Genomic DNA, 57,671 nt, shown 5'->3' on the forward strand with positions numbered 1-57,671 from the left:
TAGAGCATAACCTTGCCAAGGTTAGGGTCGCGAGTTCGAGTCTCGTTTTCCGCTCAATTTTCATAATAATTTAAGAATGAACAAAGAAAGCCCCGTAAACATTGCGTTTACGGGGCTTTCTTTGTTAAAGAGCTTTCGCTCTTTATTCTTTCTTTTCAAGTGAGAAACCCAGCATCATGCCGTCATACTTGCCTGCAAGCGAACTGATGGTTTTCAGCGTTGCATTGCTGCTTTTGCTGGAAAGGAAAGTTATCAGTTTCAGGAGTTTGTCCGACTCGAACAGCAAATCCATATTACCGGAGGTGCAGTTGACCTTGGCGTTCATGTTTATCAACTTGACGAACTTCATGGCTACATGCTTTTCGGTAGCATCATATGCATAAGTTCCTTTCAGGGTTTTGGCTCCCAGTTTGGCGCTGAAAGTGCTGTCGGCATTGAAGGTGAAACTCAGTTGTCCGGGTTTGATGCCCACTTTGCTTAGTTGCTCGTTGAGTTTGGCTTCGGCGGTAGTGGCGGCAACGGTACCACCGGCTTTCATCAGCAGGTTGTCCGATTCAAATTCGATGGCGGCACCGGTATATGACCAGGTACCTGTCATGTCGACTGTGTTTTTGCCGGTGACGGCACTAACTACTTTTTCCACATTCTCTTTGTTGAATAAATCTTTCAGCGATTGTGCCTGGCTGTTGATTGATACCAGTAATAGTGCGGCTACAAATGCCAGTGAAAATATACTCTTTTTCATTTTACTAATAAATTATTAGGCGTTCATTTCTTTGTTAATACTTTCTATATAATCTAATAACTCTTTTTTGCCCATTCTGTTCTCAGAAGAGGTTACAAAATAGGGGGGGAGTTCTTCCCATTGCTCTTTCAGCTTCTTCAGATACTGCTGAATGTTGGTGTTCAGCCTGCCGCCTTTCAATTTATCGCCTTTGGTGAAGACGATGGAAAAAGGTACTCCGTGTTCGCCCAACCATTCCATGAATTCAAGGTCGATGGTTTGCGGGTCGAGGCGCGAATCAATGAGCAGGAAGAGATTAGTCATCTGCTCGCGTTCCAGAATATAATCTTCGATGATTCGCTGTATCTGCGTTTTTCCTTTTTGTCCGCGCCGGGCATAGCCGTAGCCGGGTAGGTCGACGATGTACCAGCTATTGTTAATGAGGAAGTGGTTGATGAGCATTGTCTTTCCCGGGGTTGCGGAAGTCATTGCAAGTCCTTTGCGCCCTGTCAGCATGTTGATGAGACTTGATTTTCCGACGTTGGAACGTCCGATGAAAGCATATTCGGGGAATGTTCCCGTAGGGCATTTTTTTACGTCGGTATTGCTAATGACGAATTCAGCACTTGTAATCTCCATTTTCTTGTCAAATTTAGAAAGTTTCTTACTCTTTTTAGCGATGGGGAGAACGCTCTTAAAAAATGCACCGAACGTTTTTAAAGAATAACGGCACCATTCTTTAAAAACGTTACCCTCGTTCTTTAAAAACGTTGCGACCCTTCGTAGAACGTTTTTAAAAGAGGATTTGCATAAATCCTTACACTTATTGCGAGCCGTTTCTCTTTCTTTACGTATGCAAAGGTAACACTTATTTCAGAATTTCACATAACTTTTTCGTGCAAGCATGAAAGTTCTGTGCTCTATTTGCACAATCTTTGCTCAAAAGCGAAGATAAGCTGCACCTCAGCATTAAAAATAAGCAAGCTTATTTTGTACTGCTTTCGGTTTGCACTATCTTTGCCGCCAATAGTTGATTTTTTAGTATGAACGGACAATTTTCCTCAATATTATTGGAAAAGGCGGTGAGTGAGTTTGCCAAACTGCCTGGGGTGGGACGGAAGACTGCCATGCGACTGGTGTTGCATCTTTTGCGACAGGATACGGCGGTGGTGGAAGCTTTCGGCAATGCCATTGTTACACTGAAACATGAAGTGAAGTATTGCAAGGTTTGTCACAACATCTCGGATACGGAGACTTGCCGCATTTGTGCTAATCCGCAGCGGGATGCCTCTATAGTTTGTGTTGTGGAGAATATCCGCGATGTGATGGCAGTGGAGGCTACACAACAATTCCGGGGGCTGTATCATGTGTTGGGTGGAGTAATTTCGCCAATGGATGGTGTAGGTCCGGGTGACTTACAGATAGAAAGCCTTGTGCAACGCGTGGCTGCGGGTGGGATAAAAGAAATTATTCTGGCACTCAGTACCACAATGGAAGGAGATACCACCAACTTCTATATCTACCGTAAACTGGAAAAGATGGGAGTGAAACTGAGTGTGATTGCTCGCGGTATTTCTGTAGGTGATGAACTGGAATATGCTGATGAAGTGACGCTGGGGCGCAGCATTGTGAACCGGACGCCCTTTTCGGGAAATTAAAAAATAAAAATAGAGAAATGGAAGAACAGATAAAACACGTAGTAGCTCGTTTGAAGTTGCTATTTATTGGTTTCTGGCTGCTGCCGGTGATATTTATCATAGTTGGTGAAACTGGTGGGGACTGGGTAGGCATGTATGCCGCCGATGTGCGCGCCACTTATTTTGCAGAAACACTAACCATCCTGCTGGTTGCTATTTGTGTGCCCGTATCTCTGAAACTGTTTGCATGGGTATTGACGCGAAAGATTGATATGGTTAGCTTGCCCGAAGCTTTGCGTCTCTACTCGTTTTGGAGCAAAATCCGCATGCTGCTTTTGACATTGCCAATGCTGGTAGGTTTTGCCGTATATTATCTCATGCTGAGTAATAAAGGTGTGCTTTGTGCATTTATCGCCCTCACGGCTTCACTGTTCTGCTTGCCCGGCGAAGGACGCTTGCGTAAAGAACTGCATATCAACAAAGAGGAAAAAGTATGAAACTTTCCATTGTCATAGTCAACTACAATGTGAAGCATTATCTGGAACAGTGTCTCTGTTCTGTATATAGGGCTATCGACAATCTTTCAGCCGAAGTACTGGTAGTTGACAATGCCTCTGCCGATGGCTCGGAAGCATATATCACCGGGCGCTTCCCGCACGTCACCTATATATATAATAAGGAGAATGTCGGCTTTGCCCGTGCCAATAACCAGGCCATCAGACAAGCGAAGGGAGAGTATGTGTTATTGCTGAATCCTGATACCTTGTTGCCGGAGGATACTTTGGAGAATGCACTGCTTTTTATGGATACCCATCCCCGCGCCGGAGCTGCCGGCGTGAAAATGCTGAGGGACAACGGACGTTTTCTGCGGGAGTCAAAGCGCGGCTATCCTACTCTGGCAGCCACTTTCGGCAAACTGTCCGGGTTGGGAAAACTGTTTCCTCGTTCCAAAAGTCTGGGCGGTTATTATTGTAACGCTTTGGATATGGATGCCATCCATCGGGTGGAAGTGCTGGCAGGAGCATTCATGTTGCTGCGTACTTCTGCATTGGATAAATCCGGATTGCTGGATGAAGACTTTTTTATGTATGGCGAGGACATTGACTTATCTTGCCGGATGGTGGCGGCAGGATACGAAAACTATTATCTGCCTTATCCGATACTGCATTATAAAGGAGAGAGTACGTCGAAGGATACCTATCGCCATGTACGCGTATTTTGTGAGGCGATGGATATTTTTTTCCGTAAGCATGGCGAGCGTTATGGTGTTGTGGGGAGTGGACTGGTTCGTGCTGGTATTCATTTGCAGATGTATATTCGCTTGTCAATGCTTTTTTTGCAGCGTACATTCTGTTTGCGGGGGAAAGATACGAAACAATCTCTCCGGAAGGGACAACGCTTGCCCCGTTTTCTTGTTTTTGGCGAAGAAGCGACCATTCATAGTCTGCGCAGCTTGTTCAAGCGCAACGGGCTGACCGGAAAACACCATTTTGTTGTGTCTAACGAAACATCTGCGATAGACGGGCATGGTAGCCGGTTTGTTCCGCTAAAAGGCTTCACGCATGTGGTGTATGACTGTCGTGCTTTTTCTTTTTCAACAATTATCCGTTTGCTTTCCCACCACCGGAAGATGGGCTTGCATCTTGGAATTTATAACCCAAAGAGTCGTGTGCTGGTGACTCCCGAAAAATGTTATCTCTGACAATGAAACATAGTTATTTTATCAACGACCGTATCCGCCTCCGTGCCATGGAGCCGGAAGACCTGGAACTGATTTACGAAATGGAAAATGACCCGCAACAGTGGGACATCAGTAATTTCACCGTGCCCTATTCGCGCTATGTGATGAAGCAATATTTGGAGAGTTCGCAATGCGATATGTTTGCCGATAAACAGCTTCGTATGATGATTGTGCGCCTTGAGGACGGAGTGGCGATAGGCACGATTGACATAACGGACTTTGCCCCTATACATGCACGTGGGGAAGTGGGCATCGTCATCCGAAAAGAGTTTCGCGGGGCGGGTTATGCCAAAGGTGCTTTGACGCTGCTTTGTGAATATGCTTTTGATTTCTTGCATTTGAGGCAACTCATTGTCCATGTTGCTACGGACAATGAGGCAAGTATGCGGTTGTTCACTTCATGCGGTTTTGTGCAATGCGGGCTTTTGAAAGATTGGCTGTTTGTAGAAGGATGTTTCAAGGATGTTGCATTGTTGCAGTGCATCCGAACGGATTGATTAATTCAGCGTCGGTATCTGAGGGAAACGTGACCATGTTTCGTATTTGCCTCCCAGTTGCCCCAATGCATTCTTCCAGAGTTTGAAACTTCCCTTTTCGTCCATGAGGGAAGTAATGTTCGCCGACCCTATCAGCCAAGTGTTTTCTTCTATTTCACGGCATAGCTGGTCGTGCTCCCAACCTGAGTAACCGAGGAAGAAGCGTATTTTGCCTGTTATATCATTGCCTTGCAGGATATAACGGCGGATAGCGTCGAAATCTCCATTCAGATAGAAGCCTTTGCCTATTTGTAGTGAGTCTTCTATATCTTTCAGGGTGTGGAGATAAAACAGTGTATCGGTGCTCAACGGACCACCTTTATAAATAGGTATGTTGCCTACGTCCCTGAAATCTTTCAGCACATCATTGAGATATAGCGGGAGAGGCTTGTTCAGTACTATTCCCATTGTTCCATCCAGTGTATGGTCTATCAGTAATATAACAGAGCGGCCAAACATTTCGTCGTAAAGAAACGGTTCAGATATCAACACTTTTCCACGTGAAGGCATTACGTGGTTGGTTTCTATTTTAAATATATCCGTATTAGTATCCATGCCACTAATATACAGACAAATCCTCGAAAAACAAATATTATTCCCCTTTTTTCGCCTATTGATATTGGTTTTGTGTTATATAACAGTTTTTATTAAAGAGAATTTGGCTACATTTGCGGAATATAATTTCTTTATTGTATATTATGAAGCTAACTAGTCACACTTATATATATTTATTGATTTTAAGTTCTTTTTTTTCATATAGTGGCTCCAGCTATGCTTTCTCTGCAGACGACGTCAATGAAAAGTTTAAGATGGCATCTACGCAGAAAAAGATTACCGGACGTGTTTTGGATGAAAAAGGTGTCCCCTTGCCGGGGGCTACTGTCTTAGAGAAAGGCACTTCTAACGGGGTGGCCACAAATGTGGATGGTCAGTTTGAACTGATTGTTGCGGATGATGCTATATTGCAGTTTTCCTTTCTGGGATGTAAGACGGAAGAGATTAGTGTAAAAGGGCATGCTTACTTGGATATCGTACTGCTGGAAGATGCCATGGAGCTGGATAAAGTGATTATAACAGCTCTGGGTATTGAGAAGAAGGAACATTCCCTCTCTTATGCAACAAGTCAGATAAAGAATGAGGATTTGAACCGGGTAAAGATGCCTAACCTGATAACTTCGCTTACCGGAAAAGCTGCCGGTGTGCAGATTAACCAAGTTTCGTCAGGTGTAGGGGCGTCTGCTAAGGTAAGTATTCGCGGGATTCGTTCTGTGGCAAGTGATAACCAGCCTCTTTATGTGATTGACGGCGTGCCTATGCTGAATTCTACTTCGGAACAGGCTTTCAGTGCTATCGGAGGTACGGCAAATGCTGGCAATCGTGATGGCGGGGACGGAATATCCGGTCTGAATTCGGAAGACATAGAAAGTATCAGTATCCTGAAAGGTGCTCCTGCGGCGGCACTTTACGGAAGTCAGGCGGCTAATGGTGTGATACTGATTACTACGAAAAAAGGTAAATCGCAGGGACAGCGGAGTATCTCGTTCTCTACCAGCCTGATGTTTGATAATGCTGCGTCTTTGCCTGAGATGCAGAACCGTTACGGAGTGAGTGACGGTGTGGATAGCTGGGGCGAACAAAAAAACTTGCCGAAGTATGATAATCTGAAAGATTTTTATTCTACCGGGATGACTTCCATAACTTCCGTATCCGTGAGTCATGGCAATGAGAAGTTACAGAATTACTTCTCGTATGCCAATACTACAGGTCATGGTATTATTGAAAAGAACCGTTTGTCAAAACATAATATAACACTCAGGGAGACTTCTGTGATGTTTGACGACCGTTTAAAACTGGACGGTAACGTAAACCTGATGCGTCAGGTAACCAAAAACAAACCGACTGTGGGCGGATTTTATATGAATCCGTTAGTCGGACTCTACCGCTTCCCTCGTGGAGAAGATTTATCGTACTATAAAGATAACTTCGAGGTGTATGATGAAAGCAGAAACCTGAATATACAGAACTGGCATACGTCTTATGAAGACTTTGAGCAAAATCCTTATTGGATAATCAACCGCATACAAAGTAAGGATGTGCGTATGCATGCCATTGTTTCTCTGTCGGCAAACCTGAAAGTAAATAACTGGCTGACGATGCAGGCGCGTGGTAATGTGGATTGCATTGATGATAAGGTGCGTCAGAAGTTTTATGCTTCCACGGCTCCGGCTTTGGCAGGTACCAATGGCCGATATGTGGAGATGGATTATCAGGAAGTGCAATTCTATGGTGATTTGCTGTTTATGATGAAGAAACAGTGGGGAGACTATTTGGTAAATGGTGCGTTGGGGGCCAGCGTTAATGATAAAACGGTGAACTCCACCCGCTATGATTCGAAGACGGCTTCTCTGAAATATGCCAATGTTTTTAATCTGGCAAATATAATTATGAATGGTTCGGCGAGTCTGGATCAGAAGATAGATGCCCAACGGCAATTACAGTCGGTGTTCGGTACGGTACAGGTGGGATATAAAGAAAGTGCCTATGTCGACTTGTCGGCACGTAATGACTGGGCGTCTACTCTGGCGTATACTTCGCATGAGAAAACAGGTTTCTTTTATCCTTCGGTGGGTACTTCGTTGATATTGAGCCGTCTGTTTAAATTACCGGAATGGGTTTCGTATGCTAAAGTGCGTGCTGCATATAGCTTGGTAGGTAATGATATTCCGATGTTCATCACGAATTCTTCTTCGCACATCACTGCCGGTGGTGAAATTCTGGCGAATGACGCGGCTCCTTTCAAGGATATGGAGCCTGAAATGACTTATTCGTGGGAAGCGGGTGTCGAAGCACGTTTCTTGAATAGTCGTATCGGATTCAATCTTACTTTTTATAAAACAAATACTCGCAACCAGTTCTTCAAGCTGCCCACGTTGGCAGGTGATAAATTTGCTTACCGCTATGTGAATGCGGGCAATATCCAGAATGTGGGATGGGAATTTTCTTTGGACGCAACTCCTGTGATGAAGAATGATTTCATGTGGAGCACTACTCTTAACTTTGCCTCCAATAAGAATAAGATTATCTCTTTGCATGAGGAGCTGAAAGAGTTTGTTTATGGTCCCACGAGCTTTTCTTCGAGCTATGCCATGAAACTGGTGAAGGGTGGTGCAATAGGTGATATATATGGAAAAGCCTTTGAAAGAGATGCTTCCGGAAACATTGTTTATGAGACGGAAGGCAGCAATGCTGGATTACCGAAAATAGTAGGCGACGGAAATACGGTAAAGGTGGGAAATTCTAATCCGAAGTTCCAGATGGGGTGGAATCATACACTTTCCTACAAGGACCTGTCACTGTATTTTCTGGTGGATTGCCGTTATGGTGGCAAGGTGCTTTCGCAAACGCAGGCGGACATGGACTTATACGGCGTATCGGAAGTCACTGCCAAGGCCCGTGATAAAGAATATGTGATGCTTGAAGGACAGCGGATAGATAACGTGAAAGGTTTTTACAAAATAGTGGGTGGACGTGCAGGAACGACGGAATATTATATGTATGACGCAACAAACATCCGGCTGAGGGAACTTTCGTTCTCCTATCAGTTGCCTGCTTCCTGGATGGAGAAATCGAAAGTGCTGAAAAAAGCACAGGTATCATTTATTGCCCGCAATTTGTTCTTCTTTTATAAGAAGGCTCCTTTTGATCCTGATTTGGTGTTGTCTACCGGTAATGATAATCAGGGTATTGATGTGTATGGAATGCCTACAACACGTAGTTGGGGCTTCTCGTTGAAGTGTGAATTTTAATAGGTGGGGAGGAAAACAGGAATGAGAAGATATGGTTGGATATTCGGCGCGCTGTTAACCCTTACTTCATGTACGGGCGATTTCAGGGATATAAATACGGATAAAGCCGGAGTGACGGATGACGATTTGCAGATAGACTACAATGAACATGGCATTCGGCTGGGAATTATTCAGCAAGGCATTTACTTTAATTATGATTATGGAAAAGGTAAGAACTGGCCTTTCCAGTTAATACAGAACCTCAATGCGGATATGTTCAGCGGATATATGCACGATGGCAAGCCACTGAATGGAGGTAGTCATAATTCGGACTATAACTTGCAGGACGGCTGGAACAGTGCGATGTGGGGACATACATATTCTTACGTTTTTCCACAGATATACCAGTCGGAAAATGCGACCCGTAACCAGCATCCGGGGTTCTTCGGAGTAACTAAGATATTGAAGGTGGAAGTGATGCACCGGGTTGCGGATTATTATGGCCCTATCGTGTATACCCGGTTTGCTGACGCTGATGCAAAATACATGCCCGATACGCAGGATGAAGTTTATAAAGAGTTTTTTTGCGAATTGGATACGGCAGTGAATACACTTACCGATTATGTGAAAGCGAATCCGGAAGCCGCTGAGTTTTTGCGTTTTGATATTCTGATGGATGGTGAATATACTTCGTGGATAAAGTTTGCCAATTCTTTGAGAATGAGACTTGCCATGAGGATTGCCGTTGTCGACAAGGAAAGAGCCCGTGCAGAGTTCCTGAAAGCCTTTAATAATGAATACGGAGTGCTGGAAGCAGAAAATGAGCCGGTAGCTGTTTCTACGCAGGGAGGGTATACTAATCCGTTGGGCGAACTGAACCTGGTGTGGAATGAAACTTTCATGAGCGCTCCGATGGAATCTATAATGGGTGGTTACGACGATCCGAGGCGCAGCGTCTATTTTGCGACGTGTCAGGATGAAGCGTTTAAGAATGAATATCATGGCATCCGTCAGGGAACTTGTTTCTCTCATAATAATTATCTGGGGATGTCGAAATTGAAAGTTACTCAGGAGATGGATGCGGTTCTCATGACTGCTGCGGAAGTCTGGTTCCTGCGGGCGGAAGCTGCCTTGCGAAACTGGACGGGAGAATCGGCAGGCACTTGCTATGAGAAAGGAATTACCTCTTCTTTGCATCAGCATGGCATCACGCAGACTGAAAGTTATCTGAACAGTGATAAACTGCCGGCTGACTTTGTGGATACATACGATTCGGAGAATAATATAGCAGCCCGTTGCAAGGTATCTCCGAAATGGATAGAAACGGCTGACCGTGAAATTAAGCTGGAAAAGATTATCACGCAGAAATGGCTTGCCATGTTTCCCGAAGGCTGCGAGGCTTGGGCGGAACAGCGCAGAACAGGTTATCCGCGTCTTTTTCCCGTGCGCTTCAATCATAGTAAAGATGGATGCGTGGATACGGAGACTATGATACGGCGTTTGAATTTTCCCGGTGGCTTGCAGACGGAGAATCCTGATCAATATCAGGCATTGGTGAAAGCCTTGGGAGGGGAAGATAATGCCGGCACCCGTTTGTGGTGGGATACCGGCAGTAACTGGTAAATTTATACCGGATGGTTTTCGGCAAAGATTGCCATACGCTCATCCAACTGTGCATATTGGTGATCCTGAATGAAAGAAGTGCAGGCACGCAGGCCTTCCTGATGGCTACCTGTGGTAATCAGTGAAATTGCACTGACACCATAGTACATCAATTCTTTGGCAAGTTCACCGCTGGTCATGCCTGGGTAGCCAATTGTAAAGTAGAAACCGTCGGCAACAGGATTCCCCAAATCATTATCATATACCAAATGGAAGCCGTGGCGCAGGAAAATCTCTTTCAGCTTATGGGCACGCTCACCATATATTTTCACTTCATTCAGGAAGTTATATTGTCCGTCGCTGGCTGCTTTCAGCATAGCAGCAAGGGCATATTGTGCAGAATGGCTTGTTCCGGATGAAAGGGCATAGAGCACACGATGAATGAATACTGTTCCGAAAGTGCCTCCACCATAGCGTTTCGTCAGACCAGAGTAGGAGCGATGGTATAGTTTATCAGAAATGCAACTTACCCCGATACGTTGTCCGGCATAGCTGAATGCTTTGGAGCCGGAAATCAGCAATACATAATTATCTGTATAATGCGCTACTGAGGGTTGATAGGGTGCCTGGAATGGTTTGCTTAAATCCTGACGGAAGTCCATAGCGAAATAGGCAAGGTCTTCCAGAACGGTAACATCATATTGCGTGGCAAGTTCTCCGATGATGCGCAGTTCCTCTTCTTTCAGGCATATCCAACTGGGATTGTTCGGATTTGAATAGACGATGGCGGAGATATTACCTTTTATCAGATAACTTTCCAGTTTCTCTTTCAGTTTGTCGCCGCGATAGTCATACACATCGAAGGTTTCAAATTTCTGTCCCATCACTACCAACTGTTGTTTCTGTACGGGGAAGCCCGGATCGATGAATAGTATCGTATCTTTCTTCTCGTCACATTGACTGCAAGTGAGGAAGGAGGCGAAAGTTCCCTGCATGGAACCGGTGACAGGTACACAACCTTCCGGCTTCAGGTCTACATTGATAAATGCTTTGATGAAGCGTGAAGCTTCCTCTTTCAGTGCAGGCAGGCCGTTGATGTCCGGGTAAAGACTGGCAATGCCATTTTGCAGGGCTTCTATCTCAGCTTTTACGCCTACAGCCGAAGCAGGTAGTCCCGGTACGCCCATTTCCATTTTAATGAATTCTACACCCGCCTCTGCTTCTGCTTTGGCAGCGATGGCTTTTACTTCACGGATGGTTGCTTTTCCAAAGTCTGCAATCTGAAATGCTTCGAGGGTTTCGTCAATCAGTTTACGTTCAATAGGAGTATTTCTCATGGTTTTTCTCGCTTTTAAGTTCATTTTGATTTGTTACTCGATTTTTTTTTGTCACACAAAGGTAATATAAATATCTTATAATCAAGCCTACTTTAAAAAAGATGAAAAATATTTCTTTCTAGCTATTGCAGATTTCAAAGAAATGTCTACCTTTGCAACCGCAATCGAGAGAGATAGCAAATGAAAAATGAAATTCTGGTGCGTTAGTTCAGTTGGTTAGAATACATGCCTGTCACGCATGGGGTCACGGGTTCGAGTCCCGTACGCACCGCAAAAGCAAGGAATAAAATTAGAAGAAGCCTTTGATTATCAATATAATCAGAGGCTTTTTTATGTATTGCGCAAAATAGAGTGTTGCTTTGAAAATGAATTATTCTTGAATTGTTTTTAAGTTATGCTTTTAGAAAAGTGACTTGAAGGATGCAATGTTTTACCATTTTGAATTTACTATTATGATTAGAAAAATTAAAGTAACGGATTATCCACGTTTGATAGAGATTTGGGAGAGTGCAGTGCTGAATACGCATGGGTTTCTAAAAGAAGAGGACTTCTTATATTTTAAGAAACAACTTCCTGTATATTTTCAATATGTTACGTTGTTTGGGTTTGAGCAAGAGGGAGTCTTAGTCGGATTTATGGGAATTGCAGATGGAAACCTTGAAATGCTATTCGTTGATAATGATTGTCGAGGCACAGGAATAGGGAAACAATTAATTGTATATGCGATAGCTAATTTGCAAGTGACTAAAGTCGACGTGAATGAGCAAAACACTCAGGCTGTTGGCTTTTACAAATATATGGGGTTCAGCATAGTGGGAAGGTCAGAATTGGATGGAGAAGGTAAGGAGTATCCCATCTTGCACATGCATTTGTAGTTTGTTATTAATGAGGCAAGAATTAATCTTAAACTATTAAATAGTCTTCGTTTTCGAAGAATTGGCGTGTTAATTATCATGTATATGAACAGTTCTATTTATTAAAGTGCTACTTTTGCCACGAAACAAGAGATAAGACCTGTCTGTGGTATTCAGATTATAAAATCGGCTACTATTGGGGGGGAGGAGAACTTGACGAAAGTATTGGATTAGACGAAACTTAAACTATATAATTAAATTTTAATCAATTATGAAAACAAGACAATTACTTGGAATACTACTATTCCTCTGTTCAATCGGCTTTGTAAGCTGTGGCGATGATGATGACAACAAAGACCCGGAAGGAAGTGTTACACTAAACATGATGAATGAGGGAAATGGGAAAACCTTGTTGGGCACATCGGATGTATATATCAATAACTCAAATAATTTTAAAACCTCTACTTGTTTTATTGCAGACATGGGAGAGGCTTCCGGTCTTGGAGCATCTGTAAAACTTTCATTGGATAACCTTGCTAAAGAAATGGCTGCCGTTCCCGGACATTTATATCATATCTATGATAGAGATGTTCTCTTGGATTTCCCTTCTGGAAAGAGAGCCGTAATAATTGGTTCAGGTTATTATAAAGCCTATGTTATATCTCCCATAACAGTGAATGGCACAACAACGGGGGCGACATTGAAATTTGTGCTGGCATATCCGGAGACGAACGGTTTACCTGAATATGAAACCATTATAGGAAATGTGGATAATGTTGGAGATCAGATAGAATATACATTACCGAAAGATGCAGAATTACGCTATAGCGATTACCTGGATGGGGAAAAAGATTCATTTGATATACAATTCGTAAACGGGAAATTAAAGGTTCGATTGCTGGAAAGTATCAATCAGATTTCCGGTCCTTATGGAGATTATGGAATATTTGTCCGTTCGGGGGCTTCATATACTTATATAATGTTTAAAGCGGGCATGAAGAAATAAGATTATATATTTAGCTGGACATTAGCCAAATGGATATGTTATAATAAAGCTCTGCAGATCAGTTTACAGAGCTTTATTTCCATATCATTTAAAATGCTTGTTTCAGTGTTATGCCCTATATATTCTTTTTCCAGTGAATAAATGAGTTCTTATCGACTTTATTCTTTCCTACTAATTGCAGGTTATAGGAATTCAAACCGGCGTAGCGGTATTCACCATAGTTAATGTCCCCCAATAAGTCTATATTCAGAAATGCGCGGACAAGCTTTAATCCGCATTTCTCTATTTTCTCGACAATACATTTACCTCCTAAAAGGTTCATTAGCAGATAAGCTGAAACTTCGTAAGCACACCAGCCACATTCTTCCAGATACAGATTAATACAGCAATCATTAGATTGCTCTTTTGCAAATACTTCAGAAACTTCTTTTTTCATGATAATCAATTTTACTCGGTTTTAGGATTCGGGCAAAACTTATTCCCCCATACTTAAAACAAATGTTTTGGCGTTACTGTTTTATGGTGCTATCAAACTATTTAGTTTATTAACAGTATAAAAGAGATCGTAACAAAGAGTACTCCACTGATGGAGTTAGTGGCGGAATAAAGACTTTATTCCATCAAATATCTCGGGAAGTGCAACGGTGCCTGGGGGGAGCAGGGTGGCAAATGTAACTTATATGTTAAAATAGCAGTAATTAACTTCAATTGTGGTAACTGTCCCTTTGGTAAGGCTACACCCTTTCTCCCGGATGGTGTAGCCATTACCCCTAAAGGGTGTAGCCATCCGGGAGAAAGGGTGTAGCCTTGTAAAACAGCGTCACAAGTACTTCTTTAACTCCCCCTAGAGATAATATGTTGAATTTTTCAGTAATCTTGTAGTAACCATATTTAGGAATCTATACTGTAGTTTAAGAGATACGTTGCTTTCTATTTATAATTTTATTTATTTTTTATTTCAATAGTAGTTGTCTATATTCTTTTTTTATTTACTTTTGTCTGCACTCTTTTATTTGGGAATATGAACTCAAACCATAATAAATAATAATCGGCTATGACACAAATAGTAGAATTGAAAGGTACGGAGAAACGATTATACCAACTTGTTGCTCCCTTGGTTATGAATCCTGAAGTGTTGAAACAGAACTATAATTATCCTTTCCGTACATCGGAAAGTTTTATATGGTTTGTTGCAGTGGATGGGAAAGATGTGGTAGGTTTTCTTCCATTGGAATATAGAAAATGGGAGGTAGTTATCAATAACTATTATATAAAGGATAATAATGCTGAAGTATTGAAAGCTCTTTTAGAGAAGGCTATTGCCAGCATAGATGAAGACAAACAATTAAGTTCAGTCACGTTTATCGAACATCAAAATATATTTCAGGAGCTGGGATTTTCTGTAGAGAAAACGTGGCGACGCTATGTGAAAATGAATAAGGAGAAATAAAAATGGCGGAACCTCAGAAGAATGTATATGAGTTGGCAGAAGAGCGGTTGGATATTATTTTCAAAGAGTTTGATAATATTTGCGTTTCTTTTTCAGGAGGAAAAGATAGTGGTGTATTGTTGAATTTGTGTATCGACTATATCCGGCGTAATAATCTGAAACGGAAATTATGTGTCTACCATATGGATTATGAAATCCAATATAGCATGACCATTGACTACGTGGATCGTATTTTGGAAGCTAATAAGGATATAGTAGATGTGTACCGCGTGTGTGTCCCTTTTAAGGTAACCACGTGCACATCCATGCATCAAAGTTATTGGCGGCCCTGGGATCCGGAAATGCGAGATATATGGGTACGGAAAATGTCAGAAGGGTGCATGACTGTAGAAGACTTTCCTTTTTACACTGATGCAATGTGGGATTATGAATTTCAGATGCATTTTGCCAAGTGGTTGCATCAGAAGAAAGATGCAGTCCGTTCCTGCTTTCTTATAGGTATTCGTACGCAAGAGAGTTTTAATCGTTGGCGCAGTATCCATCTTGCGCGGAAATATCAGATGTATCATAACTACCGGTGGACTTCTAAAATCGGGAATGACATCTTCAATGCTTATCCTATTTATGACTGGAAGACAACGGATGTTTGGACAGCCAATGGAAAGTTTGGTTGGGATTATAATCATTTATATGATTTATACTATAAAGCCGGTGTAAACATCGAGCGTCAGCGTGTGGCAAGTCCTTTTCTTTGTGAAGCCCAAGAGAGTCTCCGTCTTTATAAGGTGATTGATCCTTCAACCTGGGGCAAGATGGTGGGACGTGTGAACGGAGTGAACTTTACCGGCATTTATGGTGGAACGCATGCCATGGGGTGGCAGAGTGTCCGCCTACCGAAAGGCTATACCTGGAAGGAATTCATGCAATTTCTGCTATCCACACTGCCCGAAGATACCCGCCGCAATTATCTGAAAAAACTGACCGTCAGCATTGAATTCTGGCGTACTAAAGGCGGCTGCCTCAGTGAGGAGACTATTCAGAAACTGTTGAAAGCCGGTGTGTCATTGGAAGTGGTGAACACTACCAATTACAAAACGAATAAAAAACCGGTAAAAATGGATTATCTGGACGATATAGAAATCTCTGAATTTCGTGAGATTCCAACCTACAAGAGAATGTGCGTATGTATCCTGAAGAATGATCATGCCTGCAAGTACATGGGCTTTGCCTTGAACAAGGAAGAAGCGTATAAGAGAGATAAAATAATGGAACAATTCAAAAATATGATGTTATGAGTGTAGATCTAAGTCCGGTATATGCTGTGAAGGCTGTGCCGGTGGAGAAAATTGTAGCGAATGATTATAATCCCAACATTGTGGCACCACCAGAGATGAAACTACTGGAACTTTCCATTTGGGAGGATGGCTTCACGATGCCTTGCGTATGCTATTATGATAATGAAACAGACCGCTATATACTGGTAGACGGTTATCATCGCTATAGTGTATTGAGAAGTTCCAAGCGCATCTATCAGCGGGAAAACGGGCTGTTGCCTGTAGTGGTGATCGATAAGGAACTGTCCAACCGCATGGCATCCACCATCCGGCATAACCGTGCACGCGGTTCGCATAACATTGAGTTGATGTGCCACATTGTGGCTGAGTTGGATAAAGCGGGAATGTCTGACCAATGGATCATGAAAAATATTGGCATGGACAAGGACGAACTCCTTCGTCTGAAACAGATTTCCGGTTTGGCGGATTTATTTTCAGATAAGAATTTTAGTATCCCAAATCCGATTGAAACTCCGGTTCCGGAAGAATAAAAAGTCCATTTGAGGCGTTTTTATTTCTATTATGTTCATTTGTTATCGTTAATAAGTGAAATATCTTGTTACAAACTTGCATAAGTTAACCAAATCTCCTACTTTTGCCATCATAAACAAATGAACAGGTTTCATAAGTCTTTGGACATTATAAAATACTTACATGAAAAATATATTGGTAAGTGGAGGTGCCGGTTTTATAGGGTCACACCTATGTACGCGGTTGGTTAACGAAGGGCATCATGTGATTTGCCTGGACAATCTATTCACCGGTGCGGAAGCGAACATAGAACATCTGAAAGGCAACGCTCTTTTTGAGTTTGTAAATCATGATGTGGAGTTTCCTTATCATGCTGAAGCACTTGATGAGATCTATAATTTAGCTTGTCCGGCATCACCTATACATTACCAATATGATGCGATCAAAACGATTAAGACTTCTGTCTTGGGAGCTATTAATATGTTGGGATTGGCTAAGAAAACAAATGCCAAGATTTTGCAGGCCTCGACGAGCGAGATATACGGAGATCCGGTAGTGCATCCCCAGGTAGAAAATTATTGGGGGAATGTAAATCCAATCGGTCCCCGGTCTTGTTATGATGAAGGGAAGCGTTGTGCAGAAACTTTATTTATGGATTATCATCGGCAAAATAACATTCGAATTAAAATTATTCGTATCTTTAACACCTATGGTTCGAGGATGTTGCCGAATGATGGAAGAGTGGTTTCTAATTTTGTTGTTCAGGCATTGAAGAACCGTGATATAACAATCTATGGAACCGGAGATCAGACCCGCAGCTTTCAGTATATTGATGATTTGATAGAAGGTATGGTGCGGATGATGAATACGGAAGATGATTTTATCGGTCCGGTGAACCTTGGAAATCCAAATGAATTTTCCATCCTCGAGTTGGCAGAAAAAGTGATTCAGTTGACAGGTTCTAAGTCGAAGTTGGTGTTCAAGCCACTTCCGCATGATGACCCTAAACAACGGCAACCGGATATTACGTTGGCAAAGGAAAAGCTGAACTGGCAGCCAACCATTGAACTGGAAGACGGTTTGCACCGGATAGTTGAATATTTTAGAGATTATCGTTATATAGATTAGTAGATAAACGGGAAAACAATATAGTATAAGATGAATATGGAAATAAATCCTTCTGAGTACAAAATTCTCATCGTTGACGATGTGATGTCCAACGTATTATTGTTGAAGGTACTCTTGACAAACGAAAAATTTGCAATCGCTACGGCAAGTAACGGTCGGCAAGCATTGGAGCAGGTAGATAAGGAGAACCCGGATTTGGTGTTGCTGGACGTGATGATGCCGGATATGAGTGGTTTTGAGGTGGCACAGCATTTGAAAGCTAACCCCAAAACGGCGGAAATTCCTATTATCTTTCTGACTGCACTGAACAGTACGACGGATATTGTAAAAGGTTTCCAGGTGGGAGCAAATGACTTTATCTCCAAACCTTTCAATAAAGAAGAACTGATTATCCGTGTTACCCACCAGATTTCCTTGGTGGCTGCCAAGCGTATCATTCTGAACAAGACCGAAGAATTGCAACGTACCATTGCCGGACGTGACAAACTCTATTCGGTGATTGCTCATGATTTGCGTTCGCCTATGGGCTCCATCAAGATGGTGCTGAACATGTTGATACTGAATCTGCCGTCCGAAAAGATTGGTGCTGAGATGTATGAACTGTTGACGATGGCCAACCAGACGACAGAAGATGTATTCTCTCTGCTGGACAATCTGCTGAAGTGGACAAAGAGCCAGATTGGCAAGTTGAATGTGGTATATCAGGATATCGATGTGGTGGAAGTGGTAGATGGCGTAATTGACATCTTCAACATGGTAGCCGGTCTGAAAAAGATTACGATTCGCGAAGTAAAGCCTGAAAAACTGGCTGTCTATGCGGATATTGATATGTTGAAGACGGTGGTACGTAATTTGATAAGCAATGCCATTAAGTTCAGTAACGAAGGTTCTGAAGTGCTGGTGAAACTGGAAGAAAAGGAAGGTATGGCAGTAGTCAGTGTGCAAGACCATGGTTGTGGTATTGACGAAGAAGGACAGAAGAAGTTATTGCATACGGATACCCACTTTAGTACATTCGGTACGAACAATGAGGAAGGATCCGGCTTGGGATTGCTCTTATGTCAGGACTTCGTAGTGAAGAATGGTGGTACACTGTGGTTTAATTCTAAGAAAGGTGAAGGTTCTGTATTCAGCTTCTCAGTCCCGTTGAAAAAGTAATTGTATTCAATAAAAACAGACCGTCTGTTGAGGTGAAATAGATGGTCTGTTCGAGTCATATAGACCGTCTGTTTACTCCAAACAGACGGTCTGTTTTTTTATCGCTTACACAAGTCTTTGAAATCACAAAACTCGCACTTCTTGCTATCATCAGTTTGGGTGAAAGGTTCCTCCGGGTTGTATATTTCTTGCAGAAGATTTTTCAGACGTTCGCGGAACTCGTCTTCGTAGAAAGCAAAGTTGTTGACCGGTATCTTTGCTTGACGTGGTTCTCCCATTTCGATAACGGGAGAGTATGTCTCTGATGCTGCACGGTGAATATAGAGTAGGGAAGGGGCAACCTTCAGTGGCTGCCGATTACACATGATGGATGCATACAGAAAAGTCTGGAAAATGTAATTCGGGCGTCCTTCGGCAGGAGTGAACAATTGTTCAATGTTTTCGGGTGTTTTCGGAGTACCACCGGTTTTGTAATCTACGATGCGTAGAGTATCTCCTTTGCTGTCCATGCGGTCGATGGTGCCGCCGATGTTCAGTGTCAGCTTTCCTTGCAGGGTTTCTATTTCCATGATTTCGTTTACCGGTTCTTCCATACCTTCCATGAAGAAGGGAGCGTATTGCAAATCGTTGCGTAACAACTGGCGGAGATAGGATGCAATGACTTTGGCGTTGATAAGCTGCGTACCGTTATATTCCGGCCTTTCAGTGGGAGCAATGTGGAAGAACTCTTCTTTGAAAGCAGTATCCACATAATTTTGCAGTTTGACATCGTTGCGCAATAGCTGTTCCAGATCTTCTTTGCGTATTTCTTTTCCGTTAGCGATCAGGTCCTTATATACCAATTCGGCCGAACGGTGAAAGATGGTGCCGAACAGGGCGGAGTCTATTTCTGCACTTACTTCATCAGGAGCTTTCAGACCGGCCACATAGCGATAATAGAATTTCAACCGGCAGTCGAGATAGGCATTGAGAGCCGAAGGAGAGAATAGAGCTTTCGGATGGCGGGTGACGTCATATCTGTTATACATCCTGGTAATTATCTCCGGTGTTTTTTCAATGCAGATTTCTCTATCGCTTTGGGGAGATTGTCCGGCCTCAAGGTATTCGCGCGAAATATCGTGTGGCGATTCGACAAGGAATTGCAACATGAAACGGGACATCTCTCCACGGTTCAGTCCATTTGAAGAAGTGTTATATAATAAGGTGATGTTTTCAGCACGCTGTACCAGTCGGTAGAAGTAGTATGCATAGACAGCATTCTTATGTTCGATGGTGGTCATGCCGAAAGCCTTCCGTAGGTTGTAGGGGATGAAGGAAGATTCACCGCCTCCTTTGGGCAATTGGCCTTCGTTAAGGGAAAGCATGATGAGATTGCGGAAATCAAGGTTACGCGTTTCCAGTACTCCCATAACCTGCATGCCGATGGCTGGTTCACCGTGGAAAGGTATATTCGAGGTGGCGAGTAATCGGCAGAGCAGACGTTTCAACGTATCTACCTGCAATGTTAATTCTCCGTTATTGATAAGGCTGAGCAAACGGTTGATGAGCGTATAGCTTTTAAATAAGGATTCCCGGTAAAGCTGGTTAAAGATATCATCTGTTTTTGTTTCTGCCTCCTGGCGATAGAGGACGGAAACTTCGCGCAGCATATCCGTGAGGTACTGGCAAAGAGCTGAGATGCCCCTTTGTGGAGTAAAAACCTGTTCAAGGAAATCATCTTGTTTCAGTTCGGAAGGCAGGGGATAGAAACGGTTGTCTTTCGTCAATTGCTTTTCCAGATTTTCGGCGGATTCGGATAGTTGCCGGGTATATGGATGCTTCAGTATGGTTTGTACGGCTTCGTATAGATAGCGTCCGGTATCTGTCCGGTATCCGTTGGTCTGTAATTCTATCAATGCAGTGATGAAACTATATACAGGCGTCTGTGCCAACGGAAATCCCATAGTGATATTTACATTCTTTACTTCCGGTGGGATGGAATGCAGCACGGGCAATAAGAGTGCTTCATTACAAAGTACTATGGCATTTTCTTTTTCTTTAAGTGTCAACTCGTTCTCTTGTTTCCTTGTCTCCTTGACCCATTCCGGCAGATAACGCGCCTGTGCATTTTCTGTAGGGGCAGAGATAAAACGTACTTTCTTGGGATTCCTCAATACATCGAATGCTGTTTCGGGAAGTTCATTGGGAAAGGTCTTCATGTTGCGGAGGATAAACTCTCCCGCTTCGTGGGTATAGAGTGGGGTCTTCTCGCGGGGCAACCGGGTATAGAATATGTCATAATCCCAGTAGAACAATGCTTTCCCTGCATCGTGCAAACGTTCGAAGAATTTGGTTTCCACCTTATTCAGCACATTGAAGCCGACAAATACATAATGATCATATTTCAGCTTGTCCGGTTGCAGTTCTTCCATCACCTGGCGATACATCATACCTTCGTAAGCAATGCCAAGTTCTGTAAGATTGTTGTGGTAATGGTGATAAATGTCGCCGAGCTTGTCCCATAGGGAAATGAACTTCTCTTTGAGTTGTGTCCTCTTTTCGATGGAGAAATTCTGAAAGAACTGGCGGATGGCTTCCTCCTGTTCGGGGTCGAGAAAGTCATAATCATCCATTATATTTTTCAGGTCTTGCAGGTTGGAGAAAAGTCGGTCGGCATCCACGAGATTCTTATCTACATCATCAAAATCGCTGATGAGCAGTTCTCCCCAGAAATAAAAATCGTCCAGCGTTTCTTCACTGTGTGTTTCCTCACGGAATACTTTGTAGAGTTCGCATACCAGGCGGATAGGGTCACCCAGCTTCCAAGGCGAAAGTTGCCGGAACAATTCGCTGATGCTCACGTATGCAGGCGACCATAAAGGGCGGTCGCTCTGTGCGGCCAGATATTCATTGAAGAACAGGCTGGCACGCTTGTTGGGGAAGACGATTGCAACTCGTGACAAGTCGTTTCCTATTTTTCTGTGTAGGTCTTGGGCAACTAATTGAAGAAAGGTTTGCATCTTGATTTTTGGCTTTTGATAATTATTCTAATCCTGTTCTGAGGTTATACATTTTCTATTAAGTCTTCTTCCACATACCACAAGTATCCTTTGATATTCTCCCTCGGGTACCCCATGCGGACAAGCAATTGCATATATCCTTTTACTTGCTTGTTATACTTTTTATTCTGCTTTCCGAATTTGAAGTCTACAATGACTATTTCGTCACCGCGCATCATCACGCGGTCAGGGCGGCGTGTATGTAGTTCTCCGTTCTCTTGCCAGATGATGTCACATTCGTTGAATAACTCCCAGTTTCCCGAATACCAGTCCTGTACTTGGGGGAGGGAGAAGGCACGGTTAGTCAGTTCCCGTATTTCTTCTTCTGTTTCCGTTTTACCAATGATTCCTTCGAATATGAGTTGTGTAATGGCATTGTCAATATCTTCTTCCGTTTCGATGGCAGAGAAAAGCGTATGTAACAATCGTCCCCGGTTTATGAAACGGTTGTCGGACTCTTCTTCATCCACTCCCTGAATGAAATCGGCAGAACGGTTCGATTGCCGGAACTCAATATCGTGCCTCATGCTTTCCATGTGCACGGGGAGTTTATCCGGTTTTTGAGCGAGGCGGTTGAGGGAAGAGTTATGTGTGGAGGACTCCGCTACAGATGGACAGAGTTCTCCGCTTTCATAAGGTTCTTCTTCGTCCCAGCCTTCTTTGCCTTCCTTGATAGCCACTTGTGGCAATGCATTGGTGAGTAGCTCGGACATGGTTCCTTTCTGGGCTTTTTTACTCCAGAGAATCAGATTCTTCCCAGCACGGGTAAATGCTACATAAAGCAGGTTCAGGTTATCCACCCACAATTGAAGGCGTTCGTGCAGATAATCCTGTTGATACACGGATTCGGCCATAGTAGATGAGTAATTCACTGGGACGATGTCGAGTGAACTGAATGGCCTCTCGGTGGGAGAACACCAGATCAACTGATTATTGGTTTCATTCTCCAATTTCCAATCACAGAAGGGAATGAGTACGGTGTGAAACTCTAAGCCTTTGGATTTATGTATAGAAAGAATACGGATGCCATCCATTTCACCACTGGGAATGGTTTTGTTGCACAACGTCTCGTCCCAGAAACGGATGAAGGTATCTAAATCTGAGGAATTATTTTGCAGATATTCTGTTACGGCATCAAAGAAAGAGAACAGGTAAGCATCCTGTTTTTCAATCCGGTTCATTCCGAACAGACTGAAAAGTTCTTCCAGTAATTCGTATAGCGGCATTAACCGGAGAGTTTCCATGCCGGAAACAAACTTCTCCGGGAGTGCGTCCTGTGGTTTGGCAGTAAGCAAATCGTCCCAATCGGGATTTGCACTTCCGTTTTCTTCTTTATTGATTTGTAGCTTGTAATTAGTGATTAGTGAAGCCTGTGCCACTTTATTTTCCGGATTTGAAAGATAGCGCAAGGCATCTATCAGCATGCAGAGTGCTTGAGAGGCATCTAGACGAAATGCTTCGTCGGAAACGATAGGCAAATGCATGGTCTTGTCGAAATAGTCGGCAATAGGAGGGATATTCTTGTTTTTACGTACCAGAATGGTGATGTCAGTCAACTTCACACCGGCTTCCAATAATCGTTTTACTTCCTCTCCCAATGTTATAAGCGTCAGTTCCACATAGTCATGCTCTTCATCCGGTTCCAGAAAATCTACTTTGACATAACCTTTGGCTTCTGTACGCGGCGATTCTTGTGCAACATCTGCATAAGCTCGTTGTAATGGCTGACAATCTTCCTGTAAGTCTTTCAGGTGAAGCATATTCAAATATTCTACCGCAGCAGCAAACAGGAAGTTGTTGAACTGGATGATATTGGTTTCACTCCGGCGGTTTGTTTTTAATGTTTCCACACGCACGGGGAAATTGTTAAGTTGAGAGCTGGCAGAGTCTCCCAAAACGTTTAATATTCTCCAGTCTCCGTTGCGCCAACGATAGATTGATTGCTTTACATCACCTACAATCAAACTGTCGGCTCCCTGTGAAAGACCTTCCAGCAACAGGATTTTGAAATTATCCCATTGCATCCGGCTGGTGTCCTGAAATTCATCAATCATCACATTTTGGATGTTAGCTCCGATTTTTTCGAATACAAATGAGGAATCTCCGTCCCGCACCAGGTTATGGAGCAGGGCGTTGGTGTCTGACAACAGGAAACGATTGTGCTCCCGGTTTAATTCGCGCACTTCCTCGTCGATGTGTGCAAGCAATTGCAATTTGTTCAGGTGTTGCAGTGACAACCGGCAACTGTTTACTTGTTTATTGTTCCTTGGTCTGAATGTTTCCGCATCCTGCAGCAAGGGGAGTAAACTCGTTTCGGCCAGATGAATGATGTCGTTTTTACGCGTTGAAGTCTTGGTTGCCCAGTTCTTTGCGTCGTCCAGACTATTTTTTAATGTGGCATTCAGCACATCTTTGTCTGATAATCGTCCGTCCCTCAACTTGCGGAAATAGCTGCCTATTCCTCGTGCTCCGCCTTTCAGGTCTTCTGCGGTGAGCGCGTGGGCTTCCAATTCTCCTATGAACTGGTCGTAGAAACCTTTCATTTGCTCCAAGGCTTCTGTTTCCATTTCCCGCAACAGGCTGCGGTATAGTTTGATGGTATCCGGGTGTTTCAGTTGTTGCCGCAGTCCTTCGCCGCGTTCTATGTATCCTTCGTCGAAAATATTCCATCCGAACCGTTTGATTTCATTAGAGACATTCCAACGTTTGTCATCAGCAATACGTTCGTTGATGTAGTCCAATAGCCATGCCAGGACGGGAGACGAGGGTGTTAGCTTCTCAATGAGACTGTCTACGGCGTCGCTCAACACTTCGGCATTGTTCAGTTCTATGTTTAGGTTGGGACTTAAATCCAGTTCCCGCGCCAGGTTGCGCATAACTGACTGGAAGAAGGAGTCGATGGTTTCTACACGAAAACGGCTATAGTCATGAAGCATGTATTGCAATGCCGTTCCTGCCGCCCGGCGGATGTCGGGGACGGGCAAGTTCTTCCGTTGTAAGTCTTCGCGGATACGGTTCAGATAGGGTTCGGATGCCGGGTCATTTACCCAGATGCCGTAAAGTTGCTGTAAGATACGCTCCTTCATCTCTGCCGTAGCCTTATTGGTAAAGGTTACAGCAAGGATTTGCCGGTAGGCTCTTGGGTTCAGAATCAGGTGTTTAATATACTCTACGGCGAGGGTGAACGTCTTTCCGGAGCCGGCTGAGGCTTTATATACTAATAATTCCATGTTGATTTGCTGGATTGAACTTTGCTACAAACATACGCAAAAAACATGAAATAATGAGTGTTTCTGTTGATGGAATTAATTTGTTTCTGTACGGTTTTGAACCAGTTGATTATGTTAGTGGATATTGATATCTGGTGACAGAAGATAGCAAAGTGGGCTATATTCAACAAAACTGGCCGAAGTATTCATATCTGCTGCTTTGATATAGTGCTTGGGTAGCTTTAGCAGAGGTATGGGTATAAAAAAAGGAGTACCGCTGTACTCCAACCTTTGTTAACCTTAAATCTAATACTATGAAAAACACATTGCAAAGATACGGACTATTGGGAAATTAGCAAATTATCCAAAGAAAAAAGTATGTTTTATAACACTTATTAGCGAAAATAGCATACTCTTCTATTTATTTTAAGAAAAAGTGTTTTATGCTTACTTTTCTTTTAGTAAATCCTCCATCTTCAGCAGCTCGTCGCGATACTGTGCAGCTTCGATAAAATCGAGCTTTTTGGCTGCTTCTTGCATGAGCTTTCTCGTACGTTCGATACTCTTTTCTAACTGTGGACGGGACATATATTGTACAATCGGGTCGGCAGCAATACTGGCAGAACTTTCTTGCTCGATGTAGGGGCGGGGAGCAAGGGTTGCTCCTTTTCCGGCAGGACCTTCTTCTGTTACACTGTTTGTGGCAAATACATTGAGATTCTTTGCTTTCTTGATTTGTTGAGGCGTGATGCCATTTTCTTCATTGTATTTTAATTGCTTTTCACGACGGCGGTTGGTTTCATCAATTGTCAGTCGCATACTGTCGGTTATGCGGTCGGCATACATGATAACCATACCGTTTACATTACGTGCCGCACGTCCGGCAGTCTGTGTTAGTGAACGATGAGAGCGCAGGAAACCTTCTTTATCCGCATCGAGAATGGCAACGAGTGACACTTCCGGGAGGTCCAATCCTTCACGCAACAGATTAACGCCGACCAGCACATCATATAGTCCTTCACGTAAATCACTCATGATTTTTACGCGTTCCAGTGTATCTACATCGCTATGGATATAGTTACATTTTACATTATTATTCAAGAGGAATTCCGTCAACTCTTCTGCCATACGTTTGGTAAGCGTGGTTACAAGCGTACGTTCATTACGTTCTATGCGTATCTGGATTTCTTCCATGAGATCGTCTATCTGGTTGTGGCTGGGACGCACTTCAATTATCGGATCCAACAATCCGGTAGGACGAATAACCTGTTCCACGACAATGCCTTCCGATTGAACCAATTCATAATCCGCAGGCGTTGCACTAACATAAATCACTTGTTTTGCCATTTCCTCGAATTCTTCGAATTTCAACGGACGATTGTCCATGGCAGCCGGGAGCCGGAAACCATATTCCACAAGGTTTATTTTACGGGCACGGTCACCACCATACATTGCACGTATCTGAGGTACGCTTACGTGACTTTCATCTATAACAATCAGAAAATCTTCTGGAAAGAAGTCTAATAAACAATAAGGACGAGTACCGGCTGCACGGCCGTCAAAATAGCGCGAATAGTTTTCTATACCAGAACAGTGACCTAATTCGCGTATCATTTCCATGTCATACGTAACTCGTTCCTGAAGACGTTTTGCTTCAAATGGACGGCCTTCATTCTCAAACCATTGCACCTGCTTGTGAAGATCATCTTCTATCTCATGAATAGCCCGTAGTGTGGCTTCTTTGGTTGTCATGAACAGATTGGCGGGATATATCTTGTAAGCATCAAAGCGGGCGATAGTTGCCCCGCTAATCGGGTCCACTTCCTCGATGCTGTCCACTTCGTCCCCCCAGAAAATGATACGCAACAGATTATCAGCATATGCCAGATAAATATCCACCGTATCTCCTTTTACACGGAAATTTCCACGATTCAGGTCGATATCGTTGCGTACATAAAGACTGTCCACCAAATGGCGCAGAAATACATTCCGGCTGAATGCTTTGCCTTGTTGTACTTCTATCACGTTACTATAGAAATCCGACGGGTTACCCATACCATATATGCAGGATACGGAAGAAACGACCACTACATCTTTTCGTCCGGAAAGCAAGGAAGAAGTAGCGGCTAACCGTAACTTGTCGATTTCATCGTTAATGGCAAGGTCTTTTTCTATATATGTATCGGAAGATGGAAGATAGGCTTCCGGTTGGTAATAGTCGTAATAGGAAACATAATACTCTACGGCATTATTGGGGAAGAACCCCTTGAATTCACTGTAGAGCTGAGCTGCTAATGTTTTGTTATGGCTTAATATTAACGTTGGTTTATTGATGTTGGCAATTACATTGGCTATAGTGAATGTCTTTCCCGAACCGGTGACACCAAGTAATGTTTGCGCAGGAACTCCCTGAATCACGCCGTCAGTGAGCTGTGCAATGGCCTCCGGCTGATCTCCGGTTGGCTTATAAGCGGATGTTAATTCGAATTTATTCATTTTCTCTCCTTATGGACGGCAATATTCGGGAAAATGCTTGAGATAAACAAATTTTTTTTATTCCTTTGCAGGAAATAAGTATTAATAATAACCATCAATGTAATACAACGAAGACATGATTTGGAATGAAAGTATCGAATGCATGGATCGCGAAAGCCTTCGTAAAATCCAGAGCATCCGCCTCAAGAAGATTGTGGAGCATGTTTATCATAACACTCCTTTTTACCGCAAGAAAATGCAGGAATTGGGAATTACCCCCGACGATATCAATAGTATAGACGACATCGTGAAGTTACCTTTTACTACTAAATACGACCTGCGCGATAATTATCCTTTCGGACTTTGTGCTGTTCCCATGAGTCAGATAGTACGTATTCATGCATCGTCAGGTACGACGGGCAAGCCTACTGTGGTGGGGTATACACGTAAGGACCTTTCATCTTGGACTGAATGTCTCTCGCGTGCATTTACAGCTTATGGTGCGGATAGTTCCGACTTTTTCCATGTAGCTTACGGATATGGTTTGTTCACCGGTGGACTGGGTGCACATGCGGGTGCTGAAAATATCGGTGCTTCAGTTATACCTATGTCGAGCGGTAATACAGAGAAACAGATTACTCTGATGCATGATTTTGGTTCTACTGTATTATGCTGTACGCCTTCTTATGCGCTTTATCTGGCAGATGCCATTAAAGACTCCGGCTTTCCCCGTGAAGAATTCAAATTAAAAATAGGAGCTTTCGGTGCGGAGCCCTGGACGGAGAACATGCGTCATGAGATTGAAGAGAAGTTAGGCATTAAAGCCTATGATATATATGGACTGAGTGAAATAGCAGGTCCGGGTGTGGGCTACGAATGTGAGTGTCAGCATGGCACCCATCTTAATGAAGACCATTACTTCCCCGAAATTATTAATCCGAATACATTGGAACCGGTTGCTCCCGGTGAAACAGGCGAGCTTGTCTTTACACACCTAACCAAAGAAGGTATGCCTCTGCTGCGTTACCGTACCAAGGATCTCACCGCTCTGCATTATGATAAATGTCCTTGTGGACGTACGCTCACCCGTATGGATCGCATCCTCGGCCGTAGTGATGATATGCTTATTATCCGTGGGGTGAACGTATTCCCGACTCAGATAGAATCCGTCATCCTCGAAATGCAGGAATTCGAACCGCATTATCTCCTGATAGTAGACCGCAAGAATAATACGGATAGTATGGAATTGCAGGTTGAAGTCCGTCCGGAATATTATTCGGATGAGATTAACAAGATGCTGGCATTGAAGAAAAAACTGGCAGCCCGTCTGCAAAGTGTACTTGGTTTGGGAGTAGATGTTCGTCTGGTAGAGCCTCGCAGCATTGAACGCAGTGTAGGTAAGGCCAAACGCGTAATTGATAATCGTAAACTTTGATAAACTATTAATTATTAAATATAAAGTATTAATTGCCTGCGGGATGTCCCTAATTAATAGTTCATCATTTATAGTTCATAATTTACAATTAATAATTAAGATCATGGTAGCAAAACAACTCTCTATTTTTCTGGAGAATAAGTCCGGTCGTCTGACTGAAGTGACTGAAGTGCTTGCGAAAGAAGGTGTCAACCTTTCCGCTCTCTGTATTGCCGAGAATGCTGATTTCGGTATTCTTCGCGGCATCGTATCTGAACCGGATAAGGCATATAAAGCTTTAAAAGATAATCATTTTGCTGTGAATGTGACGGATGTGGTAGGCATCAGTTGCCCCAATATTCCGGGCTCATTGTCAAAAGTTCTGCGTTTCTTATCTGACGAGGGCGTTTTCATTGAATATATGTATTCATTTGCCAACGGCAATACGGCCAATGTCATTATTCGCCCGAATGACATGGAAAACTGTATCCGTGTGTTGACTGAAAAGAAAGTCGATTTGCTTGCGGCGAGTGATTTATATAAATTATAATGACCATTTTTTAGACCGCTTATTATCCCGGTTCGTCGCGAATAGACTGGCGTTTATCGGTCATTTTCTGGTTTTTGAAAAATTAAGGTTCGTATCGTTGCTTTATTCGATGCGAACCTTTATCTTTGCACATTATTTGAAAAGCTAAGAATGAAGAAGAACATCTTAATAACTTTGCTTGCAGCAATATTACTCTCCTCGTGTGGAGAATATAATAAGCTGTTAAAAAGCACCGACTATGAGTATAAGTATGAGGCGGCAAAGAACTACTTCGCAAAAGGGCAGTACAATCGTGCTGCAACGTTGCTTAATGAGTTAATTGCTATCCTTAAGGGTACAGACAAAGCAGAGGAATCCCTCTACATGCTGGGTATGAGCTACTACAACCAGAAAGACTATCAGACGGCAGCTCAGACTTTTGTCCAATATTATAATGTATATCCTCGTGGAACGTTTACCGAACTGGCACGTTTCCATGCCGGAAAAGCGTTGTATCTGGATACTCCGGAGCCCCGTCTCGATCAATCCGGCACATATAGTGCTATTCAGCAATTGCAGATGTTCATGGAATATTTTCCGCAAAGCTCAAAGAAGGACGAAGCCCAGGATATGATATTTAAGTTACAGGATAAATTGGTGATGAAAGAGTTCCTTTCAGCCAGATTGTATTATAACTTGGGCAACTATTTGGGAAACAATTATCAATCCTGTGTAATCACTGCACAGAATGCTTTGAAGGATTATCCTTATACGAACCTTCGCGAAGACTTGTCTATTCTTATTCTGCGTGCCAAATACGAAATGGCTATCTATAGTGTAGAGGACAAGAGAGCAGAACGCTATCGCGAAACGGTGGATGAATATTATGCTTTCAAGAATGAGTTCCCTGAAAGTAAATATCTGAAAGAAGCCGATAGGATATTCAAGGATTCAGAGAAGATATTGAATGAAGATAAGTCAAGTGAAGATAATCAGATTTAGGATAATATTAATTTAGATATTTATGGATTACAAGAAAACAAATGCTCCTGGCAGTACGGTTACACGTGACATGATGGAGTTGTGTGCGGATACCGGTAATGTGTATGAAACCGTATCTATCATTGGTAAGCGTGCAAACCAGATCAGTGTGGAAATCAAGAATGACCTTTCAAAGAAATTGGCAGAGTTTGCTTCCTATAATGATAACTTGGAAGAAGTATTCGAGAACCGGGAGCAGATTGAAATTTCACGTTATTATGAGAAATTGCCGAAACCGACGTTGATTGCAACGCAAGAGTACGTTGAGGGTAAGATTTACTATCGCAACCCGGCAAAAGAGAAAGAGAAATTACAGTAAATGAAATTACTATAAAGGTGTGCCCGAGTGAAGATTGCTTGGGCACACCTTTGTTGTTTTAACAAAGAAAAGAGGATATGATACAACGAATTCAATCTGTTTATTTATTGATTGTGACAGGTTTGCTGATAGCTGCTATGTGCTTGCCAGTAGGGCAGTTTATAGCTGCGGACGGAGTTACTGAATATGTTTTCAAACCGTTGGGGGTGACGCTGGCGGATAGTGCTTTTCAATCTACATGGGGATTGTTCGGGATACTATTTCTAAGCACCGTCGTGGCATTCTGTACTATTTTTCTGTTTCGTAATCGAATGTTGCAGGTGCGTATGACAATATTCAACAGTATTCTTTTGATAGGATATTATGCGGCATTTTTCGTCTTCATGTTTATGTTGAAGGATGATTTGGATGCAATGTCTTTCCAGTTAGGCTGGGCGCTTTGCCTCCCTGCTATTTCTATAATATTGAATTATTTGTCTTTCAGGGCTATTTATCGTGACGAGGTGATGGTGAAAGCTGAGAAGAATTTTCGGTTGAGAAAATGAAAGATTCATATATAAAGAAAGCGTCCCGGAACTTCTATAAAAAAGTTCCGGGACGCTTTCTTTATATATGAATCTCTTTAAGATTACTTCTTGAGGTCAAACAGATAGGTCATTTTTACTACTATGGCGCCATGTGCCGAACGGGAGAAATAGTCTTTCTTAGTGCTTTTATAAAAGTCGGATAGAGCGTAGTAGTATCTACCTTCTACAAGAAAATTTCCGGCTTTGGTGCGTAATTCTAATCCTGCCCCTCCCGTGATACCATAGTCGAATTTATTTTCTACATCTTTATCATGTTGTTCGGTAACTGCATTGGTTACAGTTTCCCATGCATCATTTTTGGTTCGTGTGTCACTGATAAAGAATCCTATTTGCGGACCCGCATGGATGAAAAATTGCACTCCCCGGTCTCTGCCAAATGCCAAATGTGCTAAAAGAGGTATTTCTACATAATTCATCTTGCGTGTATATTGCAAATCGGGGAAATCTTCATAAAATTCATCCCAACCATGCTGTGAGAAATTCAATTCAACTTGTGCACCGCATATCATGCTGAAATATTTCTCCGAGATATAGCGCGCTGTCAGACCGCCATTAATGCCCATCAGGTTTTTCTGCCGTACTGTAGGAGAGAAGCTGACACTATTGAGATTGATGCCGCCGTTGAAACCTATTGCAAAGTTTTGGCGTTGCTCACCTATCTGTGCACGGCCAGGCAACACCCATACAGTAAGTAGTAGAGTAGCTCCTATGATGTTTTTTATCTTCATTGTCTTGGGATTTAAAAACTTCTGTTATCAATCATAATCCAACTTTATTAGCTCATAGTTCTTGGTGAAACGCACAAAGAATACTTTTTTATTGATGAGTCCTCCCCAATTGTTTACGCGTTGGAATTTGAATCCGGTTTGGATAGGCGTCAAATCCATGCGTTGCATATTCTTCTCCAACTCAGAGCCATAGCGTGACAGGCCTTTGAGGAAGAAATAACCGGTATCAAAGCCCAGCATTCCGAATTTTGGATAACGCTCTTCCATATCCTTGCCGTACCATCTGCGATAACTCTTAGTGAAATTAATGGCTGCTGGCAATAGGTTGTTGGTGTAGAATGATGAATAGAAATAGGTATCTAATTCAAAGAATGCCTCCAAATGATCTTTTGTGTAAGTCTGCCATTCCGGATAACCGAATAAATGGATGTTACTTTCCGGATTATCGCGAACCAATAAAGTCAGTTGGGGCAGTATCTTTATCAGGGTCACATTGTTTCCTGATGTAGGAATGAATATGTTTTCCCGGTCGGCACGCAGCACTGTTTTCAGGGATTCCACTGTTGCGTCTTCTTTCAAAGATTTCATAGGAATAGAACGGTTTTTCAGTTCATCTTTCAGCCCTTTGATAAATTCGGCTTTGTCCTTTGTGCCTGTGCTGGCTTCTATGAAGATGACGTTGGCATTCGGGAATTGGCGGACAAAATGGTCATACACTTCAGAGTAAAGGTATGACTGGGGAGTATTAATCTGATAAATAGCCGGATTGCGGAATACGCTGTTGTCCTTTGATGTGAACGGTATTACCAGGCGGATATCATTCTTCTGGGCAAAATCTGCCAAAGGTTTGATATGCTGTTGATGTAGCGGACCGAAAATAATATCCATATCCTTCATTTCCTTTTTGGAGAGGATGCTATTCAGGGACGTGCTTTCGGAACCGGAGTTATAAGTGTATAAATCAACGGAAACTCCGCTACGCTTCAAGCTATCTACAGCCATGAGGAATCCTTCGTAATACTCTACCATACGTGCTGCATCGTTCTTGGGCACATCCAGGAAAGGCAGGATGATAGCAGCTTTGATTGTGCTGAAACGCTCTGTCATCTTTTGGTTCTCACTGAACAATTCGCTGTTGCTGGGAGCTACCTTTGGCTGAGTAGTGTTTTCTACTTGTGCGGTGGGGAAGGGGATGCAAAGGAATGTACCTTTCTTTATTTTGTTTTCACCTTTAAGTTCAGGGTTGGCAGCTATTAGTTCGGCCTCTGAAATACCATATTCACGGCTGATGCTGTATACGGTTTCTTTCCGTTTCACTTTGTGCATCTCTTTGCAACGAGATTGCACAGGGCCTTGGATGGGGGGGATAACCGATTCTGTTACTGTTTCCGTAGTGACTGTGCCAGCCTCGCCGACAGAAGGAATGCGTATTACCTGACCGATGCGGAAGTTCTCCGCACTAAGTCCGGGGTTGGCATCGCAAATAGCCTTGGCCGATACACCGTATTTGACGGTTAATCGGTAGAGGGTTTCTCCTTGTGCTATGGTATGGAATGTTTCTGTCTGAGTATTGGCGGCTGTACGCGGAATGCGAAGTGTACGTCCCACGAAGATTTTTTCGTCGCTTCCTGGATTTAATTTTACGATGTCCGATTGTGTGACACCATACATACTGGATATAGAATAAAGGCTTTGCCCTTTTTCAATGGTATGCAAAAAATAGGACTGGTTCTCTTGTGCAAATGCGCCAAAACTGCATGCACCGGCAAGCAGTAAGGAGCAGAAAATCCGGTTAATCGTTCTCATTCGATATCGTTGGTTTATGTTTACAATTTCCCAAAGTAGCTGCAAAGGTAAGAATTTTGCCTAAAATTAACGAACGGAATGAGTTAAGAAATAATATTGTGCATTTTAAAACTGAAAAATCTTGTGTATGCGCTGATATTCGCTTGGAAACCGTTATTTTTGCAGGTATTATGCGATGCGGATTGTTTTTATATATCGGTTGTGTAGCAATGCTGCTGCTCGGATATTTACCGGTGTGGGCTGGCGGGGGAAAGACAGTACTGTTGGATATGTCTCCCGTGGCAATCTTGCTTTCTGAAAATGGGGCAATGCCCGAAGAAGGTGTTTCCGTTTATCCGGGTGATATGTACACCGGTGCCGCTCCCCTTGAGTTTCGTTTTCTGTGGAGAGAACCTGCGGAGTCAGGAGACTCATCGGATGATTCCGCCGATTATCGTTATGAATGGAATTTCTCCCGTGATGCCGCTTTCAACGATATTTTCCTGACACGTTTCGATGCTGAGACTATCTATAGTTTCCAAGAGTCCGGTCTGTTCTATGTTCGTCTTATTGCAACGGATACAGAGACGGGGCAAACAGATTTCTCCGATGCTTTTATAATCCGTATTGCTGAATCGGAACTTAAAGTGCCGAATGCTTTCTCTCCCAATGGAGACGGAATAAATGATGTGTTTCGCGTGAAGCATAAATCGCTGGTTCACTTCAATGCATATGTCTTCAACCGTTGGGGACAAGAACTTTATCGCTGGGGCTTGCAGAACATAGATGCCGGATGGGATGGAACGGCTCATGGGAAGAATGTTCCTGAAGGCGTTTATTTCATTGTAGTAGAAGCAGAAGGAGCGGATGGAGTTAATTATAAGATTAAAAGTGATATTAATATATTAAGATAAATGACAGAAGAAACAGAATACATCAATGTATATGGTGCGCGCGTGCACAATCTGAAAAATATCGATGCTGAAATTCCCCGTAACAGTCTTACTGTGATTACTGGGCTGAGTGGAAGCGGCAAGTCATCCTTGGCGTTCGATACGCTTTTTGCTGAGGGACAGCGCCGTTATATCGAAACTTTTTCTGCGTACGCCCGCAACTTCCTGGGAAATCTGGAGCGTCCTGATGTTGATAAGATTACAGGATTGAGTCCGGTTATTTCCATTGAACAAAAGACGACGAATAAGAATCCCCGTTCTACGGTAGGTACAACGACGGAAATTTACGACTATTTGCGTCTGCTTTATGCCCGTGCCGGTGTGGCATATTCTTATCTTTCGGGTGAGAAAATGGTGAAATACACCGAAGAGCAAATTCTCGATCTTATTCTGAAAGATTATAAAGGCAAGAAGATTTATATTCTTGCTCCGTTGGTGCGCACCCGTAAAGGACACTATAAGGAACTGTTTGAACAAGTCCGGAAGAAAGGGTATCTTTATGTTCGTGTAGACGGTGAGGTGCGCGAGGCATTGCCCGGTATGAAACTGGACCGTTATAAGAATCATGACATCGAAGTTGTTATTGATAAACTGGTTGTGACGGATAAAGATGATGTCCGCCTGAAAAACAGTGTGGCTACTGCTATGCTGCAAGGAGATGGCTTGCTGATGATACTTGATTTGCAGTCTGAAAGTGTACGCCATTACAGTAAACGGTTAATGTGTCCCGTCACCGGACTATCCTATCGCGAACCGGCACCTCACAACTTCTCATTCAATTCTCCGCAAGGTGCTTGTCCCAAGTGTAAAGGTTTGGGAGTTGTCAATCAGATTGATGTGGAGAAAGTCATCCCCGACCGGGAACTTTCCATCTATGAAGGTGCTGTCACTCCTTTAGGTAAGTATAAGAATAGTATGATTTTCTGGCAGATAGCTGCTTTGCTGGAAAAATATGAGGCTACGCTGAAAACTCCTGTCAAGGAACTGCCGGATGAAGCTATTGATGAAATTCTTTATGGTTCGGATGAACGCATCAAAATAAAGAGTTCCCTTATCGGAACTTCGTCCGATTACTTTGTGACGTTTGAAGGTGTGGTGAAATACATTCAGATGTTGCAGGAGAAAGATGCTTCTGCTACGGCTCAGAAGTGGGCGGAACAGTTTGCTAAAACTGCGGTTTGTCCGGAATGTAAGGGAGCAAGGCTGAATAAGGAAGCTTTGCATTTCCGCATCCATGATAAGAATATTTACGAACTATCCTGCATGGACATCAATGAACTTTATGATTGGTTGATGAATGTGGATGAATATCTTGATAATAAGCAACAGCAGATTGCAGCTGAGATACTCAAAGAAATCCGTACCCGTCTGAAATTCCTTTTGGATGTCGGATTGGATTATCTTGCTCTCGACCGTGGCTCTGTGACTCTTTCAGGTGGTGAAAGCCAGCGCATCCGCCTGGCTACCCAAATCGGTTCACAACTGGTGAATGTGCTTTACATTCTCGACGAGCCGAGTATCGGTTTGCACCAGCGGGATAACCAACGGCTTATCCATTCTCTGAAAGAATTGAGAGATATAGGTAACTCTGTTATTGTTGTGGAGCATGACAAGGACATGATGATGGCGGCTGACTATGTGATAGATATGGGGCCAAAAGCTGGTCGCCTGGGAGGTGAAGTTGTTTTTTCCGGAACTCCGGATGAGATGCTGAAAACGCATACATTGACTTCGCAATACCTCAATGGTGAGCGTGAGATTGAAATACCTGCCAAACGGCGTGAAGGTAACGGACATAGCCTGTGGCTTCGTGGTGCACGCGGAAATAATCTGAAAGGAGTGGATGTGGAGTTCCCTCTGGGCAAACTGATTTGTGTGACCGGTGTATCCGGCAGTGGAAAATCTACGCTTATCAACGAGACGTTGCAGCCTATTCTTTCGCAGAAATTCTACCGTTCGCTTCAAGATCCTTTGGAATATGGCAGTATCGAAGGACTGGAAAATATTGATAAGGTGGTGAATGTAGACCAGTCTCCGTTGGGACGTACGCCACGTTCCAATCCGGCAACATATACGGGAGTTTTCTCCGATATCCGTAACTTGTTTGTTGGATTGCCGGAAGCTAAGATACGCGGTTATAAACCGGGCCGTTTTTCTTTCAATGTCAGTGGCGGACGCTGTGAAGCCTGTCAGGGTAACGGTTACAAAACCATTGAAATGAACTTCCTGCCGGATGTATATGTACCCTGTGAGGTATGTCATGGCAAACGCTATAACCGTGAAACCTTGGAAGTGCGTTTCAAAGGAAAATCTATTGCCGATGTGCTGGATATGACTATCAACCGTGCTGTGGAATTTTTTGAGAACGTACCGCAAATTCTGAATAAGATTAAGGTGATACAAGAGGTTGGTTTGGGATATATCAAATTGGGACAGTCTTCTACTACGCTTTCCGGTGGCGAAAGCCAACGCGTGAAGCTAGCGACCGAACTTTCTAAACGAGACACAGGCAAGACCCTTTATATCCTCGATGAACCTACCACCGGACTTCACTTTGAAGATATCCGCGTATTGATGAACGTACTTAATAAATTAGTGGACAAAGGCAATACGGTTATCGTCATCGAGCATAATCTTGATGTCATTAAAATGGCGGATTACATCATTGATATGGGTCCTGACGGTGGCAAGGGTGGGGGACAACTCCTTAGTTTCGGTACGCCGGAAGAAGTGGCGAGAAGCAAGAAAGGGTATACTCCGAAGTTTCTGAAAGAAGAATTGAAAGGATAAGTACATCAGCATAATAAACTTATACTATCTGTCATTCTGAGCGTAGCCGAAGAATCTCCTCCCTATGTATGCATAAAAAAGATGAGATCCTTCGGCTGCGCTCAGGATGACAGATACCGATGATATAAAATGAGTAAGAGAACATTCTTAAATTATGAAAATCAATAAAACAAATGCAGCGAGGCTTTTGGATAAAGCTAAAATCGCATACGAACTGATTCCCTATGAAGTGGATGAAAATGATTTGAGTGCCATTCATGTGGCAGACAGCTTGGGTGAGAATATCGAACAGGTATTCAAAACCCTTGTCTTGCATGGTGATAAGAACGGCTATTTCGTATGTGTCATTCCCGGTGAGCACGAAGTGGATTTAAAGCTGGCGGCCAAAGCTTCCGGCAACAAGAAGTGCGATCTTATTCCGATGAAGGAGCTGCTACCCCTGACAGGATATATTCGTGGCGGATGTACGCCTATCGGTATGAAGAAGCCTTTTCCTACTTATATTCATGAATCCTGCCTAAACTATCCATCTATTTATATAAGTGCCGGTCAGCGTGGATTGCAGCTAAAACTTAATCCAAATGATTTAATAAAGGAGGTTCATGCTGAAGTTTGTGCTCTTTTTCATGACTAATTTTACTTTTTTATACGATATTTCAGCAAAATGTATATATTTGCATTTAATAAACAAAAAACAATCTAATTACTAATTTAAAAACTTATATCTATGTTCAAGAATCATCCTAAAGGTCTGTTGGCGGCTGCTATCTCCAATATGGGCGAACGGTTCGGCTACTACATTATGAATGCCGTACTGGTATTGTTTCTCTGCTCCAAGTTCGGCCTGAGTGACGAAACCAGTTCTATTATCTATTCGGTCTTCTATTGCGGAATTTACGTACTAAGCCTGGTAGGTGGTATCATTGCCGACAAGACACAAAACTATAAAGGAACTATCATGTCAGGACTGATAGTAATGTCGTTGGGCTACGTCATTCTGTCAATTCCCGTCCTGTCCACAGCCGACAATATTGGCTGGTTGCTTCCTTTGACTTGTGTTTCCCTGTTTTTCATAGCTTTCGGTAACGGACTTTTCAAGGGAAATCTGCAAGCTATTGTAGGTCAGATGTATGACAATCTCGAAAAAGAGGCTGAAAAGAAAGGACCTGAAGCACTGAAATTGGCTAAGAGCCGTCGTGATTCGGGTTTCCAGATTTTCTATGTATTTATCAATATCGGTGGTCTGATTGCACCTTTTGTTGCTCCTATGCTCAGAGAATGGTGGTTGAAGGTTCACAGCATGATGTACAATGCCGATTTACCGGCATTATGCCATCAGTACATTAAGGAAGGTGCTAATATGGCTTCCGATAACCTCGCTAATCTGAATGAACTGGTTGTCAAAGTGGGTGGTACGGTGACAAGTGATTTGGTTCCGTTCTGTACCCAGTATCTTGATGTGTTTAATACAGGTATCCACTATTCATTCATAGCTTCGGTAGTGGCTATGCTTATTTCTCTCTTTATTTTTATTGCGTGCCGGAAAGTATTCCCTATACCGGGTAAGAAAGAGAAGCAAGAATCAGTAGGTTATACTGCTGAAGAGAAAGCTGCTATGGCAAAAGAGATAAAACAACGCCTGTATGCATTGTTTGCAGTATTGGGTATTGTAATTTTCTTCTGGTTCTCGTTCCATCAGAACGGGCAGTCGCTTTCACTCTTTGCCCGCGACTTCGTGGTAACTGATAGTATTGCGCCTGAAATCTGGCAAGCTGTGAATCCGTTCTTTGTAATCGTACTTACTCCGCTCATCATGCTCTTCTTTGGTTCGCTCGCCCGTCGTGGTCAGCAGATTTCCACCCCTAAGAAGATTGCTATCGGTATGGGTATTGCAGGACTTGCTTTCTTGTTCCTTACTATTTATTCAGCAATGCAAGGCTATCCTTCAGGTACTGAGTTCAAAGCGATGGCGGACTCTGCTAAAGCCGGACTGAAAGCCGGACCGTGGGTATTGATTGTGGTTTATTTCTTCTTGACCGTAGCCGAACTTTTCATTTCACCGCTTGGTCTTTCATTCGTTTCCAAGGTAGCTCCCAAGCATATCCAGGGCTTGTGCCAAGGCTTGTGGCTGGGTGCAACGGCGATTGGTAACCTCTTCTTGTTCCTGGGTCCTATGATGTATAATAAGATTCCTATCTGGCAGTGCTGGACTGTATTCTTTGTTATTTGCCTTGTGTCAATGGGCGTGATGTTTGGCATGGTGAAGTGGCTGGAAAGAGTAACGAAATAATTAAAAATTAGAAATTAAAAATTAAAGGCTGCGCAGTTCAAAAGAGAACACTGCGCAGCCTTTAATTTTTAATTTCTAATTTTTAATTGATTTCCATCCCCATTATATAGTCATTCATATAATATCCGTTTCCTATCGGAAAATCTCCTTCTCTCAACTTCTTCATTCCCATGTGCTCATAGAATTTCAGCGCCTTGTTGTTACGGTTCACATTCAATTCCATCAGACAGGTGCCGGGATGTACCTCTTTGATATATTTGACGGCTTCGCGGAATAGGAAACTGCCACAATGCGCTCCCTGAAAAGAGGGGAGTACATATATCTTTTGCAGATGAAACAAGTCCTCACCTTGTTGTTGCACGGATACATAGCCGCACACCTCATTATCATGGTATGCTATAAAATAAACATGCCCTTCCTCTTCCATTTGCTTGCGAATGTTTTCTATGGAGTACATCCATTCCATCATGTATTCATTTTGCTCCGGCGAAAGAATTTCTTTGTACGTCTCGGGGAATATCTGCCATGCAAGCTTATGAATCAGCTCGCAATCGGCTATTGTTGCTTTTCTGATAGTTAACATAGTCGTTGTATTTATATCTTTTCCGCGCAAAGATACATTTTTCTCTTATATGTTATTCTTCTCTTTATGTATTCTTTTTCTGTAATATTAATAAGGTGTAAAGGGTTGTGTGTGTTAATTATATAAAATATAGAGTACTATGTATTGCATGGTACTAATATAATGCATATATTTGTGTCATGCAAAGAGAGGCTCTATTTCAATTAGTTGCTATCTCTACTGTAAAATAGAAAATTGTCAAATCGTAAATCAATAAGAGATGGACGTAAATAATGTAAAGTCGCAAATGCGTAAGGGCATGTTAGAATATTGCATCATGCTGCTGCTGCACAAGGAACCGGCCTATGCTTCTGATATAATTCAGAAACTAAAAGAAGCCAAGCTGATTGTGGTGGAAGGAACGCTTTACCCGTTGCTTACTCGTCTGAAGAATGACGATCTGCTAAGTTATGAATGGATAGAGTCTACACAAGGACCACCACGTAAGTACTATAAGCTCACGCCCAAAGGAGAAGTCTTTCTCGGAGAGTTGGAAGCCTCGTGGCGAGAGCTGAATGAAACAGTCAATCATATAGCCAATTATTAGGCTCAACATTTGAATTACCTCGTATCAGTATAATTTAAAAAACGAATAGCAATGAAAAAGACATTAACAGTAAATCTGGGCGGAACTGTTTTCCACATTGATGAAGACGCCTACCGCCTTTTGGATAACTATCTTTCCAATTTGAAGTTGCACTTCAGAAGACAAGCCGGTGCTGATGAAATTGTAAATGACATCGAACTCCGTATCTCTGAACTCTTCTCCGAAAAGTTGACTGCAGGCTCTCAGGTTATCACCATAACCGATGTAGAGGAAGTAATTAATCGCATGGGCCGACCGGAAGAAATGGAAACCGGTACGTCAGAAGAGGGCGCTTCCGGTTCGAAGAATTCTGAGGGTGCTTCCGGCAGTGGCTATGGTCCCGGTTCCTGGAACAGTGATGCTAAATCCTCTTATACTTCAACACGTCGTCGTCTTTACCGCAATCCGGATGATAAGATGCTGGGTGGTGTAGTCAGTGGTTTGGCAGCCTATTTGAATTGGGATGTGACGCTGCTTCGCCTTTTGCTGCTCATTATCCTGATTTGCGGATATGGAACTCTGATTCCTGTTTATATTGTGTGTTGGCTTGTAATACCCGAAGCCCATACAGCAGCCGAAAAATTGAATATGCGTGGAGAGGCTGTTACAGTGGAAAATATTGGTAAGACTGTAACCGATGGCTTTGAGAAAGTCGCCAACGGTGTAAACGATTATATGAAATCCGACAAACCCCGCACATTTCTGCAAAAGGTAGGAGATGCGTTTGTAATGGTGGCAGGTTTCTTCTTGAAAGTGTGTCTGGTTATCTTCGCCATTATTTGTAGTCCGGTGCTGTTTGTATTTGGTGTGGTGTTTGTAGCTTTACTCTTTGCAGCTATTGCAGTTGCCATTGGTGGTGGTGCAGCATTGATGTCCTGGTTCCCTACTGTTGACTTTATGTTGCCTACGTCTCCTTTGTCGGCCATAGTGATGTATATTGCAGGTATCCTCGTGGTAGGTATTCCTTTGGTAAGTATTGTTTTCGCAATCTTCCGTCCGGTGTTCAATTGGCAGCCAATGGCTTCCGGCTTGAAGTGGACATTGCTTATCCTTTGGATTGTCAGTGCTACGGTTTTCTTTATCTGCTATACGATGCAAGGATTTACATTCCCGGAATTGCTGATGCGAGGGTAACAAGTTGTTATTAAGTTTTTCTGGGGGGGCTTGGAGGTGTTCTCAGACATCTCCAAGCCTATTTTATTAACCATAAATTAAATACATATTATGAGCCGGATACGTTTTTATTATCTCGATTTACTGCGCGTTTTCTTGACTATGCTGGTGTTTTATCATCATTCCGCCATTGCTTTCGGTGCTTCCGGCGGCTGGTATTACATCTCGCAGGAAACAACTACCGGACTGACTCAAGGATTGCTTTCAGCATCTATGGCTATTGACCAGTCTTACTTCATGAGTCTTTTCTTCTTCATTTCTGCCTACCTGATGCCCTTTTCTTTCGACCGTAAAGGAATGAAATCTTTTATATACGACCGTATTAACCGTTTGGGCATTCCTCTTTTGATTTATAGTTTTCTGATTGATCCTCTTTTAGAGTATTGGATATACGGCGGATGGGGACGACCGGGTTTTGGACCCATGTGGTTTGTATTTACGCTGTTGATTTTTGAACTGAGTTATGCTGTCTACCGTCATTTCAGTGCAAAGCGATTAACGTTGAATTGGAAACGCCCTACGGTGACAGGTATTCTTATATTTATGGTGATAACCGGTGTATCTGCATTTTTCATCCGGCTTTATGTTCCTGTAGGAAGTGAGGTGTTGGGGTTGCAACTGGGCTTTTTCCCCTTATATGTAAGTATGTATTTGCTGGGGATTATAGCACATCGCAATCATTGGTTGGATAAAATCTGCGTGAAGAATGCACTTCCCTGGTTTCTGATAGCTATTATTGTCGGAATTCCTTCTTTGTTATGTGTAATGAGCAATTTCTCAGAGAAGATGGATATGTTTTCCGGTGGTTGGAATTTGCAGGCTTTGTTCTATGCTCTTTGGGAGCCGGTCATGTGCGTGGGTATATGCTATTTTCTGTTAGCGTATGGGAAAGCCCATTGGAATAAACCGACTCCTTTGGTTCAGAGATTATCAACTGATAGCTATGCTGCTTATTTTATTCATCCTGTTATTGTGGTCGGTTGCATATTCGTAATGGAACTTTTGCCGGTTTCTCCATTGATGCGGTTGGCATTGGTTTGTGTGGTGGGCATTCCGTGTTGCTTCATTGTGGCAAGAGGAGTGCGAGTGGTGCTGGGAAAGGTGGGCGTGAAGATGTGACGCGTAATGTAGAGTTGAGCTGAAGGAGTTTCCTCTTCCCCAAGAGGAAACTCCTTTGACTTTTTTTACTCTCCATCGCCTTTTTATAATACTATATTGGATATCTTATTTCTTCATCCTCAGCACCCGGATTCCTGTCCAACTCGGATTGTTCTGTAACATCTGTCCTAAAGCCACTTTAGAAACAACCACTTTCTTTTCCTTAGAAGAAGCATGCAGCAAACTCAGCTTGCCATCCACATAGAAAGCAATACCCATATGAGCTACATCCAGTCCCGGAGTATTTGTAGTAATAGCAATAATATCACCATTCTTAATCCAAGGCAGGCCATTAAACGGCAACTTATCTTTTGGGATGTAATGGAACTCTTGTCCATTCAATGATTTTTCAATCTCTTTCATCTTGGCTACATTCTGTGGAGAATTGCTCAACTGTTTGTACAGTTCGGGATGAGAAGACATATAAGAAAGAGCAACCTTCTGTGTGTGCGGACTGTAAGTTGGGGTTAAATCTTCCAGGAAACCGTTACGAACGCCGTTGTTTACCCAGTCCGCAATGTAATGTAAGCGGGAAGTATAACCGTCTATCTTTCCGTCACGATAGCGGATCATCTGAAGTTTATCAGCAAAGTCACCTTCGGCTACCTGACCGTCTTCAGTAGGAGAGAGGGCCATGGCAAGAGCATATTCTACAAAAGTGGTGCAGTCCACCTCATCACAATTGATGATAAGTTCTTCTTCACCATCAGTTACTTCCAACGTATGCGCTACGTAAGGAATATCCAGAAATTTTATTCCATTGTTCAGCATGACATTCTCATTGTCATTTGTTTGGGCATTGACAGTGACCGCACAAAGTGCACTGAACAGGAGTGTAATCATTGTTTTCATTGTTCTTTCGTTTTTAATATAAATAAAAAAGGATGTCGCAAAAGTACGACATCCTTTTCATAAATCCTTAAATTGGACAGATTAAATTCAATATTGATAGATTAAATTTTTGTAATCTGTCTTCTTGTCAAACGGTACGATGGAGAAACCATATTCGATGGCATTCTCTACGCCGGGACGAATCAGATAGGGTTCGTGTGGCATAGCTCCCCAACTGTTGTCACCGCCAACGCCCATCATGCGATAGTCAATAAACATATCTACCAGCTTTTCCAGTTGCGGATCGGTAAGATGGCGATGGTTGGTTTTCTCTGTGCGTGGAGCGCCATTATCAATCGTTTCACCACTATCCAAAGTTCCGAGCGGATAGTTGGAAGCATTCAACTCGAATGTACGGTCGGCAATGAAAAGTAAACCGCCTTTCTGCTTATTGGTGAGGGCACACCAATAGATATCTGTGCGGTGCTCGTTCTCTTGCGGACGAACATACGGCTCATACATATCTTTGATTGGAATGGTGTACTCTCCGATAAACTGGGAGGTACGACGGTCGCGATAATTCTCTTCCGGTCCACGACCGTAATAAGTGAGGTTGGTCAATGTTTCTGACAACTGCATACGCAAACCAACACGTGGAATCATCGGGGTTTCTTTTCCTTCGGCTACAAAGTGGTTGTTCACTTTGATGATACCATTGGCAAATATCTTATAAGTAATCTCCCAGCGTGCATCCGTCTGCGGGAAACGATAGGCTACTTTTACAATGGAATTGTCACCTTCTTTGGATACATTGAATGATTCTGCTTGGAGTGTCTGATAACTGGCCTCTCTCCATGCTTTCAGACGAGTAGGAAGTTTTGCTCCGTAATCGTTATCAGTAGGTGCACGCCAGAAGAAAGGACGCGGACCTTGTCCGTCGTGAATATATTCCTGCTTCTTGTAGATGTAAGACACTAACAGACCGCTTTGCTTATCAAATGCTGCTTTGAATTCGTCGCCGCTGAAAACGACCTGTGAAAGTACTTCTTCCATCTTAGCAGGCTCCTGATGCACAACTTCTTTCTTGAAGAACGGATGAATATAAGTCTGTTCGCGGGCAATCACTGTGCCCACCGGCAAGAAGGGTTCTGCCTGGCGTATAGTGGCATAGAATTCGATGCGTACATCTCCCACAGTATTCTTATCTTTAGGAATACCTTGTAGGAATCCGCTGGTTGCTGTCTTACCCGGGGCTGCATTGATGTTATCCATATTACCTTTATAAATCTCTTTTCCATGGTCGCGTACGATGTAATGGAAATCGTATTTATTCAGGTCGGTAAAGGAGAAATCATTGCGAACTTGTACAGTGCAGGTTTGCGGGTCGAATTTAATGAACTTGATGTTCTGGTAAACTTTACCCATTTCAATTGTCTGCGGTTTGATGCTGCGGTCGGGATAAACTATACCGTTGATGCAGAAGTTACCGTCGGAAGGAGTGCCATTGTCGCCATAATCACCGCCATAGTTCCAATACTTACGCCCGTCGCTGGTTTTAGCAGCAAATCCCTGGTCTACCCAGTCCCAGATGCAACCACCTTGCAGTATAGGATACTTTTCAATGATATCCCAGTAATCCTGAAAGTTGCCAAGACTGTTGCCCATGGCATGGGCATATTCGCACAAGATGAGTGGACGCGTCATTTCCTTATTTTGCGCATACTTTTCAATATTTTGAGGAGAAGTATACATAGGGCAATAGATATCTGTATTCCACTCTAATCCGGCGCGTTCGTACTGGATAGGACGGCTGTCGAGCATCTTCAATGTATTGTAAGTTACATAGAAATTCAGTCCGTTTCCGGCTTCGTTACCCAATGACCAGATGATGACGGACGGATGATTCTTATCTCGCTCGTACATATTCATGGTACGGTCGAGGTGGGCATTCATAAATAATGGATTGTTACCCAAGGTACCGCCTACGTTCAGGTTATAACCCATGCCATGGCTTTCGATATTGGCTTCATCGATAACGTAGATACCATATTGGTCACAAAGTTCGTAGAAACGTTCTTGTTGTGGATAGTGACAAGTGCGTACTGTGTTCACATTATACTTTTTCCAGAGCTCAAAGTCTTTCAGCATAAGTTCTTCCGGAACGTAATGTCCGGTGTATTCATTATGCTCATGAACATTCACACCTTTCACAAGGATGGGCACACCATTTACGAGCAATTGCTTATCCTTAATCTCTATCGTGCGGAAGCCCACTTTGCAACTGGTAGCTTCTATCACTTCACCATTCGTACGTTTCAGGCTGATGACAAGTGTATAGAGATTCGGAGTTTCTGCAGTCCATTGTTTTACACCACGGAGGGTTTTCTTGGTAAATTCCACTTCGGTTTGGTCTCCTTCCACGCGGGTGGAGGATTGGGTGACTTGCTGGTCTTCATTGTCTAACAGCCGGTAGGATACCACATACGGAGATTTGATATCGCTTTCATTCGTAAGCTTTACTTTCAGTTTCAGGATACCGTCTTTGTAATAAGGATCCAGTGGAGTTTCCACTTTGAAGTCGGCAATGTGAATCTTTGGAGTGGCGTATATATAAATATCACGCTCGATACCGCTGATGCGCCAGAAGTCTTGACATTCCAAATAATTGGCATCCGAGAAACGGTGCACTTGAATGGCAATGATATTCTTGCCTCTTTTTGCCATGCCGGTCACATTGAATCGGGCAGGAGTTTTAGCATCTTTGCTCATGCCTACAAATTTGCCGTTGATGTAGTAGAAGGCAGCACCCCGCACACCGTCGGCACTGAGGAAAATCTCTTTTCCGTCCCAATCGTTCCCTATGATAAATTCACGACGATAGGTTCCGGTAGGATTCCAGTCCTTGGGGACATAAGGCGGATTCGGTTTGTCCCAATAGGGTTCGTAACCTTTGGAGCAAAATTCATAGGGTTGATTGACGTAGATAGGTGTACCGAAACCCTGCAATTCCCAGTTGCCCGGTACGTTGATATCGGGCCAACGATTCACGTCAGTACGTGCGTTCATAAAGTCGGTGGGACGGTCGGCGAAGTTCTCCACATAATTGAACTTCCATTTCCCGTTGAGGGAAAGGCGATATGTGCCGTTTGTCCGGTCATTGACAATGGCATCTTCTTCACTTACATAAGAAGTAAATGTGCTTCGGGGAGCCATTTTGTTGATGTGGGTCAACTTCGGATTGGTCAACTGGTCGTAGCGGTCCTCCTGTGCCGGAAGGGCGAGGGGGAGCAATGCGAGGCAGGTGATAAGAGTCAGTCTTTTCATGAGCTATAATGATTTTTATTTCTTCTCAAATTTCAATCCGTCACGCAACCACTTTTCCAGTTCTTCCGTCCACTGGCGTTTGTATGTGAAGTTGTCACGGAATCCCCAGCCATGTCCGCCGATGGGATAGATGTGCATGGAGACGGGAACCTTCTGTTGGTTGAGGGCAAGGAAGTAGCCGATGCTATTCATAGGAGGTACGGCTCCATCATCCGCAGAAAGCACAATGAAAGCTTGCGGAGAGCGGGGAGATACACGGCGTTCCAGTGAATAGTCTGCTTCCAGTTCCTTTGTCGGATTATTACCGAGAAGATTCTGGCGGGAACCTCCGTGAGTGATACCCGGTACCATAGAAATAACAGGATAAAGCAGAATTTGGAAATCCGGACGCGTTTCATCGCTACCGTATAGTGTGGAAAGTGACGCTGCCAGATGTCCGCCTGCCGATGCTCCCATAACGCCTACACGTTTCGGATTGATACCCCATTCCTGGGCATGCTGGCGGATAATGCGAATTGCTTGTTCCGCATCAGAGAGAGGAACTTCACGATGACCATTTGGCATACGGTATTTCAGAACCACATAAGTGATCCCCTGTGTGTTGAACCAGGAAGCCATATCATGGCCTTCATGGTTCATGGCCAGGCGGGCATATCCACCGCCCGGGCACATGAGGATAGTCATGCCATTGGGATTTGCGGGGCGATAGACCGTGATTGTAGGATTGACAACGTTGGCCACACGGCCACCATTCAAATCTTCCTGGTCGCCTGTCAGTCCGTTTGTATTAGGAGCCCCGTTAGGCCACAAGGGTATCTCAACGGGCTTCTGAGCAGATAGCAGAGTTGACATAAACAATGCTGTAAAAAATAGGATTACTTTCATATTATATTTCTTATTTTGTTTTCATCGAAGCTTTGATGAAGTAGATAATCAGCAGTGCATAAGCACCCAATGCCAATACTTCGGACCAGGTATTGTTTACCCAGGCGTCATTCACCAGATTGATGCCGCCGAAACGCATTGCTGCACTGACTACTCCCATCAGGGCACCGCCGGCAATGAAACCGGAAGCCAGCAATGTACCTTTTTCACCGCGTTCTGCATTGAGAGCGGCATCCTTGCTGCGGCTTGTTACGTACCAGTTCACAGCGCCACCCACAACGAGAGGAATGTTCAGTTGTAACGGAATAAACATACCCAATGCAAATGCCAATGCAGGAATCTTGAATGCATTCAGTACAATAGCAAGCACTGCACCAATGCCGTAAAGCAACCAGGGAGCACCCACACCATTCATTAACGGTTCGATAACTGCTGCCATTGCGTTAGCTTGCGGAGCAGCCAGTTGTCCGCTGGTAAATCCGTATGTCTTATTCAGGATAATCATTACACCACCTACGGTTGCAGCTGAAACAATTGTTCCGAGGAACTTCCAGGCTTCCTGCTTGGCGGGTGTACTACCTAGCCAGTAACCGATCTTCAAATCGGTAATGAAACCACCTGCCATAGACAGTGCCGTACACACAACACCACCCATTACTAATGCGGCTACCATTCCCTCAGGGCCTTTCAAACCGACAGATACCATCACTACCGATGCCAGAATCAATGTCATCAGCGTCATGCCGGAAACCGGGTTCGTACCTACGATTGCAATAGCATTGGCAGCCACAGTCGTAAACAGGAAAGCGATACCTGCTACCAATAGAATAGCTACCACAGTATGCAGCAAACTGCCTTGCATTACATCAAAGTAGAAGAATAAGAATACCAGCAACAGTGTTATAATAGAACCGATAGCAATAATCTTCATAGAAATATCGCGCTGAGTACGCTTCATGCTAGCTTCTACATTGGATTTTCCACCCATCTCTTTAGCTGCCAGTCCTACGGCACTCTTGATGATGCCCCACGACTTGATGATACCGATGATACCTGCCATAGCGATACCTCCGATACCGATGCTCTTGGCATAATAATTAAAAATTTCTTCGGGAGCCATGCTGCCTACGGTAGCCACAATTGACGGGTTCCACTGGTTCAGCACGCTATCGCCCCAGATCATGGACATTCCCGGAATGATAATCCACCATACAGCCAGTGAGCCGGCACAGATGATAGAGGCATATTTCAGACCTACAATATATCCCAAACCGAGTACGGCCGCACCTGTATTCACTTTGAATACCAGTTTTGCTTTATCAGCCAGCATCTCACCAAAGCCGCATACGCGTGTGGTGAAATTTTCGTTCCACCAGCCGAATGTGGCAACGATGAAGTCATACAGACCTCCGATAATACCTGCCAACAGCAACGGTTTGGCCTGGCTTCCGCCTTTCTCGCCCGATACAAGTACCTGTGTGGTAGCTGTTGCCTCGGGGAAAGGATATTTGCCATGCATATCGCTTACAAAATATTTACGGAACGGAATAAGGAAGAGAATACCCAACACACCTCCCAACAGAGAGCTGATGAATACCTGAGTGAAAGTTACTGTGATTTCTTCCGGATAAGTTTCTTGTAGAATATATAAGGCGGGCAGGGTAAAGATGGCACCTGCCACGATAACGCCGGAGCTGGCGCCGATGGATTGGATAATGACATTTTCGCCTAACGCATTCTTACGTTTGGCTGCGCCTGATACACCCACGGCAATAATTGCAATAGGAATGGCTGCTTCGAACACTTGTCCTACTTTCAACCCCAGATAGGCTGCCGCAGCCGAAAAGAGGATAGCCATAGCGATACCCCATAATACAGACCAAAGGTTAACTTCCGGGTACTTCTTGTCAGGGCTCATCAACGGGTTGTAGACCTCGCCCGGTTTCAGTTCACGGAATGCATTTTCCGGCAGACCGGTCAATTTCTCTTCTTCTTGTTTCATAGTTTCTTAATTGCTTTTATGTTTTATAGTTATTATGTCGTCCATTAATTGATTATTTTATCCAAATCAGCTTCAAAGAAAGCAAAAAAAAAGGAGAATTGAAAAATTCTCCTTTATTCTTATATATAAAGATGCTTATTTCGCATCTTTCGGTGTCATATCTCCTTCTACAAAGAGTCTCATCATTTCAGTTTTAGCATTTGTACGCAAGGTGATGGACTTTTTGAAGTGTCCCGGATATTTACCTGTGCCGTTGTAGGTAATCTTAACGGTTCCGGTTTTACCTGGCAATACGGGTTCCTGGGTATATTCGGGAACTGTACATCCACAGGAAGCTACGGCTTGATGGATTACCAATGGAGCATCGCCCACGTTGGTGAATGTGAATACACAACTTACAACCGGATCGTTTTCAGAAAACGTACCGAAGTCGTGTGAAGTCTTATCAAACTTAATATCAGCTTTCCCCTGTGCTGAAACGTAACCAATGCTCAGAACGAGCATAAACATATACAATGCAAGTTTTTTCATGTCTATTTCTCTTTTTAAGTTTACAATGGGGACAAAGGTAGTGCATTTTCGGAAAATTTGTGTTTATTATGTGCGAAATAGTATTAAATCGGAAATTTAGACCAATACCCGGGGCTGCACCGTACCCGCTCCGTGTCTGGTCCGTATCAAAGCCGTATCTGGTCTAAACGTATAGATACGGAGCTAATACGGAGCTGATACGGCTTTGGTACGGTTCGGGTAATAAGGAGGAAGAGAAACAGAACAAAAACTCCTTTTATTCTTTATGTATGTTTTCTTGTCGGCGAATGATGAGTATTGAAAAATAGGGGAAGGTACGCTCATCAATCAGCGGGACATCATTTAAATATATTTCATTTTCGGTCCCTACGTTTTCAAAATAATGGTAAGCATACTCAGGATGCAGATGAATGCAATGGTGAACTTCATTGGTGCATTGAGAGAGTTTCATGATAACAATGGTGGTTTTTTCCTGCATATACTTCTCAATCTCTTCAGTGGTTATGATGCCGGGAATGACAGTCAGCCGTTCTTCCTGACTGGCTATGTGAAGTCCAGCACAAGCACCTGCTGCAATAAAAGCAGGGATACCGGCAATATGCTGCACGGGGATGCCGTCGGCTTGCAGCCTATCAAAGATATAATGAACGGAAGAGTAGAGGCCGGCATCTCCTTCGGCAACGATACAGACTTTTTTATTCTTTTTATAAAGCTGTGCAGATGCGGCATACACTTTATTATAAGCAGTCAATGCCTGTTCCCGGTTCTTACTCATGGGCAATGCGAAACGGGAGAGAAGTGTATCCGGAATATCCAGTGCGTGCAGTATATCGGCAGCACGTGATAAGGTACGTCCGTTTGTTGTGTGAGTTTCGGGACAGAAGATGCAATCGGCATTTTGCAGGGCTTTCAAGCCTTTCAGGGTGATAAGTTCCGGTTCTCCGGGGCCGAGGGATACGAATATGACGGGGGTGGACATGTTTGTTAGTGATGTAATCTATTTCTTATAGTAAGTTACAGAATCACCATTGGCACTGAGGACCATCTTGTCTCCGGAGATTGTGCCCTGACTTGTATTTTGGTTTTCTTTGATGGTTATTTTATTACCGTCTAAAGAGTAAGTACCTGTGGATTCATCTTTCCCATCTGCTGCATTTATAACTCCATCTCCATTAGTATCATGTTGAAAAATATAGGTGAATGTTGTTTTTTGGAATTTTAATGTGCGTATTTCGTCTTCATCATCAGCAACCCAGGTAGTTCCGTCTAAAGAGTTTGAATCGTTGTCTTCATCACTGCTGCATGCAGAAAATACTGTAGCCATGAGGACCACAAGAATAAATGTAATTTTTTTCATGTTTTTATTATTTAAATGATTATTGATTGTTACTTATTCATTTTTAAGAAGTAACGCTGCAAAGGTACGAAAGTAATTTGAAATATTATTGTAATAATGATTGTATTTGAATAGATAAGAGAAGGTGCTTGAATAAATCATCCCTTTTTCCTTGCATTCCCTGCGAAATGATGTATTTTTGTACTTCAATGTGCGACAAAGAACACTAACTCTTAATTATATGATGGATTATCAATTAAATACTCCCCTGAACGGGAACTTGGCAATGACTTCTTGCTTTCACGAAAATAAATCACTGCAACAAGATACTACCTTATATAAATTTCTTTGGGTGAGGAAGGGTGCTCTGACTGTTGAAATAGACCATATCCCGATGCGGCTGGAACAAGACGAAATCGCCTGTCTTACACCCCTGCATCATATCGAAATAAAATCGGTGGAAGGTGAATACCTCACTTTTCTGTTCAATAGTAATTTCTACTGCATCTTCGGACATGATGACGAAGTATCGTGCAATGGTTTCCTTTTTCACGGTTCCTCCCAAGTGATGCGATTAAAGCTCTCTCAGGAGCAGGCTGCCAATCTGAATGATATTGTCCGTATCTTCCGTCAGGAATCTGCCGTTTGCGATAATCTGCAAGAAGAAATGCTGCGCATCATCCTTAAACGTTTCATCATCACCTGTACCCGCATTGCCCGTGAGAAGTGCGGCGTTACTCCGGAACAGGAGAAAGCTTTCGATATCGTCCGCCGCTTCTATATATTAGTTGACCAGAATTTCCGTGAAAAGAAACAAGTGCAGGATTATGCCGACCTTTTATTCCGTTCTCCCAAGACACTTTCCAATCTGTTTTCTTCCTGCGGAGTCCCTTCCCCTTTGCGCATCATTCACGAACGGGTGGAAGCGGAAGCCAAACGTTTACTGCTCTACACTTCCAAAAGCGCCAAGGAAATCAGTGAACTTCTTGGCTTCGAAGATTTGTCCACATTCAGCCGCTTTTTCAAGAAAATGACGGGCGAAAGTGTGTCGGATTTCCGTAAATCGAACACAACGGGAAATATTGCCAACTGATACGGCAGAATTGCCATTTCACACCCCGACATAAACCCCGATTTTTGCATCAGAAAAACAAAACAATTAATTAATGCAATAATCGTATGAAAACAAAATTACAATCAATGTTCGTGGCGGCCCTTACTTTGGCTGCGTCAACTCAGAAGTTGGGTGTCAATCTTATCCGTGTGGCAATTCTGGTTATTTTCGTTTGGATAGGCGGATTGAAGTTCTGGAATTATGAAGCCGAAGGTATCGTGCCTTTTGTGGCAAACAGCCCTTTTATGAGCTTCTTCTATACGCATAGTGCTCCTGAATATAAGGAATACAAACTGAAAGAAGGTGAATTTGATGCCGTGAAGCATGAGTGGCATAAGGAAAACAATACGTATGGCTTTTCTCATGGGCTGGGCATTCTCATCATGACCATTGGTGTTCTTACTTTTCTGGGCATTTTCTGGCCGAAAGTCGGTTTGGTAGGAGCAGGACTTGCAATTATTATGACTATCGGCACGCTGTCTTTCCTTGTCACCACGCCCGAAGTATGGGTGCCTGATTTGGGCAGTGGCGAGTCCGGTTTCCCGTTATTGACCGGTGCTGGAAGATTAGTTATAAAAGATACAGCCATTTTGGCGGGTGCAATTGTTATATTAGCAGACAGTGCGAAAAGCGTACTGAAACAATTAAAGAAATAGAGATATGAAAAAGTATGATGCTATTATTATCGGCTTCGGGAAGGGAGGAAAGACCCTGGCTGCCGAATTTGCAAAACGCCAGAAGACGGTTGCAGTAGTGGAACGTTCAAACCGTATGTACGGAGGCACTTGTATCAACATCGGCTGTATTCCTACAAAGACGCTGGTGCATCTGGCCAAGGAAACTCCGGTAAAGGCTGCGTGGGAAGAAAAGAAGGAATATTACCGTCAGGCCATCGGTCGTAAGGAAGAGGTTACTTCTTTTCTGCGGAACAAGAACTATCATAATCTGGCCGACAATCCCAATATAACGGTTTATACGGGTGTAGGTGCATTTACAGGCCCCGATGTGGTAGAAGTCAGGACGACGGAAGAAGTGATAGAATTGCAGGCACCGCAAATATTTATAAATACCGGAGCGGAAACCATCATACCTCCCATCGAAGGAATAAAGGATAATCCTCGTGTATACACCAGTACTTCCATTATGGAACTGGAAGAACTTCCTGAACAATTGGTAATTGTAGGCGGAGGGTATATCGGACTGGAATTTGCTTCCATGTATGCTTCTTTCGGTTCAAAGGTGACGGTGCTTGAAGGCTATCCGGAACTGATAGGCCGTGAAGACAGGGACATTGCAGACAGTGTAAAGTCGGTATTGGAGAAGAAAGGCATTGTTTTTCATCTGAATGCACGTGTGCAGTCGGTAGACGGTTCAACGGTGATTTATCAGGATGTTGCGACGAACGAGATTCACCATTTAGAAGGAGATGCCATTTTACTGGCAACAGGTCGTCGTCCGAATACTTCGGGTTTAAATCTGGATGTGGCAGGAGTGAAGGTGGATGAGCGTGGAGCCATTATCGTGGATAAATGGTTGCGGACTACGAATCCCCATATCCGTGCTATCGGTGATGTGAAAGGCGGCTTACAGTTCACTTATATTTCTCTGGATGATTACCGCATTATCCGTGAAGATTTGTTCGGTGCCGGAGAACGCCGCACGGATGATCGTGACCCTGTCAGCTATTCAGTATTTATCGACCCTCCTTTGGCACGTATCGGACTGAGCGAAGCGGAAGCACGTAAGAAAGGATTGGATATTAAAGTAAATACCTTGCCTGTCGGTGCTATTCCGCGTGCACGAACGTTGGGTGAGACGGACGGACTATTCAAGGTGGTGGTAGATGCCCATACCAATAAAATAGTGGGTTGCACCCTGTTCGGTCCGGAAACGAGTGAAATAATCAACATTGTATCAATTGTAATGAAAACAGGACAAGAATATACATTCCTGCGGGATTACATCTTTACACATCCCAGCATGAGCGAAGCGCTGAATGACCTGATGAATTTTTAGACATACTTATATAATAGGTGTTCGGGCACAAATTCGGTTAAATTATTGGACGGGTATTTGCGTATCTCCCTAAAAATGACGAATATTGTGCCCGAATTCTATACACCTTTATAGTGATGAAACGAACTACTGCAATAACTGCCGCTTTTCTTAGTGTCTTATGTGTGGCTTGTGGCCCGAAAAATAAACAAAATTCTACTGATATACAGGCTACTGTAGCTTCTGTTTCGACTACGGATTCAATATATCCGGTTTATGCGGAAGGATTCGAGGTGAAGTATCTTCCTAACCATGTTCGTTTGGTGAATCTTCGCGACCCGCAAAATGAAAACAATAGCACTTTTCATTATGCCCTGGTGCCCCGGGGACTGAAAGCTGAGAACATTCCTTCCGATTATACAGTGATTGAAACACCTGTGCGCAGTGCCATTTGCATGACTTCGCTTCAGCTATCCAATTTCATCAAACTGGAGGCTTGTGATAAGGTGGTCGGTATAACCAGCACCCGTCATCTCTTTAATAAAGAAATGAATGAGCGTTTGAAGTCGGGTAAGACTGCTAAAATCGGTATCGAAGGAAATTTCGATAATGAGATAATCATGAGTGTCAATCCCGATGTCATCTTTATTTCTCCCTTCAAGCGTGGCGGATATGATACGATGCGTGAGATAGGCATTCCGTTGGTTCCTCATCTGGGATATAAGGAAATGACTCCGTTGGGTCAAGCTGAGTGGATTAAGTTCATCGGACTGTTTATCGGGCAGGAGAAAGAGGCGAACGAGAAATTTGCAGCTATCGAGAAGCATTACAATGACCTGAAACAACTGGCTGCCGATGTGAAAAAACGTCCGGTGGTGTTTAGTGGTGAAATACGTGGCGGTAACTGGTATGCGGTAGGAGGGAAGAGCTTCCTGGCACAGTTGTTCCGCGATGCGGGAGCTGACTATTTTTTGAAGGACGATCCCCGTTCCGGTGGCGTTACACTGGATTTTGAAACTGTATACAGCCAGGCGGAAAATGCCGATTACTGGCGCATCGTGAACAGTTACGACGGTACTTTTTCTTATGGCGCCTTGAAATCCCTTGATCCGCGTTATGCTGATTTCCGTGCATTCCGTGACAAGGGTGTCATTTATTGCAATATGCGCGAACAACCTTTCTACGAAAGTATGCCGATGGAGCCGGAAGTAGTACTGGAAGATTTGATTCACGCTTTCCATCCCGATTTATTGCCCGATTACCAACCTAAATACTACGCACGTTTGCAATGAAAAGACCGACGCTGCTCTTGATGCTGGTAATACTGGCATCCATCTTTCTGTTCTTCCTGTTGAACTTGTTGTTAGGGTCGGTCCATATCCCGTTACGTTCCGTCTGGAACATTCTTTGGGGGAGTACGGATGAGTCCATTATCTGGCAGAATATTATTTGGAAATCCCGTGTGCCGCAGGCATTGACGGCATTGGTGGCGGGAGCAGGGCTATCGGTGAGTGGTTTGCAGATGCAAACGGTTTTCCGGAATCCGCTGGCAGGACCGTCAGTATTGGGTATCAGTTCGGGTGCCAGTCTGGGAGTAGCCTGTGTGGTATTGCTATCGGGAGCGATGGGCGGTGTGGCATTGAGTAAGCTCGGATATATGGGAGAAGTGGCGTTGTCCATTGCGGCGATTATCGGGGCACTGTCCGTGATGGCGCTTATCGTATACGTTTCACAGAAAGTAAAGGGAAATGTGACGCTGCTGATTATCGGTGTGATGATTGGTTATGTGGCAAGTGCCATTATCGGCGTATTGAAATATTTCAGTGTGGAGGAAGATATTCGCGCATACGTCATTTGGGGACTGGGTAGCTTTGCCCGTGTGTCGGGTGACCAGATGATACTGTTTGTCTGTATCATGGCGGTCTTGCTACCACTCTCGTTTTTGCTGATAAAGACGATGAATCTGTTGCTGCTGGGCGATGGGTATGCACGGAACTTGGGGCTGAACATTAAGCGGGCACGTCTGTTGGTGATATCCTGTTCAGGTGTACTGGTAGCGATTGTGACGGCATATTGCGGTCCGATTATGTTTATCGGTCTGGCTGTTCCCCATCTTTGCCGAGCAATTTTCCATACATCCGACCATCGGATATTGATGCCTTCCACATTGCTGGTGGGGGCTTCACTGGCATT

At 43.4% G+C, this 57,671-nt stretch carries 48 protein-coding genes and 1 tRNA gene (1 of these 49 running past the window's edge); 31 read left to right on the forward strand and 18 right to left on the reverse strand.

The features are described 5' to 3' along the window. Positions 1-142 precede the first annotated feature (142 nt). Together QZ135_RS08630 and yihA are read right to left on the reverse strand one after the other, a co-directional pair. Positions 143-745, reverse strand: a complete 603-nt coding sequence (locus QZ135_RS08630) for a DUF4923 family protein (RefSeq protein ID WP_294607926.1) — start codon at positions 743-745, stop codon at positions 143-145. 15 nt (positions 746-760) lie between these two features. Next, positions 761-1,363, reverse strand: coding sequence for a ribosome biogenesis GTP-binding protein YihA/YsxC (gene yihA, locus QZ135_RS08635; protein ID WP_294607928.1), 603 nt, complete (start codon positions 1,361-1,363; stop codon positions 761-763). A gap of 404 nt (positions 1,364-1,767) precedes the next feature. Between yihA and recR the strand changes: the two genes are divergently transcribed. The 4 genes from recR to QZ135_RS08655 are packed head-to-tail and all read left to right on the forward strand — an operon-like array spanning position 1,768 to position 4,599. Then, positions 1,768-2,382 carry a recombination mediator RecR gene (gene recR, locus QZ135_RS08640; RefSeq protein WP_294607930.1) on the forward strand — a complete coding sequence of 205 codons (615 nt, stop codon included), beginning with the start codon at positions 1,768-1,770 and terminating at the stop codon, positions 2,380-2,382. A 17-nt stretch (positions 2,383-2,399) separates the two neighbouring features. After that, complete coding sequence (locus tag QZ135_RS08645) at positions 2,400-2,858, forward strand: hypothetical protein (RefSeq protein WP_294607932.1); 459 nt, start codon at positions 2,400-2,402, stop codon at positions 2,856-2,858. Continuing rightward, on the forward strand, positions 2,855-4,063 hold the full coding sequence (locus QZ135_RS08650) for a glycosyltransferase family 2 protein (RefSeq protein ID WP_294607935.1): 1,209 nt from the start codon (positions 2,855-2,857) through the stop codon (positions 4,061-4,063). The genes QZ135_RS08645 and QZ135_RS08650 overlap by 4 nt, the downstream gene beginning before the upstream one ends. A 2-nt stretch (positions 4,064-4,065) precedes the next feature. Next, positions 4,066-4,599, forward strand: coding sequence for a GNAT family N-acetyltransferase (locus QZ135_RS08655; RefSeq protein ID WP_294607937.1), 534 nt, complete (start codon positions 4,066-4,068; stop codon positions 4,597-4,599). Here the strand turns inward: QZ135_RS08655 and QZ135_RS08660 are convergent, their stop codons facing one another. Continuing rightward, complete coding sequence (locus tag QZ135_RS08660) at positions 4,600-5,193, reverse strand: YqgE/AlgH family protein (protein ID WP_294607940.1); 594 nt, start codon at positions 5,191-5,193, stop codon at positions 4,600-4,602. 254 nt (positions 5,194-5,447) lie between these two features. Between QZ135_RS08660 and QZ135_RS08665 the strand changes: the two genes are divergently transcribed. Both QZ135_RS08665 and QZ135_RS08670 read left to right on the forward strand, forming a co-directional pair. Then, positions 5,448-8,444 carry a SusC/RagA family TonB-linked outer membrane protein gene (locus tag QZ135_RS08665; RefSeq protein ID WP_294607942.1) on the forward strand — a complete coding sequence of 999 codons (2,997 nt, stop codon included), beginning with the start codon at positions 5,448-5,450 and terminating at the stop codon, positions 8,442-8,444. A 21-nt stretch (positions 8,445-8,465) separates the two neighbouring features. Further along, positions 8,466-10,046 (forward strand): SusD/RagB family nutrient-binding outer membrane lipoprotein, encoded by a 1,581-nt coding sequence (locus tag QZ135_RS08670; protein ID WP_294607944.1) that lies wholly within the window; start codon positions 8,466-8,468, stop codon positions 10,044-10,046. Positions 10,047-10,048: 2 nt separating this feature from the next. On the opposite strand, the gene QZ135_RS08675 is transcribed toward QZ135_RS08670, so the two are convergent. After that, entirely contained in the window at positions 10,049-11,362 is a 1,314-nt protein-coding gene (locus tag QZ135_RS08675) for a pyridoxal phosphate-dependent aminotransferase (RefSeq protein WP_294607946.1), read from the reverse strand. Positions 11,363-11,559: 197 nt separating this feature from the next. Here QZ135_RS08675 and QZ135_RS08680 point away from each other — a divergent pair. The 3 genes from QZ135_RS08680 (at position 11,560) to QZ135_RS08690 (ending at position 13,222) form a co-directional block, all read left to right on the forward strand. After that, a tRNA-Asp gene (locus QZ135_RS08680) sits at positions 11,560-11,633 on the forward strand. A gap of 181 nt (positions 11,634-11,814) precedes the next feature. After that, complete coding sequence (locus QZ135_RS08685) at positions 11,815-12,237, forward strand: GNAT family N-acetyltransferase (protein WP_294607949.1); 423 nt, start codon at positions 11,815-11,817, stop codon at positions 12,235-12,237. A 250-nt stretch (positions 12,238-12,487) separates the two neighbouring features. Beyond that, entirely contained in the window at positions 12,488-13,222 is a 735-nt protein-coding gene (locus QZ135_RS08690; protein ID WP_294607952.1) for a DUF5036 family protein, read from the forward strand. A gap of 115 nt (positions 13,223-13,337) precedes the next feature. Here QZ135_RS08690 and QZ135_RS08695 read toward each other — a convergent pair whose 3' ends face one another. Beyond that, entirely contained in the window at positions 13,338-13,658 is a 321-nt protein-coding gene (locus QZ135_RS08695) for a hypothetical protein (RefSeq protein ID WP_294607955.1), read from the reverse strand. A 618-nt stretch (positions 13,659-14,276) separates the two neighbouring features. On the opposite strand from QZ135_RS08695, the gene QZ135_RS08700 reads away from it, so the two are divergent. From QZ135_RS08700 to QZ135_RS08720, 5 genes are all read left to right on the forward strand, one after another. Beyond that, a complete protein-coding gene (locus QZ135_RS08700) occupies positions 14,277-14,672 on the forward strand; it encodes a hypothetical protein (RefSeq protein ID WP_294607957.1) in 396 nt (131 codons plus the stop codon). A 2-nt stretch (positions 14,673-14,674) separates the two neighbouring features. Beyond that, a complete protein-coding gene (locus tag QZ135_RS08705) occupies positions 14,675-15,967 on the forward strand; it encodes a DUF3440 domain-containing protein (protein ID WP_294607960.1) in 1,293 nt (430 codons plus the stop codon). Next, entirely contained in the window at positions 15,964-16,497 is a 534-nt protein-coding gene (locus QZ135_RS08710) for a ParB/RepB/Spo0J family partition protein (RefSeq protein ID WP_009127763.1), read from the forward strand. Before QZ135_RS08705 ends, QZ135_RS08710 begins: the two co-directional genes overlap by 4 nt. Before the next feature lie 163 nt (positions 16,498-16,660). Then, on the forward strand, positions 16,661-17,605 hold the full coding sequence (locus QZ135_RS08715) for a UDP-glucuronic acid decarboxylase family protein (RefSeq protein ID WP_294607964.1): 945 nt from the start codon (positions 16,661-16,663) through the stop codon (positions 17,603-17,605). A 30-nt stretch (positions 17,606-17,635) separates the two neighbouring features. Further along, complete coding sequence (locus QZ135_RS08720) at positions 17,636-18,763, forward strand: response regulator (protein ID WP_294607967.1); 1,128 nt, start codon at positions 17,636-17,638, stop codon at positions 18,761-18,763. A gap of 98 nt (positions 18,764-18,861) precedes the next feature. Here QZ135_RS08720 and QZ135_RS08725 read toward each other — a convergent pair whose 3' ends face one another. From QZ135_RS08725 to uvrB, 3 genes are all read right to left on the reverse strand, one after another. Continuing rightward, entirely contained in the window at positions 18,862-21,762 is a 2,901-nt protein-coding gene (locus QZ135_RS08725; RefSeq protein WP_294607969.1) for a PD-(D/E)XK nuclease family protein, read from the reverse strand. Positions 21,763-21,806: 44 nt separating this feature from the next. Continuing rightward, a complete protein-coding gene (locus QZ135_RS08730) occupies positions 21,807-25,031 on the reverse strand; it encodes a UvrD-helicase domain-containing protein (protein WP_294607972.1) in 3,225 nt (1,074 codons plus the stop codon). A 426-nt stretch (positions 25,032-25,457) separates the two neighbouring features. Then, positions 25,458-27,506, reverse strand: coding sequence for an excinuclease ABC subunit UvrB (gene uvrB, locus QZ135_RS08735; RefSeq protein WP_294607975.1), 2,049 nt, complete (start codon positions 27,504-27,506; stop codon positions 25,458-25,460). Positions 27,507-27,621: 115 nt separating this feature from the next. On the opposite strand from uvrB, the gene QZ135_RS08740 reads away from it, so the two are divergent. The 5 genes from QZ135_RS08740 to QZ135_RS08760 all read left to right on the forward strand — a co-directional run bounded on the left by QZ135_RS08740 (position 27,622) and on the right by QZ135_RS08760 (position 31,333). Continuing rightward, positions 27,622-28,920, forward strand: coding sequence for a phenylacetate--CoA ligase (locus QZ135_RS08740; protein WP_294607977.1), 1,299 nt, complete (start codon positions 27,622-27,624; stop codon positions 28,918-28,920). Between the two features lie 103 nt (positions 28,921-29,023). After that, the gene (locus tag QZ135_RS08745; protein WP_007663046.1) at positions 29,024-29,449 is read left to right on the forward strand and encodes an amino acid-binding protein; all 426 of its coding nucleotides are present in this window, start codon (positions 29,024-29,026) and stop codon (positions 29,447-29,449) included. A gap of 150 nt (positions 29,450-29,599) precedes the next feature. Beyond that, on the forward strand, positions 29,600-30,430 hold the full coding sequence (gene bamD / locus QZ135_RS08750) for an outer membrane protein assembly factor BamD (RefSeq protein WP_294607984.1): 831 nt from the start codon (positions 29,600-29,602) through the stop codon (positions 30,428-30,430). A 22-nt stretch (positions 30,431-30,452) separates the two neighbouring features. Beyond that, positions 30,453-30,788, forward strand: coding sequence for a DNA-directed RNA polymerase subunit omega (locus tag QZ135_RS08755; protein ID WP_009127753.1), 336 nt, complete (start codon positions 30,453-30,455; stop codon positions 30,786-30,788). A gap of 77 nt (positions 30,789-30,865) precedes the next feature. After that, positions 30,866-31,333 (forward strand): DUF4293 domain-containing protein, encoded by a 468-nt coding sequence (locus QZ135_RS08760; protein ID WP_294607989.1) that lies wholly within the window; start codon positions 30,866-30,868, stop codon positions 31,331-31,333. An 83-nt stretch (positions 31,334-31,416) separates the two neighbouring features. Here the strand turns inward: QZ135_RS08760 and QZ135_RS08765 are convergent, their stop codons facing one another. Both QZ135_RS08765 and QZ135_RS08770 read right to left on the reverse strand, forming a co-directional pair. Beyond that, positions 31,417-32,103: a porin family protein gene (locus QZ135_RS08765; protein WP_294607992.1), complete on the reverse strand. Its 687-nt coding sequence runs from the start codon at positions 32,101-32,103 to the stop codon at positions 31,417-31,419. Between the two features lie 27 nt (positions 32,104-32,130). After that, positions 32,131-33,909 carry a LysM peptidoglycan-binding domain-containing protein gene (locus tag QZ135_RS08770; RefSeq protein ID WP_294607994.1) on the reverse strand — a complete coding sequence of 593 codons (1,779 nt, stop codon included), beginning with the start codon at positions 33,907-33,909 and terminating at the stop codon, positions 32,131-32,133. A gap of 98 nt (positions 33,910-34,007) precedes the next feature. On the opposite strand from QZ135_RS08770, the gene QZ135_RS08775 reads away from it, so the two are divergent. The 4 genes from QZ135_RS08775 (at position 34,008) to QZ135_RS08790 (ending at position 39,921) form a co-directional block, all read left to right on the forward strand. Next, positions 34,008-34,802 (forward strand): gliding motility-associated C-terminal domain-containing protein, encoded by a 795-nt coding sequence (locus tag QZ135_RS08775; protein WP_294607996.1) that lies wholly within the window; start codon positions 34,008-34,010, stop codon positions 34,800-34,802. Next, a complete protein-coding gene (gene uvrA / locus QZ135_RS08780; protein WP_294607997.1) occupies positions 34,803-37,631 on the forward strand; it encodes an excinuclease ABC subunit UvrA in 2,829 nt (942 codons plus the stop codon). It abuts the gene before it with no gap. Positions 37,632-37,785: 154 nt separating this feature from the next. After that, the gene (gene ybaK / locus QZ135_RS08785) at positions 37,786-38,265 is read left to right on the forward strand and encodes a Cys-tRNA(Pro) deacylase (RefSeq protein ID WP_294607999.1); all 480 of its coding nucleotides are present in this window, start codon (positions 37,786-37,788) and stop codon (positions 38,263-38,265) included. Between the two features lie 93 nt (positions 38,266-38,358). Next, positions 38,359-39,921, forward strand: a complete 1,563-nt coding sequence (locus tag QZ135_RS08790; protein WP_294608001.1) for a peptide MFS transporter — start codon at positions 38,359-38,361, stop codon at positions 39,919-39,921. 82 nt (positions 39,922-40,003) lie between these two features. Here QZ135_RS08790 and QZ135_RS08795 read toward each other — a convergent pair whose 3' ends face one another. Next, complete coding sequence (locus QZ135_RS08795; protein ID WP_294608003.1) at positions 40,004-40,504, reverse strand: GNAT family N-acetyltransferase; 501 nt, start codon at positions 40,502-40,504, stop codon at positions 40,004-40,006. Between the two features lie 259 nt (positions 40,505-40,763). Here QZ135_RS08795 and QZ135_RS08800 point away from each other — a divergent pair, with 259 nt between their 5' ends. The 3 genes from QZ135_RS08800 to QZ135_RS08810 all read left to right on the forward strand — a co-directional run bounded on the left by QZ135_RS08800 (position 40,764) and on the right by QZ135_RS08810 (position 43,421). Beyond that, positions 40,764-41,090 (forward strand): PadR family transcriptional regulator, encoded by a 327-nt coding sequence (locus tag QZ135_RS08800; protein WP_294608005.1) that lies wholly within the window; start codon positions 40,764-40,766, stop codon positions 41,088-41,090. Positions 41,091-41,141: 51 nt separating this feature from the next. Then, a complete protein-coding gene (locus tag QZ135_RS08805; RefSeq protein ID WP_294608007.1) occupies positions 41,142-42,263 on the forward strand; it encodes a PspC domain-containing protein in 1,122 nt (373 codons plus the stop codon). A 90-nt stretch (positions 42,264-42,353) separates the two neighbouring features. Further along, positions 42,354-43,421 (forward strand): acyltransferase family protein, encoded by a 1,068-nt coding sequence (locus QZ135_RS08810; RefSeq protein ID WP_294608009.1) that lies wholly within the window; start codon positions 42,354-42,356, stop codon positions 43,419-43,421. 105 nt (positions 43,422-43,526) lie between these two features. On the opposite strand, the gene QZ135_RS08815 is transcribed toward QZ135_RS08810, so the two are convergent. From QZ135_RS08815 to QZ135_RS08845, 7 genes are all read right to left on the reverse strand, one after another. Beyond that, the gene (locus tag QZ135_RS08815) at positions 43,527-44,312 is read right to left on the reverse strand and encodes an N-acetylmuramoyl-L-alanine amidase-like domain-containing protein (protein ID WP_294608012.1); all 786 of its coding nucleotides are present in this window, start codon (positions 44,310-44,312) and stop codon (positions 43,527-43,529) included. An 87-nt stretch (positions 44,313-44,399) separates the two neighbouring features. After that, positions 44,400-47,615: a glycoside hydrolase family 2 TIM barrel-domain containing protein gene (locus QZ135_RS08820; RefSeq protein WP_294608015.1), complete on the reverse strand. Its 3,216-nt coding sequence runs from the start codon at positions 47,613-47,615 to the stop codon at positions 44,400-44,402. Between the two features lie 15 nt (positions 47,616-47,630). Then, the gene (locus QZ135_RS08825) at positions 47,631-48,500 is read right to left on the reverse strand and encodes an alpha/beta hydrolase (RefSeq protein ID WP_294608017.1); all 870 of its coding nucleotides are present in this window, start codon (positions 48,498-48,500) and stop codon (positions 47,631-47,633) included. Between the two features lie 10 nt (positions 48,501-48,510). Further along, positions 48,511-50,502: an oligopeptide transporter, OPT family gene (locus QZ135_RS08830; protein WP_007213898.1), complete on the reverse strand. Its 1,992-nt coding sequence runs from the start codon at positions 50,500-50,502 to the stop codon at positions 48,511-48,513. A 135-nt stretch (positions 50,503-50,637) separates the two neighbouring features. Next, positions 50,638-51,033, reverse strand: coding sequence for a DUF1573 domain-containing protein (locus tag QZ135_RS08835; RefSeq protein WP_009127678.1), 396 nt, complete (start codon positions 51,031-51,033; stop codon positions 50,638-50,640). Positions 51,034-51,289: 256 nt separating this feature from the next. Then, complete coding sequence (locus QZ135_RS08840; RefSeq protein ID WP_294608021.1) at positions 51,290-52,012, reverse strand: precorrin-2 C(20)-methyltransferase; 723 nt, start codon at positions 52,010-52,012, stop codon at positions 51,290-51,292. A gap of 18 nt (positions 52,013-52,030) precedes the next feature. Next, positions 52,031-52,390: a lipocalin family protein gene (locus QZ135_RS08845; protein ID WP_294608024.1), complete on the reverse strand. Its 360-nt coding sequence runs from the start codon at positions 52,388-52,390 to the stop codon at positions 52,031-52,033. Between the two features lie 223 nt (positions 52,391-52,613). Between QZ135_RS08845 and QZ135_RS08850 the strand changes: the two genes are divergently transcribed. From QZ135_RS08850 to QZ135_RS08870, 5 genes are all read left to right on the forward strand, one after another. Further along, entirely contained in the window at positions 52,614-53,462 is an 849-nt protein-coding gene (locus tag QZ135_RS08850) for a helix-turn-helix domain-containing protein (RefSeq protein ID WP_294608055.1), read from the forward strand. An 86-nt stretch (positions 53,463-53,548) separates the two neighbouring features. Next, complete coding sequence (locus QZ135_RS08855; RefSeq protein WP_294608027.1) at positions 53,549-54,139, forward strand: DUF417 family protein; 591 nt, start codon at positions 53,549-53,551, stop codon at positions 54,137-54,139. Positions 54,140-54,143: 4 nt separating this feature from the next. Continuing rightward, positions 54,144-55,499, forward strand: a complete 1,356-nt coding sequence (locus tag QZ135_RS08860) for an FAD-dependent oxidoreductase (RefSeq protein WP_294608030.1) — start codon at positions 54,144-54,146, stop codon at positions 55,497-55,499. Between the two features lie 116 nt (positions 55,500-55,615). Then, entirely contained in the window at positions 55,616-56,770 is a 1,155-nt protein-coding gene (locus tag QZ135_RS08865; RefSeq protein ID WP_294608032.1) for an ABC transporter substrate-binding protein, read from the forward strand. Continuing rightward, on the forward strand, positions 56,767-57,671 hold the 5' portion of the coding sequence (locus QZ135_RS08870; protein ID WP_294608034.1) for an iron ABC transporter permease. The gene runs 133 nt beyond the window's last position; 905 of the gene's 1,038 nt are visible here — the first part of the coding sequence; the start codon lies at positions 56,767-56,769; its stop codon lies beyond the right edge, outside the window. The genes QZ135_RS08865 and QZ135_RS08870 overlap by 4 nt, the downstream gene beginning before the upstream one ends.

Source organism: uncultured Bacteroides sp. (genome assembly GCF_905207245.1).
Classification (GTDB): domain Bacteria; phylum Bacteroidota; class Bacteroidia; order Bacteroidales; family Bacteroidaceae; genus Bacteroides.

Excerpts from the sequence above, each read along its gene's own strand:
- QZ135_RS08720 (WP_294607967.1), top strand. The coding sequence starts at position 17,636 with ATGAATATGGAAATAAATCCTTCTGAGTACAAAATTCTCATCGTTGAC.
- QZ135_RS08865 (WP_294608032.1), top strand. The coding sequence starts at position 55,616 with ATGAAACGAACTACTGCAATAACTGCCGCTTTTCTTAGTGTCTTATGT.
- QZ135_RS08710 (WP_009127763.1), top strand. The coding sequence starts at position 15,964 with ATGAGTGTAGATCTAAGTCCGGTATATGCTGTGAAGGCTGTGCCGGTG.
- QZ135_RS08765 (WP_294607992.1), bottom strand. The coding sequence starts at position 32,103 with ATGAAGATAAAAAACATCATAGGAGCTACTCTACTACTTACTGTATGG.
- QZ135_RS08660 (WP_294607940.1), bottom strand. The coding sequence starts at position 5,193 with ATGGATACTAATACGGATATATTTAAAATAGAAACCAACCACGTAATG.
- QZ135_RS08810 (WP_294608009.1), top strand. The coding sequence starts at position 42,354 with ATGAGCCGGATACGTTTTTATTATCTCGATTTACTGCGCGTTTTCTTG.
- QZ135_RS08725 (WP_294607969.1), bottom strand. The coding sequence starts at position 21,762 with ATGCAAACCTTTCTTCAATTAGTTGCCCAAGACCTACACAGAAAAATA.
- QZ135_RS08685 (WP_294607949.1), top strand. The coding sequence starts at position 11,815 with ATGATTAGAAAAATTAAAGTAACGGATTATCCACGTTTGATAGAGATT.
- QZ135_RS08790 (WP_294608001.1), top strand. The coding sequence starts at position 38,359 with ATGTTCAAGAATCATCCTAAAGGTCTGTTGGCGGCTGCTATCTCCAAT.
- QZ135_RS08830 (WP_007213898.1), bottom strand. The coding sequence starts at position 50,502 with ATGAAACAAGAAGAAGAGAAATTGACCGGTCTGCCGGAAAATGCATTC.
- QZ135_RS08745 (WP_007663046.1), top strand. The coding sequence starts at position 29,024 with ATGGTAGCAAAACAACTCTCTATTTTTCTGGAGAATAAGTCCGGTCGT.
- QZ135_RS08755 (WP_009127753.1), top strand. The coding sequence starts at position 30,453 with ATGGATTACAAGAAAACAAATGCTCCTGGCAGTACGGTTACACGTGAC.
- QZ135_RS08860 (WP_294608030.1), top strand. The coding sequence starts at position 54,144 with ATGAAAAAGTATGATGCTATTATTATCGGCTTCGGGAAGGGAGGAAAG.
- QZ135_RS08690 (WP_294607952.1), top strand. The coding sequence starts at position 12,488 with ATGAAAACAAGACAATTACTTGGAATACTACTATTCCTCTGTTCAATC.
- QZ135_RS08845 (WP_294608024.1), bottom strand. The coding sequence starts at position 52,390 with ATGAAAAAAATTACATTTATTCTTGTGGTCCTCATGGCTACAGTATTT.
- yihA (WP_294607928.1), bottom strand. The coding sequence starts at position 1,363 with ATGGAGATTACAAGTGCTGAATTCGTCATTAGCAATACCGACGTAAAA.
- QZ135_RS08715 (WP_294607964.1), top strand. The coding sequence starts at position 16,661 with ATGAAAAATATATTGGTAAGTGGAGGTGCCGGTTTTATAGGGTCACAC.
- QZ135_RS08795 (WP_294608003.1), bottom strand. The coding sequence starts at position 40,504 with ATGTTAACTATCAGAAAAGCAACAATAGCCGATTGCGAGCTGATTCAT.
- QZ135_RS08705 (WP_294607960.1), top strand. The coding sequence starts at position 14,675 with ATGGCGGAACCTCAGAAGAATGTATATGAGTTGGCAGAAGAGCGGTTG.
- uvrB (WP_294607975.1), bottom strand. The coding sequence starts at position 27,506 with ATGAATAAATTCGAATTAACATCCGCTTATAAGCCAACCGGAGATCAG.
- QZ135_RS08665 (WP_294607942.1), top strand. The coding sequence starts at position 5,448 with ATGGCATCTACGCAGAAAAAGATTACCGGACGTGTTTTGGATGAAAAA.
- QZ135_RS08800 (WP_294608005.1), top strand. The coding sequence starts at position 40,764 with ATGGACGTAAATAATGTAAAGTCGCAAATGCGTAAGGGCATGTTAGAA.
- QZ135_RS08700 (WP_294607957.1), top strand. The coding sequence starts at position 14,277 with ATGACACAAATAGTAGAATTGAAAGGTACGGAGAAACGATTATACCAA.
- bamD (WP_294607984.1), top strand. The coding sequence starts at position 29,600 with ATGAAGAAGAACATCTTAATAACTTTGCTTGCAGCAATATTACTCTCC.
- QZ135_RS08835 (WP_009127678.1), bottom strand. The coding sequence starts at position 51,033 with ATGAAAAAACTTGCATTGTATATGTTTATGCTCGTTCTGAGCATTGGT.
- QZ135_RS08650 (WP_294607935.1), top strand. The coding sequence starts at position 2,855 with ATGAAACTTTCCATTGTCATAGTCAACTACAATGTGAAGCATTATCTG.
- QZ135_RS08805 (WP_294608007.1), top strand. The coding sequence starts at position 41,142 with ATGAAAAAGACATTAACAGTAAATCTGGGCGGAACTGTTTTCCACATT.
- QZ135_RS08840 (WP_294608021.1), bottom strand. The coding sequence starts at position 52,012 with ATGTCCACCCCCGTCATATTCGTATCCCTCGGCCCCGGAGAACCGGAA.
- QZ135_RS08630 (WP_294607926.1), bottom strand. The coding sequence starts at position 745 with ATGAAAAAGAGTATATTTTCACTGGCATTTGTAGCCGCACTATTACTG.
- QZ135_RS08825 (WP_294608017.1), bottom strand. The coding sequence starts at position 48,500 with ATGAAAGTAATCCTATTTTTTACAGCATTGTTTATGTCAACTCTGCTA.
- QZ135_RS08820 (WP_294608015.1), bottom strand. The coding sequence starts at position 47,615 with ATGAAAAGACTGACTCTTATCACCTGCCTCGCATTGCTCCCCCTCGCC.
- QZ135_RS08770 (WP_294607994.1), bottom strand. The coding sequence starts at position 33,909 with ATGAGAACGATTAACCGGATTTTCTGCTCCTTACTGCTTGCCGGTGCA.
- QZ135_RS08655 (WP_294607937.1), top strand. The coding sequence starts at position 4,066 with ATGAAACATAGTTATTTTATCAACGACCGTATCCGCCTCCGTGCCATG.
- QZ135_RS08730 (WP_294607972.1), bottom strand. The coding sequence starts at position 25,031 with ATGGAATTATTAGTATATAAAGCCTCAGCCGGCTCCGGAAAGACGTTC.
- QZ135_RS08855 (WP_294608027.1), top strand. The coding sequence starts at position 53,549 with ATGAAAACAAAATTACAATCAATGTTCGTGGCGGCCCTTACTTTGGCT.
- QZ135_RS08645 (WP_294607932.1), top strand. The coding sequence starts at position 2,400 with ATGGAAGAACAGATAAAACACGTAGTAGCTCGTTTGAAGTTGCTATTT.
- QZ135_RS08695 (WP_294607955.1), bottom strand. The coding sequence starts at position 13,658 with ATGAAAAAAGAAGTTTCTGAAGTATTTGCAAAAGAGCAATCTAATGAT.
- ybaK (WP_294607999.1), top strand. The coding sequence starts at position 37,786 with ATGAAAATCAATAAAACAAATGCAGCGAGGCTTTTGGATAAAGCTAAA.
- QZ135_RS08760 (WP_294607989.1), top strand. The coding sequence starts at position 30,866 with ATGATACAACGAATTCAATCTGTTTATTTATTGATTGTGACAGGTTTG.
- QZ135_RS08670 (WP_294607944.1), top strand. The coding sequence starts at position 8,466 with ATGAGAAGATATGGTTGGATATTCGGCGCGCTGTTAACCCTTACTTCA.
- uvrA (WP_294607997.1), top strand. The coding sequence starts at position 34,803 with ATGACAGAAGAAACAGAATACATCAATGTATATGGTGCGCGCGTGCAC.
- QZ135_RS08675 (WP_294607946.1), bottom strand. The coding sequence starts at position 11,362 with ATGAGAAATACTCCTATTGAACGTAAACTGATTGACGAAACCCTCGAA.
- QZ135_RS08815 (WP_294608012.1), bottom strand. The coding sequence starts at position 44,312 with ATGAAAACAATGATTACACTCCTGTTCAGTGCACTTTGTGCGGTCACT.
- QZ135_RS08740 (WP_294607977.1), top strand. The coding sequence starts at position 27,622 with ATGATTTGGAATGAAAGTATCGAATGCATGGATCGCGAAAGCCTTCGT.
- recR (WP_294607930.1), top strand. The coding sequence starts at position 1,768 with ATGAACGGACAATTTTCCTCAATATTATTGGAAAAGGCGGTGAGTGAG.
- QZ135_RS08850 (WP_294608055.1), top strand. The coding sequence starts at position 52,614 with ATGGATTATCAATTAAATACTCCCCTGAACGGGAACTTGGCAATGACT.